This window comes from Allostella sp., from assembly GCF_041913585.1.
GTDB lineage: Bacteria > Pseudomonadota > Alphaproteobacteria > ATCC43930 > Allostellaceae > Allostella.
On the sequence record NZ_JAYSFE010000022.1, the window covers coordinates 1 to 48648 of the forward strand.

The following is a 48648-nucleotide window of genomic DNA, read 5'->3' on the forward strand; positions in this document are numbered from 1 at the left end:
CGATGCTGGCGGACGAGAACCGGATCAACGTCCGGCTCCTGCCGCCGCCGCGGGGCCAGGTCGTCGACCGCTTCGGCGAGCCGCTCGCCGTCAATGTCGAGAATTACCGGCTCGTCCTGGTGCCGGAACAGATCGGCGATCTCGAGCGCGCCCTCGACATCATCGACCGGATCGCGCCGCTCGGCGAGGCGGACCGCCGGCGGGTCCTGCGCGAGGCGCGCCGCAAGCGCGGGTTCGTGCCGATCCTGGTGCGCGGCAACCTGACCTGGGACGAGGTCGCGCGGGTCGAGGTCAACGCCGTCGACCTGCCGGGGGTCGCCATCGACCCCGGCCTCTCGCGCCGCTACCCGCATGGGGACGTGATGGGCCACGTGGTCGGCTACGTGGCCTCGGTGTCCGAGCACGAACTGACCGGCGACCCATTGCTGGAGCTGCCCGATTTCCGCATCGGCAAGGATGGCATCGAGCGCTTCCGCGAGCACGAACTCCGCGGCAAGGCGGGCGCCAGCGAGGTCGAGGTCAATGCCTATGGTCGCGTCATCCGCGAACTGGGCCGGCAGACGGGACATCCCGGCGACCAGGTGGTGGTGACGATCGACCTCGCGCTCCAGCGCTACGTGATGCAGCGCCTGGCGCAGGAGCAGAGCGCGGCCGCGGTCGCGATGGACGTCCACACCGGCGAGGTGGTGGCGCTGGTGTCGAGCCCCGGCTTCGATCCCAATCTCTTCGCCAGCGGCATCTCGTCGGCGCAATGGAATGCCCTGCGGCAGGACGCCCGCGGGCCGCTCTCGAACAAGGCCGTGGCCGGCCAGTACGCGCCCGGGTCGACCTTCAAGATGATGGTGGCGGTGGCCGCCCTGGAGACGAAGGCGATCACCCCCGACCAGCGCATCCACTGCCCCGGCCACTACGAGCTGGGCGAGCAACGCTTCCATTGCTGGAAACGGGCGGGCCACGGGGCGATGAACCTGCACGAGGCGCTGAAGCAGTCCTGCGACGTCTATTTCTACGAGCTCGCCCGCAGGGTCGGCATCGACCGGCTGGCGCCGATGTGCCGTCGCTTCGCGCTCGGCGAGCGGACGGGCATCGAGCTCCCGGGCGAACGGGCGGGCCTCATCCCGAACCGCGAATGGAAGCAGCATGTCCGCAAGGCGTCGTGGCTGCAGGGCGAAACGGTGCTGACCGGGATCGGCCAGGGCTACGTGCTGACGACGCCGCTGCAGCTCGCGGTGATGACCGCCCGCCTCGTCAATGGCGGCCGGGCGGTCGTGCCCCGGCTCACCCGGACTTCGGTGATGCACGAGAACCAGGCGACGCCGCGGCGCGACCTCTTTCCCGCGCTCGGGATCTCGCCGCAGACGCTGGCGGCGGTGCGCGACGGCATGTCGGCGGTGGTCAACGAGCAGGGCGGGACCGCCTATGCCGTCCGCCTGCGGGACGCCGACCTGGCCTTCGGCGGCAAGACCGGCACCGCCCAGGTCCGCCGCATTTCCGTCGCCGAGCGCGAGCGCGGCGTGCGCCGCAACGAGGACCTGGCCTGGCGCGAGCGCGACCACGCCCTCTTCGTCGGCTACGGCCCGGTCGACGCGCCGCGCTATGCGGTGGCGGTGGTGGTCGAGCATGGCGGCGGCGGCTCCAGCGTCGCCGCGCCGATCGCCCGCGACATCCTGGTCGAGACCCTGCGCCGCGACCCGTCGCGGGTGGTGCCGCCGTCGCGCGTGGTCGCCGAGCGCGGCGCGGGAGAGCGGTCGTGAGCATGCTGGAGCGCCAGCCGCGGGCGACGGCGCCGCTGCTGCTCGACCGGTTCTGGCAGATCAGCTGGCCGCTGGTCCTGCTGCTGGCGGCGATCGCCGGGGTCGGGTTCGCCATGCTCTACTCGGCCGCGGGCGGCAGCTTCCAGCCCTGGGCCGACAAGCAGATGCTGCGCTTCGCCTTCGGGCTGGTCGGCATGATCCTGGTCGCGCTGGTCGACCTGCGCGTCTGGCTGCGCCTCGCCTACGTCGTCTACGGGCTGGCGCTGGTCCTGCTCGTCGCCGTCGAAGTGCGCGGCGAGATCGGCATGGGCGCGCAGCGCTGGATCGACTTCGGCTTCATCCAGCTCCAGCCGTCCGAGATCATGAAGATCGCGCTCGTGCTGGCGCTCGCCCGCTATTTCCACGGGCTCGACATGGACGAGATCGGCCGGCCGCTGATGCTGGTGGTGCCGGCGGTCCTGGTGTTCGCGCCGGCGATCCTGGTCCTGAAGCAGCCCGACCTCGGCACCGCGATCATGCTGGTCGCCGGCGGCGGCGTCATGTTCTTCATGGCCGGCGTCCGGCTGTGGAAGTTCGCGCTGGTGCTGGCCGCCGTGGTGGCGAGCGTGCCGATCGCATGGGAGTTCCTGCGCGACTACCAGAAGCAGCGGATCATCACCTTCCTCAATCCCGAGGCCGATCCGCTGGGCGCCGGCTACCACATCATCCAGTCGAAGATCGCGCTCGGCTCGGGCGGTGTCTTCGGCAAGGGCTACCTGCTGGGCAGCCAGACGCACCTCAACTTCCTGCCCGAGAAGCAGACGGACTTCATCTTCACCATGCTGGCCGAGGAATGGGGCTTGGTCGGCGGCATCGCCGTCATCGGCCTCTATGCCCTGGTCGTGCTCTACGGCCTCCTGATCGCGCTGCGCAGTCGCAACCAGTTCGGCCGCCTGCTGGCGATCGGCGTCACCTCGACCCTCTTCCTCTACGCCTTCATCAATTGCGGGATGGTCATGGGCCTGCTGCCGGTGGTGGGCGTGCCGCTCGCCCTGGTGTCGTTCGGCGGCACCGCCATGCTGACGGTGCTGTTCGGGATGGGGCTGGTGATGGGGGTCTATGTCCATCGCGACATGGAACTCGACCGGCTGGGCGAGGTCGGCACCGATTGAGGCCGTCGCGCCTATCGACAAGCCGGGTCGCCTTTGCTATACGGCGCCCCCCGGCGGGTGCTTAGCTCAGTTGGTAGAGCAGCTGACTCTTAATCAGCGGGTCATAGGTTCGAGTCCTATAGCACCCACCATTCCTTCCAACGCCGGGGCGGGACCGGTTCCCGAGAGGGGCCGATCCGGCCGTCCGTTTCTCTCTCGCCAATAGCGGTGACGGGCGCGATAATCGCCCGATCAGTGAAGCTTCGCCCGAGAGCGAAAGGCGCTGGGTTGGCTGGGGCAGGGACGTCTTCCGGGAGGGCCGGGGCGGCACCGCGTGCGGCCGAGGAGGCGGGCGGCGATCCTCCTCCCGTTCCGAGCGAGCGTGCCCATCGGTCGGTGTCGACCATCGCGCTCCTGCGCGCGACGGCGATCGCCTCCCTCGTCGTTCCCCTGATCCTGTTCGCGCTCGTGGCCTGGCAGTCGTTCGGCCGCAACTGGCGGGACGCCGAGGCGCGGCTCTCCTACACCCTCGACCTCGTCCACGAGCACGCCGTCAAGGTCATGGAGACCCAGGAACTGGTGGCCGGCCAGGTCCAGGAGATGCTGCGCGGGCTGGACGACGACGCGGTGCGGGCCGACGCCACCCGCATCGAGGACCGGCTGGTCGGCCTCACCCGCGCCCTGCCGCAGATCCAGGGCATCTGGGTGCTCGACGCGCGCGGGCGGCCGCTGGTGACCAGCAGTCCCGGTCCGGTGTCGCACGATCTCGATCTCTCCGATCGGAAATACTACCAGGTCCATCGGGACGATCCCGATCGCGGCCCCTATGTCAGCGGCGCGCTGCACGGCCGGGCGATGGACGTCACCTTCTTCCAGGTCGCGGTGCGGCGCGGCGGCGCCGAGTTCCGTGGCGTCACCGCCGTCTCGATGGACCCGGAATATTTTCAGGATTTCTACCGCCGGGCGGCGCTGGAACCCCCGTTCTCGGCGGCCCTCCTTCGCGCCGACGGCGCGATGCTGGCGCGCTACCCGCCGCCACCCCGCCCCCTGCACGAGACGGCACCGCTGGCGCTGTTTGCCCGTCAGGTCGCGGCGGTGCCGGACGCCGGCGCCTATGTCGCCGTCACCGGGCTCGACGGCCGCGAGCGGCTCATCCTCTACCGTCGTCTGCCCGGCTACCCGGTCTATGCGGTGACCGCCACCACCACGCGCCATATCCGGGAGGAGTGGCTGGGCGATCTCGCCAACGACCTCGCCTTCGCGCTGCCGCCGACGCTCCTCCTCTTCCTGGTGACGCTGGTCGCACTGCGCCGGGCCCGGGGCGAGGCGGCGGCCCTGGCGGCCGCGGAACAGGCGAGCCGGGCGAAATCCGACTTCCTGGCGACGCTCGGGCACGAGATCCGGACGCCGATGAACGCGATTCTCGGCCTCGGCCGCCTCGTCCAGGACGATCCCGGCCTCTCCGCCGAGGGGCGGCGTCACGCCGCGGCGGTGCAGATGGCGGGCGAGAACCTGCTGGCGCTGCTCAACGATCTCCTGGACCTGTCGAAGGCCGAGGCCGGCTATCTGCGGCTGGAGCGCGTGCCTTTCGATCTCGGCCGGATCGCCCGCGAGTGCGTCGCCATGTTCGCGGCCACGGCGCGCGGCAAGGGAATCGCGATCGCGGCCGTCGTTCCCGACCGGCCGCTGTGGTTCCTCGGCGATCCGCTGCGGATCCGGCAGATCCTGCTCAACCTGGTCGGCAACGCCGTCAAGTTCACCCCGTCGGGCCGGGTCGAGCTCGACCTCACGGTCGAGGAGGCCGCGCCCGGCACCCCGTGGTCGATCCGCATGACGGTCTCCGACAGCGGCCAGGGCATCCCGGCCGATCAGCTCGACCGTCTGTTCCGTCCGTTCGAGCAGGGCGATCCGTCCATCACTCGCCGCTACGGCGGCACCGGCCTCGGTCTGGCGATCGCCCGCCGCCTCGCGCGCATGATGGGCGGCGACGTCACGGCCGAGAGCCGGCCCGGCGTCGGCAGCCGGTTCACGGTCGACCTCGCCCTCGATCCGGCGGCGGCCGAAGGATCGGACGCGCCGCCGCCGGCCGGGCCGCTGTCGGCCGGATCGCTCTCGATCCTGGTGGCGGAGGACGAGCCGCTCAGCGGCGAGTTCATGCGCGCGATGCTGTCCGCCCTCGGGCACCGGATCACGGTCGTCCCGGACGGCGCGGCGGCGGCCGACGCCTGCCGGACGGGCGACTACGATCTCGTGCTGATGGACGTGTGGATGCCCGGCGTCGACGGCGTCGAGGCGACCCGGCGGATCCGGCGCGCGGAGACCGCCGGACGGCGGGTCGCGATCGTCGGGCTGACGGCGGATACGACCGCGCAGCAGCGCGACGAGTGCCTCGCGGCCGGAATGGATGCGGTCGTGGCGAAGCCGGTCGATCTGGCGGCGCTCGAGCGGGCGGTGTCATCCGCCATGGGTGCCTCGTCGGCGGCATAGACCGGCCGATGGCGCGGTCCGGCCGACGGTGGCCCGGCTCTGGCCAAGACCATGCTTCGTATGGTTCTCTCTGCCGCGATATTCTGCCGGGGGTAGCAGGGAAGGGGAGGATCGGCGATGCGGATTCTGACGGTGGCGGCGGCCATGCTGGCGCTTTCGGGCGTGGCGCATGCGGCTTACCCGGAACGGCCGGTGAAGCTGATCGTGCCCTGGGCGGCCGGCGGCGACACCGACAACATCTTCCGGCCCTTCGCGCAGGCCTTCCAGAAGCATCTCGGCCAGACCGTCGTCATCGCCAATGTCGGCGGCGCGTCGGGCACCGTCGGCGCGCGCGAGGCGCGCGGCGCGCCGGCGGACGGCTACACGCTGTTCGCCGTCCACGACTACATCCACCTCACCTACTACACCGGGGTGGCCGACGTCACCCACACCGACTTCCGGCCGATCTGCTCGGTCGCGTCGACCCCGTCGGTCCTGACCGCCAGCCCGAAGACGAAGTGGCAGACGGTGGCGGAGCTGGTGGCCGACGCCAAGGCCCGCCCCGGCGCGATCAGCGTCGGCGCGACGCTGGGATCGACCAGCCATTTCTTCCCCGCCATCTTCGAGAAGGCGGCCGGCATCAAGCTGAAGTACGTGTCGTACGACGGCCTCGCGCAGCGCATGAACGCCATCCTCGGCGGGCATATCGACCTGACGGACGGCAACCTGACGCAGAAGGGCAAGGTCGAGGCGGGCCAGCTTCGCTTCCTCGCCATCGCCACCGAGAAGCGCAGCGACGAGATTCCGGCCGTGCCGACTCTGAAGGAGCTGGGCTTCGACGTCGTCTATGCGGTGACGCGCGGGCTGCTGGCGCCGAAGAACACCCCGGAGCCGGTGCTGGCCGCGCTCGACGCCGCCTGCGCCAAGGCGGTCGTCGAGGCGGAGTTCGTGAAGTCGATGAAGGTCCAGGGCACCGACGTGCTGCATCTCGACCGCAAGGCCTATGGCGAGTTCCTGACGCGGGTCGACGGCGAGAACCGGACGCTGGCACAGGAACTCGGCCTGCTGCGCCGCTGACCGGAAGGGCTTCGACGCCGATGCGTCCGACCCGGGACATGGTGGCCGGGGCGTTGGGGCTCGGGCTCGGCGCCCTGCTCTTCGCCCTGACCTGGGGCCTGCCGCAGTCGCCCTTCGTGCCGATCGGGCCGGACTTCTATCCGCGGATCGTCCTGGCGGCGACGATGCTGCTCGGCGCCGTCCTGGTCGTGGGCGATCTCTTCGGCCGGCGACGGCGGCGGCCGGCCGCTGCCGGCCCGCGGAACCATCGCCTCGTCCTGCTGACGTTTGTCGCCTTCGGGCTCTATGTCCTCGCCCTCCCGGGCCTGGGCTTTCGCATCGCCACCTTCGCCTTCGTCGTCGGACTGCAGATCCTGCTCGACCCGCCGCGCGGCGCCGGCCGCTGGATCACCGTCCTCGTGGTCGCGGCCGTCATGAGCGTGCCGGTGTTCCTGGTCTTCGAGCGCTGGCTGTCGATCCTGCTGCCGCGCGGCGCCTGGACGGGCGTGTGAGCGGATGTTCGATCTCCTCGCCCTCGGCATCCTCGACATCCTGCAGCCGAAGTACCTGACGCCGCTCTTCCTCGGCACGCTGGTCGGGGTCGTCGGCGGTGCGCTGCCGGGCATCACCATCACCATGACCGTCATCATGGTGCTGCCCTTCACCTTCGGACTGGAACCGCTCCAGGGGCTGGCCGCCATGGTCGGCGTCTATGTCGGCGGCGAATCGGGCGGCCTCATCACCGCGACGCTGATCGGCATCCCGGGCAAGCCGTCCTCGATCTCGACCACCTTCGACGGCTTTCCGATGAGCCGCAAGGGCGAGCCCGGGCGGGCGGTCTGGCTCGGGATCTGGGCGTCGTTCTTCGGCGGCCTGCTGGGCGGGGTCTTCCTCATCGGCGCGACCGGATGGCTGGCCGAGGTCGCCCTGCAGTTCGGCCCGTGGGAGTTCTTCGCCCTCTTCGTCTTCGCCCTCTCCATGGTCGCGGGGCTGACCGAGGAATCGCTCGCCAAGGGGCTGCTGGCGGGCGCCCTCGGGCTGATCGTCACCACCGTCGGCACCGACCCGATCATGAGCGTGCCGCGCTTCACCCTCGGCACCGACTTCCTGGCCGGCGGCTTCCCCTTCCTGCCGGTGCTGATCGGCGTCTTCGCCTTCGCCCAGATCATGACCGACATCGAGCGGGCGCGCTCGCTCGCGGTCGGCGACGCGACCGCCGGCCAGATCGTCAGCCTCGCCGTGTCGCAGATGAAGGTGGTGGGCGAGATCCTCTCCCGCCCGTTCCTGCTGCTGTGGTCGACCTTCGTCGGCATCCTGATCGGGGTCCTGCCGGCGATCGGCGGCAGCGCCGCCAGCGTCATGGCCTACGACCAGGCGAAGAAGCTTTCGCGCCACCCGGAGCGGTTCGGCACCGGCACGCCGGAAGGCATCATCGCCTCCGAGGCCTCGAACAACGCCAATGTCGGCGGCTCGCTGGTGACTATCATGGCCTTCGGCATTCCAGGCGACGCGGTGACGGCGGTGATGCTGGGGGCGATGACGATCCACGGCATCCAGTCCGGCCCGCTCTTCATGAGCCAGGAGACGAAGCTCGCCTACGGCCTCTTCGCCGCCTACCTCGTCGCCCACCCGATCATGCTGGCGATCATGGCGGTCGGCGCCCGCTGGTTCCTGCGCATCGTCACGGTGCCGAAGTCGGTGCTGATCCCGGTCGTGCTGGTGCTCTGCGTCGTCGGCGCCTACGCGCTCAACAACACCATGGCCAGCGTCTGGGTGCTGGCCATCTTCGGGGTCGTCGGCTACGGGCTGGTCAAGCTCGGCTTCCCGCTCGCGCCGCTCATTCTCGGCCTGATCCTGGGCGACCAGATCGAGGTCAACCTGGTGCGGGCGCTGATGACCGACGGCGACCTCTGGCTCTTCGTCACCCGGCCGATCTCGGCCCTGCTGCTGGCGCTGTCGGCGGCGTCGGTGGCGCTGGCGCTGTGGCAGCGCCGACGTTCCCGGCGCAGCCCGGCGGACGAGCCCGATACCGACTTCTGAAGAAGCGAGGGGAGGACAGGCGCATGAACCGTTTCGACCTGACGGGCCGCGTCGCGGTGGTCACCGGCGGCAATGGCGGCATCGGCCTCGGCATGGCGGGCGGGCTGGCGGAGGCAGGTGCGGCCGTCGTCGTCGCCGGCCGCAATGCCGAGAAGAACGCCGCGGCCGTCCAGTCGCTCGCGGCGAAGGGCGCCAAGGCGACGGCGATCGCGGTCGACGTCTGCGACGAGGCCTCGGTCAAGGCGCTGATGGCGGAGGCCGAGCGGGCGATGGGCCGCATCGACATCCTGGTCAACAATGCCGGCATCAACATCCGCAAGCGGCCCGAGCAGTACACGCTGGCGGAATGGTCGCAGGTGATCGAGACGAACCTGACCAGCGCCTTCCTCTGCAGCCATGCCGTCCACCCGGCGATGAAGCGCGCCGGCGGCGGCAAGATCATCAATATCGGCTCGATGATGTCGATCTTCGGCGCGCCCTTCACCTCGGCCTACGCGGCGAGCAAGGGCGGCATCGTCCAGTTCAGCCGCGCGCTCGCCACCGCCTGGGCGGTCGACAACATCCAGGTCAACGCCGTGCTGCCGGGCTGGATCGACACCGCGCTCACCCGCCGCGCCCGCGAGGACGTGCCCGGCCTCAACGAGCGCGTGCTCGCCCGCACCCCGGCCGGTCGCTGGGGGACCCCCGACGACCATGCCGGCATCGCCGTCTTCCTGGCGAGCGCGGCCTCCGACTTCGTCACCGGCACCGCGATCCCGGTCGACGGCGGCTACTCGGTGCAGGGCGTCTGATCGTCACCCCTGCCGACGGACGAACTCGGCCAGCGCCGCGAGCTGCTGGCCGATCAGCCCGCGGGTGGTGGCGTCGGTGAGGGCGCCGGTCGCGGCGTCGACGCGGGTCTGGACCGAACCGACGGCGATCTCGGGCTTGTTCAGCACCCGGCCGTCGAGGAAGACCATCGACTGGCGCAGATGGTACTGGCAGCGGATGCCGCCGAACGGCCCCTGGGAGGCGGTCTGGATCGCGATCGGCTTGCCGGCGAAGGGCTGGTTCGGCAGGCGCGACAGCCAGTCGACGGCGTTCTTGAGCGCGCCCGGGATCGAGTAGTTGTACTCGGGCGTGACGACGATCAGGGCGTCGGCGGCGCGGATCGCGTCGGCGGTGCGCGTCACGATGTCCGGGAACCCTTCGGCCTGGAGGTCGGCGTCGTAGTGCGGATAGTCGCGCACCGATTCGAGCTCGCGCACGGTGACGCCTTCGGGCGCCAGCCCGGGGAGCGCGCGCGCGACCATCGCGTTGAACGAAGCCTTGCGCAGGCTGCCCAGCAGCACGGCGAAGACGAGGGGTCCTTCCTTGGTCATCGATCGGTCTCCAGGGGGGTGTCGGCAGGGGAGGGGGGCAGGAACGGGAAAGGTCAGCGCGTCCGCGTCCGCGGCCGGCGCCCGGCCGTCTCCCGCGCCTCCAGATGCTTCGTCACGGCGGCCTCGATGACTGCCCAGTCGGTCACCCCGGCGGGGTTGGCGCGGGTCGGCGTGAACTGGCGCATCGCCGCAGGGCGGCCCTGGGCGACCTGGTAGAGGCGGCGCAGTTCGACCAGCGGGTCCGGATGGTCGTCGACGCGCAGGTCGAGCTGGGCATACTCCTCGCCGGCGAAGATCACGAGCGCCGCCGACTGGCGCCCGCGCTTGTCGCCGCCGGCGACCTGTCCGGCCTCCAGGGCGAGCAGCAGCCGCTCCGCCAGCGGCACCTTCCGCCTGGACTGGTAGACCCGCATCGTCTCGGCGATCACGTCCGGGCCGGCCAGCATGTTGCCGGCGATCGAGACGTCGGGCGCGGTCACCTGGCCGCACCAGGGAATGCACTGGGCCCCGGTCCAGGCGGCGGTCGTGCCGTCGCGGTCGACGACATGCACCTGGCGATGCTCGCGGCCCGGATCGGCATCGGTCAGGAGACGCACGACGTCGGGCGCCGGCACGGCTTCGCGCAGCAGCGCCAGGCCACGGCGGCCGTAGAGCGGGTTCGACAGCGCCTGGGTCGACAGGGCGCCGATCCCGCTTTCGACGAAGGGGCAGCGGGCGCCGACGGCGAAGGCCCGGGTGGTGACGGCGACGGCGAAGGCTCCGGCCTCGGGGTCGCGGGCGACGATGGACCAGGTCATGCGGCGAGCATAGCCCGGCCCCGTCCTCCCGCCCAGGCGGCGCGACGGATGGGAGCCGATTTGCCTGATGGCCCAATGGGTGGTATCCGATTGCGATGCGCGTGCCGATTCCCCCCGCGGCACGGGTGGCGGTCCTGCTGGCGGCGCTCGCGTTCGCCGGCCCGGTCCCCGCGATTGCGGAGACCCAGATCGCCGCCCTGCCGAGCATGAATCCGGAGCGAGCGGTGATCCCGCCGGCGAAGCCGACGCGGATGGATCCGTCCCGTCCCTGCGGCGGAGAGCGTCTCCTGCCGTTCCGCCAATCGGGCCGGGCCCACTATTACGGGACCCGCCATCAGGGCCAGCGGACCGCCAACGGCGAGACGTTCGACATGAACGGCAAGACCGCGGCGCACCTCTCCCTGCCCTTCGGGACCAAGGTCCGTGTCACCAACGTCGCGAATGGCCGGTCGGTGGTGGTCCGGGTCAACGACCGGCATGCCCGCCGCACCGCCAAGATCATCGACCTCAGCCGCGGCGCCGCCGACGATCTCGGCTTTCGCCGCCAGGGCGCGACGACGGTGCGGCTCCAGGCGGTCTGCCAGGGACGGTAGAGCGCGGCCGCCGGCGTCAGCCGCCGGCGGCGGCGATGTCGCCGACCACCCGCACGCGCACGCGCAGCGCATTGCCGGGCAGGTAGGCGAGCGGAATGTCCTCGACCTCGATCGTCTGCAGCGTGCCGGCCTCCGCCCCGGCGGCGACCGCGCGTTCGCGGGCGAGCTCGGTCGCGGCGGCCACCGCCTCCGCCCGGGCCATGCCCTGGAACACTTGGTCGATCTCGCCGGAGACCTGGGCGATGGCCGCCCCGACGGCGTTGGCGCAGTCGCCGTGGGGCACCCGGACCACCCGGCTGATGCCGGCCACCGTTTCCGGGATCAGGAAGGCGCCGCCGCCGACCGCGATCAGCGGCAGCGGCGCCGCGTCCGTCTTCATCCGGTCGACGTTTTCCTCGACCATGGCGTGGGCGCGGGCGAGCGCCCGCCGGACGAGGGCCGGCGCGAGCGCCGCGACCCGCGCCCGGTCGCCGAGCTCGAGCAGCCCCGCCGCCACCGCGACGTCGCTCGCCGTGAGGCGAGTGCCGCCGAAGATCAGGGCCTCCTGCGTCAACCGGTGGCCGACGCTGACCGGCCCCACCCGATCGCCCCCGTCCTCGACATGGCTGCCGCCGCCGAGCCCGATCGACAGGAGGTCCGGCATCCGGAAGAGCGTGCGCACGCCGCCGACCTCGACGACGCCGTTGGCCTCGCGCGGGAAGCCGTGGCGGAGCTGGCCGATGTCGGTGGTGGTGCCGCCGACGTCGATCACCATCGCGTCGGCGAGGCCGGAGAGGAAGGCCGCCCCCCGCATCGAGTTGGTGGCGCCGGACGCGAAGCTCAGCACCGGCTGGCGCATCGCGTGCGCCGCCAGCATCACCGTGCCGTCGTTCTGGGTGAGGTAGAGCGGGGCGGCGAGGCCGCTGGCGGCGATCGCGGCCTCGAAGGCGGCGACCGTGTCGCGCGCCAGTTCCGCCAGCGCCGCGTTCATCAGGGCCGCGTTCTCGCGCTCGAGCAGGCCGATGCGACCGAGTTCGTGCGAGCAGGTGATTGCAGCGTCGGGGATCGCCTCGCGGACGATCAGGGCGGCCTCGGTCTCGCAGGACGGGTCGATCGGCGCGAAGACGGCGGCGATCGCCACCGCCTTCAACCCGGCCGCGGCGAAGCGGCGGGCGGCGGCGCGGATGGCGTCGCGGTCGAGCGGCATGAAGGGCCGCCCGTCATAGTCGTGGCCGCCCTCGACCATGGCGACCTCGCCGCGCACGAGGTCGGCCAGCGCCGGCGGCCAGTCGCAGAAGGGCGGCAGGCTGGCGCCCGACGGCAGTCCGATGCGGAGCGCGCCGACCCGGTTCAGGTTGCGCCCCTGGACGACGGCGTTGATGAAGTGCGTCGTGCCGATCATGACGGCGTCGACCGGCCGTTCCGTCACCTCCGGAAAGCGCGACAGCGCGGCCAGCGCCGCCAGGATGCCGCCGGTGACGTCCGTCGTCGTCGCTGCCTTGACCGAGCGCACGACCGCGTTGCCCGCGATCAGGACGGCATCGGTGTTGGTGCCGCCCACGTCGATTCCGATCCGCCGCATCACGCCTGCTCCGTCGCCGGTGCGGCGAAGACCGACCGGAACTCGATGTCGTATCCGAAGGCCCGCGGGCCGACATGCTCCAGCCCCTTGGGCGTCATCAGCACCGGCGGCGCCGGCAGGGCGATCACCGCCACCCGCTGCCCGTAGCGCAGGGTCTCGGTGCCGATCGCCTCGCCGGTGACGGCGTTCAGCACGCAGATCAGGTCGGGCGTGGTGACGACCGGCGCACCGTCGCGCCAGGCGACCGCCCACTCGTTCTGGAAGGCGATCTCCATCCGCGACCCGCGGTCGCCGTCCAGCCCCTCGATCGTGGCGGTGCCGCGCAGGAAGCCCTCGGTGGTCCGTCGGGCGACGTCGCTGACCTTGCCGGCGAAGATGCGCAGGCCCCCCTCGTGCTCCAGGATGGCGGCGATCGGGTCGTCGTGACGGCGCTGCGCCTCGCGCACGGCGCGGCCGATGCCGATCGCCTTGGTCGTCGTGTGGTGGATGCCCCAGCGCTTGACCTCGGCGCCGGTGCGCGGCGCCTTGCAGGTGGAGGCGACCGAGCCGACCTCGACGCAGATCTTGCGGCTGACCCGCTCCATCCACTTCCAGGTCGTGACCCTGGCGACGATCGCCTCCTCGCCGCGGCAGTCGGCGAGCGACAGCGGCCAGGGCTGCAGGTCGCCGATGGCGAAGCTCGTCATCTGCGCCTCCGGGAAGGCGCGGCCCATGCAGTCGGCGTCGACCACCGGGATGCCGAGATGGGCGGCCGCCATCAGCGGCTGGATGGCGTTGCCGCCGCCGATCTCCAGCGACATGACCGCATGGAACCGGCGGCCCTGGTAGCGCTCCATGATCTCGACGGCGCGGGCGATGGTGCGGCTGTCGGTCAGCCGCTCCTGGCCGACCAGCGGCGCGCCCATGTTGGAGACGACGGCGACGTCGTCCTCGTCCGCCAGGTCGAACGGGTCCATCAGCCGGACTTCGCCGCGCTCGGCGTAGATGCGCCGCATGTTGAGGAGGCCGAGATAGGGGCTGCCGCCGCCGCCGGTGCCGAGGATCCAGGCGCCGATCGCCAGCGACTCGATGTCGTCCAGCGAAATGGGTCTCGTCGGATGGGTCACGCGAACATCTCCCGCAGGACGGCGGCGGTGGTGGAAATGGCGAGCAGCACGGGGCAGGCGAGGCGGCGGCGCACGGCGTCGCGCTGCGCCGGGGTGTAGCTGATGCAGTCCATCACGACGAGGTCGGGCCGGCGGCGGGCGAGGCGGTCGGCGGCGGCCTCCGCCTCGGCGGCGTCGGCGAGCGGCAGCAGCGGCTCGGCCACCACCTCCAGCCCCGGCCGCACCCACTTGCCGGCGAGCCCGCGCACCTGCGCCGGCAGCGGCACCAGCAGGCCGAGGCGGCCGGCCGGCAGCAGGCCGTTGGCGAGGCCGGACAGGACGGCGGAGGGGAAGACGACGACGCCCGCGGGCTTGAGGCCGGGGAAGGCGCCGGTGCAGCACATCAGCGTCGCGCGCACCCCCTCGTCGGCAAAGCGGTCGATCAGCATCTGCGCGCGTCCCGTGACGGCGCGCTTGGACAGCGTCGCGCCGGTGCCGTCGGGCAGGCGCGTGAACAGCGTGTCCGCCTCGTCGACGGGCGGCTCGGCCGCCATCTCGGCGCGCGACAGCCCATCCATGCAGCCGACCAGGCGCACCCGCGCCGCCGGACCGACCGCCGCCTGCAAGAGGGCCTCGACGTCCGGCCGTGGCGACTGGCCCACGACGATCGCCGCCAGCGTTCCCGCACCCATGCGTCCCGACCTCCCGTTGCGACACTGCGCGGCAGGTTAGCACGGGCCCATGCCGCCTGCCGCTTGCCGTCCCGTCGCGGTCCTCCCTATCCTCGGGCCATGACGGACCCCGCCGCCCCGCCCTGGCAGATCGTGCCGCTCGCCGAGCGGCCGGACCTGGTGATGCCGCTCGCCGAGGCGCTGTGGCAGTTCTGGCACCCGGTCTTCCCCGGCAAGACGGTGGACGTCCGCGCCGCCAGCCTGCGGGCGCGGACGAACCGCGATCGGGTGCCGGTCGCGGTCGTCGCGGTCGCGCCCGACGGGCTGGCGCTGGGGACCGCCAGCATCCTGCTCGACGACATGGAGACGCGCCCCGACCTCAACCCCTGGCTGGCGACCGTCTTCGTCATGCCCGGCCAGCGCGGCCGCGGGCTGGGTGGCGCCCTCTGCGCCGCCGCCGAGGCGGCGGCCTGGCGCCTCGGCGTGCCGCGCCTCCACCTCTTCACCTTCGACAAGCGGGGCTACTATGCCGGCCTCGGCTGGCAGGACCTCGAGACGGTCGACTATGCCGGCCGGCCCACCGCCATCATGGTCAAGGACCGGCCCGCCTGAGGCGCCGCCGGAGGACGCCCCGGGCGCTTGTTCCCCCCGGTCCCGGCCCCTATCCTCGCGCGAGCGACAGCCAGGAAATCGGGGAGGGACCGTGAACCAGGAGCCGGGTCCGACGGGGGGCGGCAGCGCCGGCGACGTCGATGCCGCAGACGGGCACGCAACGGTCGCGAGAGTGACGCGGGTCTATCCCGCCAATGCCGGCAACCCGCCGGTGCATGCGCTGGGGCCGATCGACATGGTGCTGCGGCAGGGCGAGTTCCTGTCGGTCGTCGGGCCGTCCGGCTGCGGCAAGTCCACCCTGCTCGACGTCCTGGCCGGCCTGTCGGCGCCGTCGGAGGGCCGGATCCTGTTCGAGGGCCGGGAGGTGCGGGGCGAGGTGCCGGACGGGATCGGTGTCGTCTTCCAGGAGGATGCGTCCTTCCCCTGGCTCACCGTCTGGGACAACGTCGCCTTCGGGCTGCGCCGCGCCGGCACCGACGCGGCCGAGACGGCGCGCCGGGTCGACGACGCGCTCGCCTTCATGGGCCTCACGGATTTCCGCCGCGCCTATCCGGCGCAGCTCTCGGGCGGCATGCGGCAGCGCGTCTGCATCGCCCGCACCCTCGTCATGCAGCCGCGCCTCATCCTGCTCGACGAGCCGTTCGGCGCGCTCGACCAGCAGACCCGGCTGCTGATGGGCGACGAGCTCCTCAACCTGTGGCGGCGCACCGGCGCCACCGTCATGCTGATCACCCATGCGCTCGACGAGGCGGCGATGCTGTCGGACCGGGTCGGCGTCATGTCGTCCCGCCCCGGGCGCTTCATCGACATGGTCGAGACCGGCTGGCCGCGCGAACGGGACAGCCGCATCGTCGCCGACGAGGCGTTCGGGCGCGTCACGGCGCGGCTGTGGTCGCAGCTTCGCGGCGAGTCGATGAAGGCGCTGGGGATCGCCGCACCGGCGATGGCGGGGGCTCGTTGAATCTCGATCCGCTCGCCGTCGCGGCGCTGGTGGCGGCGGCGGCCGCCGTCGTCCTGGTGCTGGTCCTGCTGCGCCGGCCGATCGCGGCCGAGGGTGGCGCGGCCGAGCGCATGGTGGAAAGCCAAGCGGCGCTCGCCGGCCGGCTCGCCCAGATGGCCGAGCAGTCGGCCGCCGCCCAGGCGGCCACCGCCGAGCGGCTGGCGGCGCAGGAGCGCCACATCGCCGAGGCGGTCGACCTTCGCCTCGCGCGCCTGACCCAGCTCGTCGGCGAGACGCTGGAGCGCAACGCCCAGTCGGCGGCGACGACGCTGGGCGACCTGCAGTCGCGGCTGGCCGTCATCGACGCCGCCCAGTCCAAGATCGCCGAACTCTCGACCCAGGTCGTGCAGCTCCAGGACATCCTGTCGAACAAGCAGGCCCGCGGCGCCTTCGGCGAAGTGCAGCTCGAGGCGCTGGTCTCGGGAATCCTGCCGCCATCCGCCTACGCCTTCCAGGCCCCGGTCGGCGACGGCCGCCGGGTCGACTGCCTGCTCCAGCTGCCCAATCCGCCGGGGGCCATCGCCATCGACGCGAAGTTTCCGCTGGAGAGCTGGCACGCCCTGCGGGCGGCTGCCGACGAACCGGCGCGCGTGGCCGCGCGCCGCGCCTTCGCGGCCGCGATCCTGGCCCACGTCCGGGCGATCGCCGAGCGCTACATCGTCCCGGGCGAGACGGCGGAAAGCGCACTCATGTTCCTGCCGGCCGAGGCCGTCTATGCCGAGCTGCACGCGAACTTCCCGGAGGTCGTCGAGAAGTCCTTCCTCGCCCGCGTCTGGATCGTCTCGCCGACGACGCTGATGGCGACGCTCAACACCGTCCGCGCGGTCCTGAAGGACGTGCGGATGCGCGAGCAGGCAGGCATCGTGCAGAAGGAGGTGCGCCTGCTCCTCGACGATGTCGGCCGTCTCGACGACCGGGTCGGCAAGCTCCAGCGGCATTTCGACCAGACGGCCGAGGACATCCGCCAGATCCGCATCTCGACCGACAAGGTGACGAAGCGCGGCGAACGGATCGGCGAGCTCGAAGTGGAGGACGCCGCGGCGCTGGCGCTCCGGCCGCCCGCGGCCTGATGCGCCGCGCGCCATGACCCCCTGGGCCCAGAGCCTGCTCGGCGTCTTCCTCCTGGCCGGGCTCGCCTGGGCGCTCGGCGAGAATCGCCGCCATGCCCGCATCCGGCCGGCGCTCGCGGGCATCGCGCTGCAGTTCGCGCTCGCGGTGCCGCTGCTGTGGGCGCCGGGGGCGCGGGCCGCCTTCGCCGCCATTGCCGACGGCGTGCTGGCCATCCAGGCCGCGACCCGCGCCGGCACGACCCTGGTCTTCGGCTTCCTCGGCGGCGGGCCATTGCCCTACCAGGAGACGGCGCCGGGGGCGACCTTCACGCTCGCCTTCCAGGCATTGCCGATCGTGCTGGTGTTCAGCGCCCTTTCGGCCCTGCTCTTCCACTGGGGCATCGTGCCCTGGGTGGTCCGCACCCTGTCGCGCGGCCTGGGACGGGCGCTGGGGATCGGCGGGGCGGTCTCGGTGTCGACGGCCGCCAACGTCTTCGTCGGCATGGTCGAGGCGCCGCTGCTCGTCCGCCCCTATCTCGCGCGGATGCGCCGGTCGGAACTCTTCATGGTCATGGTCGGCGGCATGGCGAGCATCGCCGGCACCGTCTTCGGCCTCTATGGCGCGATCCTGGCGCCGGTCCTGCCGGAGGCCTTCGGGCATCTCCTCGTCGCCTCGGTCGTCAGCGCGCCCGCCGCCATCACCGTGGCGCGGCTGATGGTGCCCGACGACGGCCCGCCCACCCCCGGCGACCTCGACGGCGTCGAACGCGCCTCGGGCGGGTTCGAGGCGCTGGTGCGCGGCACGGCCGACGGCGTCGGGCTGCTCCTGCAGATCGTGGCGCTGCTGATCGTCATGGTGGCGCTGGTCGCGCTCGCCAACCAGGCGGCCGGCCTGCTGCCGGCGCTGGACGGCCGCCCGCTGACGCTGGAGCGCGCCGCCGGCTGGGTCTTCGCGCCGGTCGCCTGGCTGATGGGGATTCCCTGGGCCGAAGCCCTGGTCGCGGGCGAACTCCTGGGGATCAAGACCGTCCTCAACGAGTTCCTGGCCTATCTCCGCCTGGCGGCGATCCCGGCCGAGGACCTGTCGGAGCGCTCGCGGCTGATCCTGCTCTATGCCCTCTGCGGCTTCGCCAACTTCGCCAGCCTCGGGATCATGGTCGCCGGCCTTGCGGCGATGGCGCCCGGCCGTCGCGCCGACATCGTCGGCCTGGGGCCGCGCTCGATCGTCGCCGGGACGCTCGCCACCTGCATGACCGGAGCCGTCGTCGGCACCTTGATCTGAGACGGCCGCCGACGGCGACGGTACCCCCGGAGCCGGTGACCGGCTCCGGGGGCGCCCGGCGTCAGATGATGACGAAGTCGCCGGAGTTGTTGCCGGCCGGACCCTCGTTGAACTGGGCCAGCTGGTTGACCGCCGTGATGTTGTTGAAGGTGGCGATCAGCACGGCGTTCGAGGTCGAGACCATCGAGGTGTCGAACCAGATCTCGCCGCGGTTGGTGCTCGAATTGAAGAAGATGTAGAAGCCCGGCTTGTCCGTGTCCGCCGCACCGACCGAGAGGAAGGTGTCGAACTCGGAGATGCCGGAGTAGCTGTCGCCGGTCGAGATCAGCAGGTTGTCGTTGGCGGTGGCGGCATCGCCGGCGGTGCCCTTGTAGCCGTCGATCGCCGAGACGCCCGAGAAGGCATTGCCGTCGAAGACCATCCGGTCGACGGTGCCGGTGAAGTCCTGGATGACGTCGGAATAGGCGCCGCCCGTGTTCCAGTTCAGGTCGTGGACGAACTGGTCGGCCCCGGCGCCGCCGGTCAGGACGTCCTCGCCGAGCCCGCCGTTCAGGGTGTCGTCGAGGGCACCGCCGATCAGGACGTCGCCGCCCGCTTCGCCGTTCAGCTCATAGGTGCCGTCGGTCTCGCGGCCGGCGTCGAGGATGTCGTAGCCGGCGCCGCCGAAGACGACCATCGACTCGCCCTCGGCGACGTTGCCGTCGGCGAACCGGACATTGTCCTCGCCCTCGCTGAAGAAGACCGTCTCGAAGTTCTGCAGCGACTGGTCGCGCAGCGTCAGGAAGGTGGGCGAGAAGAACGAGATGCGGTCGTCGCCGTCGCCGCCGTCGTTGGCATCGGCCAGCGTCAGCCCGCGGACATATTCGACCGTGTCGTCGCCTTCGCCGCCCTCGACGGTCACGTCCGTGTTCGGCAGCACGCCCTCGAAGGGGACGCCGGAGCTGTCGCCGACGAACACGGAATCGTCGCCGTCGCCGCCGATCAGCGTCTTGTCGCCGACCGAGCCGTCGAGAAGGCCGATGGTGTCGTCGTCACTGCCGCCGTCGAACGTGTCGGCACCCAGGTTCTGGCCGAAGATGCTGTCGTTTCCGGCTTCCCCGAAGACCTGGATGTCGCCGGCGTTGGCCTCCAGCGCCGCCTCGTCGTTGCCGTCGCCGAGATGGACGATATGGTCGCCGGTGGTCGAAACGATCGTCACCCGGTCCTGCAGCTTGTCCATGTAGATGAGCTTGTCGCCGGTGTCGCTGTCCCCGACCGCCACCGTGTCGTTGCCGTTGCCGGCGAAGACCGTGTCGTTGCCGATATCGGGGTCGATGACGTCGTTGCCGGCGCCGCCATAGAGGATGTCGTTGCCCGACCCGCCGTTGATCTGGTCGTTGCCGAGGTCGCCCGCGACGTTGTCGTTGCCGGCGGCGCCGTTCAGCGTGTCGCTCTCCTGGCCGCCATAGACCGAATCGTTGCCGGCCCCGGCGACGATGCTGTCGGCCCCGGTGTTGCCGTAGACGCGGTCGTTGCCGTCGCCGGTCGCGATCGTGTCGGCGCCGCCGAAGCCCCAGACCTGGACCGCCTGGGTGGTGCTGGAGAGGACGGTGACGTCGTTGCCGGCATCGTCGAGCAGGGTGTCGGTCATCCGGTCGCCGACCCACAGCTGGCCGCCGTTCGACAGCACGATGTTGGAGCTGACCGGCGAGGCGTCGGCGCCGCCGATCTGCCGCGCCAGCATGTTCGGAATGTAGGCGTACCGCACCTCGCCCGCCGGCAGCGGCGCTCCGGTCGCGTCGCGCGTCTTGACGATGGCGAGGTCGGTCCCGTTCTCGACGATGTCGAACTGGCTGGCCTGGAGACCCGGGTCGGAGATCTGCAGCACGTCCGACCGGAAGTCGAACGACTGCCCCATGATCTTGAGATCGAGATTCGTCGACCCGTTCCAACTGAAGATTGCCATGATCGCTTCCTTGTCTGCTCGCGGTTCTTGCGGGCGAGCCCGGACGCACCGGCGCGAGGGCGGCCGGCCGGCGGGGTGGACCAGGTCCCCGCCCCGGGGCTCACGGGGCGAACCGCGGGCGGGGGGATTGGTTCCCGCCCGGAGACCGGAAATCGACGCCGATCCGGAGCTTCGGAATCGGCCCCCGGACCGCGCCGCTTTCCGGTAGAATGAAATCGGCTGCAACCGGACGGGTCAGGGGCAATGAGCGGATTCTCGATCTTCGTCCTGGTCGTCCTGGTGCTGGCGATCCTGCTCGTCGTCATGGGCGTGAAGTCGGTGCCCCAGGGCCGCGAGTACACGGTCGAGCGGTTCGGCCGCTACACGCGAACCCTCAAGCCCGGCCTCAACCTGATCGTTCCCTTCGTCGACCGCGTCGGCGCCAAGCTGTCGATGATGGAGACGGTGCTGGACGTGCCGCAGCAGGACGTCATCACCCGCGACAACGCGCTCGTCACGGTCGACGGCGTCGTCTTCTTCCAGGTGCTCGACGCGGCGCGGGCCGCCTACGAGGTCTCGCACCTGGAGAACGCCATCCTCAACCTGACCATGACCAACGTGCGCACCGTCATGGGCTCGATGGACCTCGACGAGCTGCTCTCCCAGCGCGACAAGATCAACGCCCAGCTCCTGGTGGTGGTCGACGAGGCGACCACCAGCTGGGGCGTCAAGGTCACCCGCATCGAGATCAAGGACATCTCGCCGCCGCGCGACCTCGTCGACAGCATGGGCCGCCAGATGAAGGCCGAGCGCGACAAGCGCGCCGCCGTGCTGGAGGCGGAGGGCCTCCGGCAGGCGGCGATCCTCCGGGCCGAGGGCGAGAAGCAGGCCACCATCCTCGCCGCCGAGGGGCGCCGCGAGGCGGCCTTCCGCGATGCCGAGGCCCGCGAGCGCGAGGCCGAGGCGGAGGCGCGCGCGACCGCCGCCGTGTCGCAGGCGATCGCCGCCGGCAGCCTCCAGGCCGTCAACTATTTCGTCGCCCAGCGCTACATCCAGGCGCTGGAGAAACTGGCCTCGGCGCCGAACCAGAAGGTGCTGATGCTGCCGGTCGAGGCGGCGAACGTGATCGGGGCGATCGGCGGCGTCGCCGATCTGGCGCGCGAGGCCCTGGCGCCGTCGAAGCCTTCCGGACCGCCGCCGGCCTGATCGGCGAACGCGGGGCGCCCGGCATGGACGGCATCCTCTTCTGGCACTGGCTCAGCCTCGGCGCCGTCCTGGTCGCGGTCGAGATCCTGGCGCCCGGCGTCTACTTCCTCTGGCTCGGCATCGCCGCCCTCCTCGTCGGCGGGGTGTCCTGGTTCTGGCCGGACCTCCACTGGCAGTACCAGGTCCTCCTCTTCGCCGTCTTCTGCGTCACCGACGTGGCGCTGTCGCGACGCTGGATGCGGCCCCGGCCGGAGGGGACGGACCAGCCGCACCTGAACCGCCGCGGCGAGCAGTATGTCGGGCGGCTCCTGACCCTCGACCGTCCGATCGTCGACGGGGTCGGCCGCGTCCATGTCGAGGACACGATGTGGCGGGTGACCGGCCCCGACCTGCCCGCGGGCGCGCGCGTCCGGGTGGTCGGCGTCGACGGCGCCACGCTCCGGGTCGACGCCGCCTGACCGGGCGGCGGGCGGTCGGGATGGCGAAGGAACGGTTCTCGGCCGCCGAGGCGCGCCGCATCGCGCTCGCGGCCCAGGGCTTCGCCGAGGCGCGGCCCGCGGGCGCCGTCGACGCGCGCCATGTGCGCCGGGTGCTGGAGCGCGTCGGCGTGTTCCAGATCGATTCCGTGAACGTGCTGGTGCGCTCGCACTACCTGCCGCTGCATGCGCGGCTCGGCGGCTATGCCACCGCGCTGCTCGACCGGCTGGCCTACGACCGGCGGCGCACCCTCTTCGAATACTGGGGGCACGAAGCCTCGCTGATGCCGCTGGCGCTGCAGCCGCTGATGCGCTGGCGGATGGAGCGGGCCTGGCGCGGGCAGGGCCTCTATGGCGGGCTCGCCCGCTTCGGGCAGGAGCGGGCCGACTATGTCCGGCGGGTGCTGGCGGAGGTCGCCGACCGCGGGCCGCTGACCGCCGGCGAGCTCTCGGACGGCAGCCGCGGCGAGGGCGGCTGGTGGGGCTGGAGCGACGGCAAGCAGGCGCTGGAGTTCCTGTTCTGGGCGGGCCGCGTCACGACCGCCAGCCGGCGCCATTTCGAGCGCGTCTACGACCTGCCGGAGCGGGTGCTGCCGCGGGACGTGCTGGCGGCGGAGACGCCGCCCGAGGCCGAGGCCCAGCGCCGCCTGCTCCGCCTCTCGGCGCGGGCGCTCGGCATCGCGACCGAGCGCGACCTCCGGGACTATTTCCGCCTGCCGGTCGTCGACACCCGGGAGCGCCTCGCCGAACTGGTGGAGGCGGGCGAGCTGCGGCCGGTCGCCGTCGAGGGCTGGGAACGCCCGGCCTTCCTCGACCCGTCGGCCCGCCTGCCGCGGCGCATTGCGGCGGCGGCGCTGCTGTCGCCGTTCGACTCCCTGATCTGGGAACGCGACCGGACCTTGCGCCTGTTCGGTTTCCACTACCGGCTCGCGTTCTACACTCCGGCCGAGCGGCGCACGCACGGCTACTACGTGCTGCCGTTCCTCATGGGCGACCGGCTGGTCGGCCGCGTCGACCTCAAGGCCGACCGTGCCGGGCGCCGGCTTCTCGTGCTGGCCGCCCATGCCGAGCCGGGCGCCGATCCGGCCGCGATCGCGCCGGCCCTCCATGGCGAGCTCGCGGGTCTGGCGCGCTGGCTCGGCCTCGACGATGTCGCGGTCGCACCGCAGGGCGATCTCGCGCCGGCGCTGCTGCGGATCGGATGAACGCGATGGGCAATGCGCTGGTGCCGGAGCTCTATTGCAGCGACATCGGCCGCAGCCTCGCCTTCTATACCGGAGTGCTGGGCTTCGCCATGCGCTACGCCCGGCCGGAGGAGGGGTTCGCCTATCTCGAGCGCGAGGGGGCGGAGCTGATGCTGGACGCCCTCCATCCGCCCGACCCGACGAACCGGACCTGGCTGGCGGGCCCGCTCGAGCCGCCCTTCGGGCGCGGCATCAACCTGCAGATCCGGGTGTCGGACGCCGACGCGCTGCACGCCGCGGCCGTCGCCGGCGGCGCGCGCATCTTCCTGGCGATGGAGGAGCGCTGGTACCGCGCCGGCACCCGCGAGGTCGGCAACCGGCAGTTCATCCTGCTCGATCCGGACGGCTACCTGCTGCGCTTCTTCCAGGATCTCGGCGACCGTCCCTCGGTCCGCCCGGGCGGCTGACTCAGCTCGTCGGCGGCCGGATCATGGCCGCCCCCAGGATCGGGCCGGTGCCCTTCTTCTGGACGAGGACGGCCGCCCCCCGGTTCGCGGCGAGGGCGTCGCTGGTGTAGGTGAGCTGCAGCGGCTGGCCGAGCCACTTGCCGATCGGCATCACGCTGTGCACGACGTGGGCATTGACCATCGAGCGGCCGGAATTCTCGCCGCGCTCGACCTTGGTGACCTGGGTGCGGTCGAAGACCACCAGCCAGACGACCGCCGGCTCGGCATCCTCGCGGCCCGGTACCGTCACCGTGATCGTGGTCCCCTTCTGCACCAGCCCGACCGGCAGGCGCGGACGCTCCGCCGCCGCCTCGATCAGGCGCTCGACCGCCTCGCGCTCGTTGCCGATCGCTTGGCTCCGGCCGTCGACCACCATCTGCGGCGTATAGACGTAGCGCAGCCCCATGGCGTGCTTGTAGGCGCGCTGGCGCGCCGAGTTGTCGGCCCGGCTGAACGGGTCGGTCCAGCCCATGTAGTTCCAGTAGTCGACATGGAACGACAGGGCGATGACGTCGCCGCGGCCGGCGAGCTCGGCCAGGAACTTGTCCGCCGCCGGGCAGGACGAGCAGCCCTGCGAGGTGAAGAGCTCGACGACGACGGGCCCCCGGTCGGCCGCCCCGGCGGCGAGCGGCACGCTGCCGGCCGCCAGGGCGGCGGCCGCTGCGATCGAGCGGAGGAGATGGCGGCGGGTGACCATGCGGGGCACCTTACGCCGGTCTTGACCGGCTATCGACTCAACCCCGCATCACGTCCGCGTGACGCCTTCGTGCGTCACGCGGGCATCGGCGGCCGGTCGCCCGGACGGGGGGTCCGGGGCGGCCGGCCGAACGATCGAGGGACGGCGATCAGGCGGCGTCCTTCAGCATCCCGCGCAGCACGTACTGCAGGATGCCGCCATGGCGGTAGTATTCGAGCTCGTCCAGGGTGTCGATCCGGCACAGGAGCTGGACGGTCTCGGTGCGGCCGTCGGCGCGATGGATGTGGCAGGTGACGTCCATCCGCGGCTTGATGCCGGCGGCGACGCCGACGATGTCGAACGTTTCGCTGCCGTCGAGCCCGAGCGTCTTGCGGGTGACGCCCTCCTTGAACTGCAGCGGCAGCACGCCCATCCCGACCAGGTTCGAGCGGTGGATGCGCTCGAAGCTCTCGACGATCACGGCCCGCACGCCGAGCAGCCGCGTGCCCTTCGCCGCCCAGTCGCGCGACGAGCCGGTGCCGTACTCCTTGCCGGCGACGATGACGAGCGGCACGCCCTCCGCCTGGTAGCGCATGGCCGCGTCGTAGATCGGCATGACCTCGCCCGACGGCAGGTGCCGGGTGACGCCACCCTCGGTCCCGGGCGCCATCTCGTTTCGGATGCGGATGTTGGCGAAGGTGCCCCGCATCATGACCTCGTGGTTCCCGCGGCGGGCGCCGTAGGAATTGAAGTCGTTGGGGCGCACCTGGTAGCCGAGCAGGTACTCGCCGGCCGGGCTCGCCTTGCGGATGTTGCCGGCGGGCGAGATGTGGTCGGTCGTGATGCTGTCGGCCAGCACCGCCAGCGGCCGGGCGCCGACGATGTCGGTAACCGGCGCCGGGGTCTTCGGCATGTCGACGAAGTAGGGCGGCGACTTGACGTAGGTCGAGCCGTCGTCCCAGCGATAGGTCTGGCCCTCGGCGGTCGCGATCGTGCGCCACTCGGCCGGGCCCTCGAAGACGTTGCCGTAGCGGCCGGTGAACATCTTCGGCGTCAGCGCCTTCTCGATGGTCGCCGCGACCTCGGCCGAAGTCGGCCAGATGTCGCGCAGATAGACCGGCTGGCCGTCGCTGCCGGTGCCGAGCGGCTCCGTCGCGAGGTCGACCTTCATCGAGCCGGCGAGCGCGTAGGCGACGACGAGGGGCGGCGAGGCGAGGTAGTTCGCCTTCACCTGCGGATGGACGCGGCCCTCGAAGTTGCGGTTGCCGGAGAGGACGGCGGCGACCGTCAGGTCGCCCTCGTCGACGGCGGCCGCCACCGGCTCCGGCAGCGGGCCGGAATTGCCGATGCAGGTGGTGCAGCCGTAGCCGACGAGCTGGAAGCCCATGGCGTCGAGATCGACCTGGAGACCGGCCGCCGCGAGATAGTCGGTGACGACCTGGCTGCCGGGGGCGAGCGAGGTCTTGACCCACGGCTTGGTCTTGAGGCCGCGCGCGCGGGCGTTGCGCGCCACCAGCCCGGCCGCCACCAGCACCGACGGGTTCGAGGTGTTGGTGCAGCTGGTGATGGCCGCGATCACCACGTCGCCCTGCTTGACCGCGAAGTTCTGGCCGGGCGCCGCGACTTCCTTGTTCAGGACGCCCGGCTCCTCGCTGCCGACGAACTTCGGCAGCTCGGCCGCGAAGGCGGCCGCCGCCTGGGACAGCGGCACCCGGTCCTGCGGCCGGCGCGGGCCGGCCAGCGACGGCTCGACCGTCGAGAGGTCGAGGCCGAGCGTGCTGGTGAACTCGGGATCGGGCGTGTCGGCGTCGCGCCACATGCCCTGCGCCTTGGCGTAGGCCTCGACCAGCGCGACGCGGTCGGCGTCGCGGCCGGTGAAGGAGAGGTAGCGGAGCGTCTCGCGGTCGATCGGGAAGAAGCCGCAGGTGGCGCCGTACTCGGGCGCCATGTTGGCGATGGTCGCCCGGTCGGCGAGCGGCAGGTGGTCGAGGCCGGGCCCGTAGAACTCGACGAACTTGTTGACCACCCCGTGCTTGCGCAGCATCTGCGTCACGGTGAGCACGAGGTCGGTCGCGGTCATGCCCTCGCGCAGGCGCCCGGTCAGCTTGAATCCGACCACCTCGGGGATCAGCATCGACACCGGCTGGCCCAGCATCGCCGCCTCGGCTTCGATGCCGCCGACGCCCCAGCCCAGCACGGCCAGGCCGTTGACCATCGTCGTGTGGCTGTCGGTGCCGACCAGCGTGTCGGGATAGGCGACCGTGCGGCCGTCCTCGCTGTTGGTCCACACCGTCTGCGACAGGTATTCCAGGTTCACCTGGTGGCAGATGCCGGTGCCCGGCGGCACCACCCGGAAGTTGCGGAACGCCGTCTGGCCCCAGCGCAGGAAGGCATAGCGCTCGCGGTTGCGGTCGAACTCCAGCCCGACATTGTCGCCGAACGCCTTGGCCGAACCGAATTCGTCGACCATCACCGAATGGTCGATGACGAGGTCGACCGGCGACAGCGGATTGATCTTCTGCGGGTCGCCGCCCAGCTTCTCCATCGCCTCGCGCATGGCGGCGAGGTCGACGACGGCGGGGACGCCGGTGAAATCCTGCATCAGGACGCGCGCCGGCCGGTAGGCGATCTCGCGGTCCGAGCGGCGCTGGGCGAGCCAGGCGCCCATCGCCTTGACGTCGTCGACGGTGACCGTGCGCCCGTCCTCGTAGCGCAGCAGGTTCTCCAGCAGGACCTTGAGCGAGTAGGGCAGGCGCGTGATGTCGCCGATGGTGGCGGCCGCGGCCGGCAGGCTGAAGTAGTCGTAGCTCTTGCCTCGGACTTCGAGAGTCCGGCGCGTCTTCAGGCTGTCGGTACCGGGCACGGGTGGTCTCCTCGCGGGGGGCGGATGGCAGGGGCCGCCGCACGGGAGGGGCGGCTCGGCGGTGCCTATAGATATCCATCCGTCCCGGGAAGTCCAGCCCGGCGGGTCCGGCCGGCGGGACGCCGGCCGGGCTAAGGCAGGCGTCGGATCAGTGGCCGTTCCAGTCGCGCTTCTCGCGCGCGATGCGCCGGTGCTGGCGATCCTGCGCGGCCTCGATCCGGGCCCGCTCGTGCGGTGTCAGGTAGCCGTCCCGGAGCGCCCGGTGCTCCATCCGGTCGATCCGGCGCTGCGCGCGGTCGAGCTTCCAGGCCTCCTCGGCCGACAGCGCGCCCGAGCGATAGCCCTGCTCGATGCGGCGCTCCTGGTTGTACTGGCGCCGGTCGATCTGGGGCGTGCTCTGGGCGAAGGCCGGAGCGGCGAGGGCGGCCAGCACGGCCGCGGCGACGAGAGTCCGCATGGCGGGTCTCCTTTCGAGGTCGGTATTCGTCACTGACCTCGACAACCGCCGCGATCCGCCGCCGGTTCCGGCCTATGCCGAATAGACGAGCACCCCGTCCGCCCGCCGCTCGCGCCCGATGCGGCCGCGCTGGTGCAGGTAGGCGAGGTGGGCGATGGCCTCGCCGATGGCAAAGCCGAGCTGGTGCAGGTCGAGCTGGCGGCGGAACAGCACCGGCAGGATCTCCGCCGCCGGGCGCGGCCGGTCGAGCGCCCGGATGACGTCGGCCAGCCGCTCGTCGTGGTGGTCCTTGAGCGCCCGGATGCGGGAATGCAGCCCGTGGAAGGGCAGCCGGTGCGAAGGCAGGACCAGCGTCTCGGCCGGCAGGTCGAAGAACTGCTCGAGACAGCCGAGATACTCGCCGAGCGGGTCGGCCTCGGGCTGCGACGGCCAGACGCTGACGTTGGGGGTGATCTTCGGCAGCACGATGTCGCCCGAGATCAGCACCCCCGCCTCGCGGGAGAAGAGGCAGGCATGTTCGGGTGCGTGGCCACGGCCGACGACGACCTCCCACTCGCGCCCGCCGATGGCGATGCGCTCGCCCGCCTGGATGCGCCGGAAGACCGACGGCACCGGGGCGACGCGCGTGCGGTAGGGCTCGCCGCGGTCGGCGAACTGGGCGAGCCAGTCCTCGCCGAGGCCGTGGGTGCGGTAGAACTCGGTCCGCCGGCCGTGGATGTGGTTGCGCTCGTCGACGGACAGCGCCTGGGCCATCAGCCACTCGGTCTGGGTCATCCACAGCTCGGCGCCGAGCTCGGCGCAGAGCCAGCCCGCCAGCCCGACATGGTCGGGGTGGAAATGGGTGACGATCACCCGGCGGACGCCGCGCGGGCCCTTCAGCGCCTTGGCGGCGAAGTGGCGGGCCCAGAGCTCGCGCGTCTCGTCCCGGGCGATGCCGCAGTCGACGATGGTCCAGCCGTCGCCGTCCTCGAGCAGCCACAGGTTGATGTGGTCGAGGGCGAACGGCAGCGGCATCCGGAGCCAGTGGATGCCGGGCGCCACCTCGATCGTGGTGCCGCCCTCGGGGGCCGCGTCGTGGGGGAAGACGAGGGGGGCGGAATCGGGCGCCATCGGGGTCAGCCTCGCGGCAGATTGCGGATGAAACGGGTCATGACGGCGAGCACCTCGTCGCGCCGGTCGCGGTGCGGGCTGTGGCCGCAGTCGGGCAGCATCAGCGTCTCGGCCGGGCCGGCGACGCGCTCGGCGATGGCGTCGAGCTGCTTCCGGGTGCCGTACTGGTCGCCCTCGCCCTGGATGACGATGACGGGGCAGCGGACGAGCGGCAGCCGGTCGAGGCAGTTCCAGCCCCGGAACTCGGGCGTCTGCCAGGTGTCGTGCCAGCCGTGGAAGACGCCGTCCGTCTGGTCGCCGTGATGGCGCAGCAGCCGGTCGCGCAGGCCGCCGCGATAGATCGGCAGCGCCTCGCGGATGCCGGCCAGCGTCTCCTCCTCGACGAAGACGTGCGGCGCCTCGGCGACGACGCCCAGGACCCCCTGCCCGGCGGCGCTGCCGGCATGCATGAGCGCGATGGTGGCGCCGTCGCTGTGGCCGACCAGGATCGGCCGCGCGATGCCGAGGGCGGCGAGGATTCCGGGCAGCTCGACATCGGCCTCGCGGTCGAGATAGTCGGCGGGCAGCGGCAGTCGGCGCGGGTCCGAGCGGCCGAAGCCGCGCCGGCTGTAGGCCATGGCGGGCAGGCCGGTCGCCGCCGCCAGCGCCGCCGGGAAGTCGCGCCAGAGGCCGGCCGATCCCAGCGCCTCGTGGAGGAAGACGAGGACCGGCCCCTCGGGGGAAGGGGTGCCGTGCCAGACATATTCGAGGCGATGGTCATCGACCCGGACCGCCTCGAACGGCGGGTCGATCTTCTGGGCGGAATCCATGGATCGCCGGCAGACTACCCGGAAGGTTGGCGGGGGTCCACCCGGGGGGGGCGCCCGCGCCCGATCCGGGGCGCGAAATCCCCCGGCTTGCATCGGAAGGCCCGGACACGCATGATCCGCGGCCTTTCCGGACAGGCATCACGATGAGCAACGTCAACACCTTTCGGGCCGGGCCCGACGAGCGTGGGCACTTCGGCCCCTATGGCGGCCGCTACGTCGCCGAAACGCTGATGCCGCTGATCCTCGAGGTCGAGCAGGCCTATGCCGCCGCCAAGGCGGACCCGGCCTTCCGCGCCGAGATGGACCATTATCTCGCGCACTATGTCGGCCGGCCGAGCCCGCTCTACTTCGCCCAGCGCCTGACCGAGCATCTCGGCGGCGCCAAGGTCTACTTCAAGCGCGACGAGCTGAACCATACCGGCGCGCACAAGATCAACAACTGCCTGGGCCAGGTCATGCTGGCCCGCCGCATGGGCAAGAAGCGGATCATCGCCGAGACCGGGGCCGGCCAGCACGGCGTCGCCACGGCGACCATCGCCGCCCTCTTCGGCATGCCGTGCTCGGTCTACATGGGCGCGACCGACATCGAGCGGCAGAAGCCCAATGTCTTCCGCATGCGCCTGCTGGGCGCCGAGGTGGTCCCGGTGACGTCCGGCGCCGGCACCCTCAAGGACGCGATGAACGACGCGCTCCGGGCCTGGGTGGCGCAGGTCGAGGACACCTTCTACTGCATCGGCACGGTCGCCGGCCCGCATCCCTATCCGGCCATGGTCCGCGACTTCCAGTCGGTGATCGGCGAGGAGGTGCGCCAGCAGATCATGGCCGCCGAGGGCCGGCTGCCCGACACGCTGGTCGCCTGCATCGGCGGCGGTTCGAACGCGATGGGTCTCTTCTATCCCTTCCTCGACGAGCCGTCGGTGGCGATGACCGCGGTCGAGGCGGCCGGGCACGGCATCGAGACCGGGCAGCATGCGGCCTCGCTGACCGGCGGCCGCCTCGGCGTGCTGCACGGCAACGCCACCTACCTCCTGCAGGATGCCGACGGGCAGATCCAGGAGGCGCACTCGATCTCGGCCGGGCTCGACTATCCCGGCATCGGCCCGGAGCATTCCTGGCTGCACGACATGAAGCGGGTGACCTACGTCTCGGCGACCGACCGGGAGGCGCTCGACGCCTTCCAGCTCTGCGCCCGCCTGGAGGGCATCCTGCCGGCGCTCGAGCCCTCGCACGCCCTGGCCCAGGTGCGCAAGATGGCGCCGACGCTGCCGAAGGACCACCTGCTGGTCATGAACATGTGCGGCCGCGGCGACAAGGACGTCTTCACCGTCGCCGCCGCGCTCGGCATGGACATCTGACGAGGAACCGACCGCGATGAACCAGGGTCGCATCGCCCGCCGCTTCGCCGCGCTCGCCCGCGAGGGCCGCGCCGGTCTCGTCACCTTCGTCACCGCCGGCGATCCCGATCTCGCGACGGCTGCCGCCATCCTGGCGCGCCTGCCGGCCGCGGGGGCCGACGTCATCGAACTCGGCATGCCGTTCTCGGACCCGATGGCGGACGGCCCGGCGGTGCAGGCGGCGGGCCTGCGCGCCCTCAGGGCAGGCCAGACCATGGTCAAGACGCTGGCCCTGGTCCGCGACTTCCGGGTCCGCGACGAGGACACGCCGATCGTCCTCATGGGCTACTACAACCCGATCCTGCAGTACGGGCCGGAGCGCTTCTGCCGCGACGCCAGGGCGGCCGGGGTCGACGGCCTCATCATCGTCGACCTGCCCCCCGAGGAGGCGGAGCCGCTGGCGGTGCCGGCCGCCGCCGAGGGCATCGACCTCATCCGTCTCGTCGCGCCGACGACGCCCGAGGCGCGGGTGCCCAAGGTGCTCGAGGGCGCCAGCGGCTTCGTCTATGCCGTCTCGATCACCGGCGTCACCGGCACCGCTTCGGCGGCCGAGGCGCAGGTGGCGGCGCTGGTCGCCCGCATCCGCCGCCACACCGCGCTCCCGGTCGCGGTCGGCTTCGGCATCAACACGCCCGCCCAGGCGACGGTCACGGCCCGAATCGCCGACGGGGTCGTCGTCGGCTCGGCCATCGTCCGCCGGGTCGAGCAGGCGATCGCCGCCGACGGCACGGTGGCGCCCGACGTCGTCGACCGCGTGGCAGGCTTCGTGGCGGAGCTCGCCGCCGGGGTCCGGCAGGCCGAGCGGGCGGTCGTGTCGTGAACTGGCTCACCAACTTCGTCCGCCCGAAGATCCGGGCGCTGGTCCGCAAGGCGGACGTGCCCGACAATCTCTGGCACAAGTGCCCGGCCTGCGGGCAGATGATCTTCCATCGCGAGCTCGAGGCGAACCTCCACGTCTGCCACCATTGCGGACATCATCTCCGGATCGGCGCCCGCCGCCGCTTCGCGATGCTGTTCGACGACGCCACCTACCACGAGATCGAGCTGCCGAAGACGCCGGCCGATCCCCTGAAGTTCCGCGACGTGAAGCGCTATTCGGACCGGCTGCGCGAGGCGCAGGGCCGCCACCAGGCGGACGACGCGGTCAAGGTGGCGCATGGCCGGCTCGGCGGCGCCAACGCCGTCGTCGCCTGCTTCGAGTTCGACTTCATGGGCGGCTCGATGGGCGTCGCCGTCGGCGAGGGACTGGTCGCGGCCGCGCGGCTCGCGGTCCTCCAGCAGGCGCCGCTCATCGTTGTCCCGGCCTCGGGCGGGGCGCGCATGCAGGAGGGCATCCTCTCCCTGATGCAGATGGCGCGCACCACCATCGCCATCGAGGAGGTGAAGTCGGCGGGCCTGCCCTATCTCGTCGTCCTCGCCGACCCGACGACGGGCGGCGTCACCGCCTCCTTCGCCATGCTGGGCGACATCACCGTGGCCGAGCCCGGCGCCGTCATCGGTTTCGCCGGCGCGCGCGTCATCGAGGAGACGATCCGCGAGAAGCTGCCGGAAGGCTTCCAGCGCGCGGAGTACCTGCTCGAACACGGCATGGTCGACATGGTGGTGCCGCGGCGCGAGCTGCGGCAGACGCTGATCCGCGTCCTCGACCTGCTGCACCGGCGGCAGCCGCCGGCCGAGGTGCTGCCGCCGCAGCCGGTCCTGGTCGGCCACGACGCCGCTCCGACCGCACTGCCGGCCGCCGAGGAGCGCCCCTCGGCGCCCTGAACCCGGGGCGTCTCGACCCCGCCGACCGTCCTGCCGCCGGAGGCGCCGCTTGAGCGTCGAAGCCGTCCTCGCCCGCCTGCTGGCCCTGCATCCGCGGGTCATCGACCTGTCGCTCGGCCGCATCCGCCGCCTGCTCGACGTCCTGGGGCGGCCGCACGAGACCCTGCCGCCGGTCTTCCACGTCACCGGCACCAACGGCAAGGGCTCGACCTGTGCCTATCTCCGGGCGGTCCTGGAGGCGTCGGGGCGGCGGGTCCATGTCTTCACCTCGCCGCACCTCGTCCGCTTCAACGAGCGCATCCGGCTCGCCGGGGAACTGATCTCCGACGACGCCCTGGTCGCGCTGCTGGAGGAGGTGGAGGCGGCCAACGCGGGCGAGCCCATCACCTTCTTCGAGATCGTCGGCGCCGCCGCCTTCCTGGCCTTCACCCGGGTGCCGGCGGATGCGCTGGTGCTCGAGGTCGGCATGGGCGGGCGGCTCGACGCGACCAACGTCGTGGCGAAGACCGCGGCCAGCATCGTCACGCCGGTATCGCTCGACCACATGGCCTTCCTCGGGGACACGGTGGCGGCGATCGCGCGCGAGAAGGCGGGCATCCTGAAGCCCGGCTGCCCCGGGATCATCGGACCGCAGACCGCCGAGGCGGCGGCGGTGATCGAGCGCCATGCCGCCGCGGTGGGCGCGCCGCTGCGGCGCTTCGGCCGGGAATGGTCGGTCGCGCCGACCGCCGCCGGGCTGCGCTACGAGGGGCGGCACTGGCGGCTCGACCTGCCGGCGCCGGGCCTGCTCGGCCGGCACCAGTACGACAATGCCGGCGGCGCGCTGGCGGCGCTGGAGGCGTTCGATCCCGGCCTCGCGCCGGCGGCGCTGGCGGCCGGGATCGCCCATGTCGAGTGGCCCGCACGGCTGCAGCGGCTCCGCCGCGGCCCGCTCGCGGCCGCCCTGCCGCCCGGCTCGGAGCTGTGGCTCGACGGCGGCCACAACGTCGCCTGTGCCGAGGCGGTGGCGGCGGAACTCGCCCGCTGGCCGGCGATGCCGACGCATCTCGTCTTCGCCATGCTCGACAACCGCGACCCCCGGGCCTTCCTGCGGGTGCTGGCGCCGTTCGCGGCGAGCCTGGAGGCGGTGGCGATCCCGGGCGAGCACAAGAGCTGGAGCGCCGCCGACGCCGCGGCGGCGGGCGCGGCGGTCGGCATTCCGTCCGCGCCGGCCGCCGACGCCGCCGCCGCGCTGGCCGCGATCGCCGCCCGGTCCGGGGGGCGCCCGGTCCGGGTGCTGATCTGCGGCTCGCTCTATCTGGCCGGGGTGGTGCTGGCGGCCAACGGGTGACTGCCGGCGGCGGGGATCAGATGACGGATTCGACCCACTCGTAGAGCTTCTGCTTCGGCAGGGCACCGATCTTCTGCGCCGCCACCTGGCCGTCCTTGAAGACGATCAGGGTCGGGATGCCGCGCACGCCGTACTTGCGCGGGGTCGCCGGGTTCTCGTCGATGTTGATCTTCGCCACCGTGACGCGGCCCTGCATCTCGGTCGAGAGGTCTTCGAGGAAGGGGCCGATCGCCTTGCAGGGGCCGCACCATTCCGCCCAGAAATCGACCAGGACCGGGCCGGTCGCCTTGAGGACGCTGCTCTCGAACGTGTCGTCGCTGACCTTGGTGGTGGCCATCTTGGGGATACTCCGCGGCGCGGGAAGCGCCGCTCGTGTTGTGGCAGGTCCGCGAAATTAGGGGACGCGGTCGAAGAGGGTCAAGGAGGCGGCGCGGCACCGGCGCGGCCCGGCAGCAGGGCGTCGGACAGCCACATCAGCCGCGGCCCGTCGGTCCACAGGATGGCGCAGCGCACCGGCCGGTCGGGATAGATGGCGGCGACCGCGGCGCGGTAGGCCGCCATCTGGCGCAGGTAGAGCGGCGGCGTGTCCGCCTCGAGGGCGGGCGGGGGACGGTTGGTCTTGTAGTCGAGGATCACCACCTCCCGGTCGGTCACGATCAGCCGGTCGATCGTGCCGGAGATGGCGTCGTCCCCGATCCGCCCGACGACCGGCACCTCGGCCCGGCCCGGGGCGGCGAACAGGGGCGCCGCCTCGCCATGCTCCAGCACGGCCAGCGCCTCGGCCGCCCAGGCGGCCTGGGTCGCCGCGTCGAGCCGGTGGGCGCGCAGGGCGAGGAAGCGCCGGGCGGCCGCCTCCCGCTCCGGCGCGGCGAGGTCGGGCAGCGTCTGCAGCAGCCGGTGCAGCAGGAGGCCGCGCCGGAAGCGGATCCCGTCGTCGGGCCCGACCGGGGAACGCGGTGCCGGCTCCTCCTCGCTCGGCCGCGACGGCGCGAGCGGCCGGCTCGGCCGCGGCTCCGGCGGCGCGGGACGGGTCAGCCACGGCGGGTCCGCGGCGGCATCGACCTCGGTGCCGGCCGCCGGCGTCGTCTCGACCCGGTCGCCGGCCACGTCGAAGCGCAGGATGCGCCCGTCCTCCTCGCCGTCCTCCTTCTCGCCGTCGGCCAGCGCCGGGTCCGTCACCTCCTCGCCGAGGTCGGCGGCCGCGAGCCCGGCCGCCACCAGCGCGTGCCAGTTGCCGGCCGTGGGCTCGTTCCTGCCGCGCCAGCCGCAGACATAGAGCCGGTCGCGGGCCCGCGTCATGGCGACGTAGAGGAGGCGGCGATATTCCTGGAGCTGGCGCTGCTGGTCGGCGAGGCGCAGCTGCCGGCAGACGCCGTCCTCGCCCGCCCGCCGGGGCGGCCAGAGCAGGATGTCGTCCGCGCCGTCCGCGCCCCACAGCAGCGCCGCGCCGGTGCGTGGAACCTGGGCGGTGTCGGGCAGGAAGACGATCGGCGCCTCCAGCCCCTTGGCGCCGTGGACCGTCATCACGCGGGCGGCGTCGGTGCCGGCCTCGACCTCGCGCCGGAGCTCGGACGACTGGATGTCGAGCCAGTGCAGGAAGCCCTGGAGGCTGGGCGCGTGGACGCGCTCGTGGGCCAGCGTCTGCGACAGGAACTCGTCGATCGGGTCGGCGGCGTCGGGGCCCAGCCGGTCGAGCAGGCGGCGGCGGCCGCCGAGCGGCCCCAGCGTCTCGGCGAAGAAGGCGAAGGGCGTCACGAAGTCGGCACGCGCCAGCCGGCCGGAGAGGAATTCCCACGTCTGGGGGAACTCCGCCCGCCGCCGCGCCAGGGTCGACCACAGCGAGCGCCGGCCGCGGCCGGCGGCGAGCCGGAACAGCGCCTCCTCGTCGAGGCCGACCAGCGGGCTCTTGAGGAGCGCCGCCAGGTTGAGGTCGTCCTCGGGCAGCAGCACGAAGCGGCCGAGGGCGGAGAGATCCATGACCGCGATCTGCTGCGGCAGCACCATGCGGTCGACGCCGGCCACCGGCACGCCGGCGTCCTTGAAGGCGCGCACCATCTGCTGGGCGAACCCGGCGCGCCGGCGCAGCAGGACCATGACGTCGCCGGGCCGGATCGGCCGCCCCTCGGACTCGAGCCGGGCACCGCCGTCGAGCCAGCCGCGCACCAGCCGGGCGATGCGTCGGGCGAGGCGGGCCTGCGGCGAGACCGCGAAGCGCTGCTCGAGGGGCGGCGACCAGGGAGCCTCGCCGTCGGCCTCGGCGGGGGCCAGCAGCGGCCACAGCTCGACGCGGCCGGCCTGGCCGCGGCGCCGGACGAGATGCTCGATCACCGCCGGGTCGCCACGGGCGGGGTCGGCGAGACCGTCCCGCGCCTCGGCCTGGGCGAAGACGGCGTCGACCGCCGTCAGCACCGCCTCGGTCGAGCGGAAGGACAGCTTGAGCTCGAGCGAGCGCCAGCCGGCGTCGACCGCGTCCGCCTGCGCCTGGAAGCGGGCACGCATCCGCCGGAAGGCGTCCGGATCGGCGCCCTGGAAGCTGTAGATCGACTGCTTGACGTCGCCGACCGCGAACACGGTCCGCGGCTCCGGCCGGGCGCTGTGGCCGACGAAGAACTCCTCGGCCAGCGCCGCCACCACCTGCCACTGCTCGGGGCTGGTGTCCTGGGCCTCGTCGACCAGGACATGGTCGATGCCGCCATCGAGCTTGTAGAGCACCCAGGGCGCGATCCCGGGCCGGGCGAAGAGCTCGCCCGTGCGCAGGATCAGGTCCTCGTAGTCGAGCAGCGCGCGGGCGGCCTTGGCCTGCTGGTAGCGGGCGAGGATGGCGTCGCCGAGCCGCAGCAGCGCCGCCGTCGCGGCGCGCACGCCGGCCGATCGCGCCCGGTCGAGCAGCGCCACCAGCCGCTCGGCCTCGTCCTGCAGCGCCCTCTCGGAACCCGGGTAGGCGGTCAGCGTCGCCTTGTTGACGAGGCGCCTGCGCACCTCGCCCTCGTTGGTGAGAAAGACGCCGCAATAGTCGGACAACCCGCCCGGGCGGTCGGCCGCGTCGAGCCAGGCCAGGATGCGCGCGGCGCGCTGGGCCTCGGGGCCGCTGCCGCCGGCGAGCGCCCGCGCCGCCATGCGCAGGCTCGCCTCGTCGCAGGCGCCCGCGGCGCAGCCCGCGGCCAGCACGCCGGCCTCGGTCGCGTCCTCCGGCACGCCGAGCGTGCCGGCGAGGCGCGCCAGCAGGGGGGCGAGGCCGCCGGCCCGGTCGCGCATCCGCACCAGCCGGCCGCGGCGGCCGAGCAGGCCGCGCAGCAGGTCGAGAAAGGCATCCTCGCGGACGTGGCGGGCGATCTCGGCGACGGCATCGGCCAGCGCCGGCTCGCGGCCGGCGGCGGCCAGCGTCTCGCGCAGCGCGGCCGCCAGCAGCTCGGCGGCCGTGGCCTCGTCGGCGACGTCGAAGTGCGGCGGTACCCCGGCCTCGATCGGGAAGCGGGCGAGCAGCGACTGGCAGAAGGCATGGATGGTCTGGATGCGCATGCCCCCGGGCGTGTCGAGCACGCGCGCGAAGAGGCGCCGGGCGCGGTCGCAGCGCTCCTGGCCGGGGTCCTCGCCCTCCAGCGCGCGCAGGCGCTGCCGCAGGTCGGTCTCGTCGGTGGTCGCCCAGCGCCCGAGCACGCCGTGCAGACGGATCGCCATCTCCGCCGCCGCCGCCTTGGTGAAGGTCAGGCAGAGCAGGCGCTCCGGCGCCACGCCGGTCAGCAGCAGGCGCAGGATGCGGTTGGTCAGCACCGTGGTCTTGCCGGTGCCGGCCGAGGCACCGACCCAGGCGGACACGGCGGGATCGGCGGCCTCGCGCTGGACGCGGGCGGCGTCGGCGAGCAGTTCGCCGAGCAGCGGGTCGTCGGCGCTCACTCCTCGTTCTCCGCGGCGCCGTCGGCCCACTCGCCGACCCGGGCGAGATGGGTATAGTCGCTGAAGCGCGGCACCCAGTCCGGCCGCGGCTGCGCGAGATAGGGGGTGGCCGGGTCGTCGAAGCGGGCGACGAGGGCGGCCAGGCCGTCGCGCGCATCCGCCGCCAGCGCCTCCACCCGCTCGCGCGTGGCGGCGATCGGGACGATCTCGCCGGCCGGGGCCGCCCCGGACAGCCGCCAATAGGCGAGTTCGGCGACCGGCTGCTGCGGCACGCCGGCGAAGGCGCCGGCCGCGACCATCGCCGCCTCGAGCGGGAGCTGCGGCGCCCGGCCCCGCTCGACCGCGGCCTTGTTCGGTGCGCTGCCCGTCTTGTAGTCGATGATCGCGGCGGCGCCGCCGTGCAGCCGGTCGATCCGGTCGGCCCGCCCCGACAGGCGGAACGGGCCGGCGGGACCGGGAATGGTCCAGCTTCCGCCGCATTCGGTCCAGGACTGGGCGATCGCGGCGCGGCGGGCCGCCTCCTCGGCGAGGAACCAGTCGGCGATGCGCGCGAAGCGCGGCCACCAGAAGGCGCGCACGATCGGGCGCTCCAGCAGTTCCGCCAGCGCCTCCCGCCCGAAGGCCAGCAGGCGGTCGCGGGCATCGGCGGGCAGCGGCAGGGGCGGCGGGCAGGCGGCGACGAAGCGGTCGAGGGCGTGGTGGATCATGGTGCCGCGCTCGGCGGCACCGGGGTCCATGTCGATGGGATCGAGCGCCCGCAGCCCGAGCAGATGGCGGGCATAGATGGCATACGGGTCGGCGAGCCAGGTCTCGATCTCGGTGACCCGCAGGCTGCGCGGGCGCAGCGCGACCGGCGGGCAGGGCCGCGGCGGCGGCTGCGGCCGGGCCGGCCGGGCAACCGGCACGCCGTCCGCGCCGGCGTCGCGGTCGTCGAGGCGCTGCTGCCAGACGCGGGGGGCGGCCGCCCGCGGTATCGTCCGGCCGAGCGCCGCCAGCATCGTGTCGAGCCGGAGCAGCCAGCGGCTGGCCACGGTCGGCGTGCCCTCGACCTTGACGGCGCGGGTCAGGAACACTTCGGAGGCCGCCGCCGCCTGCACGAAGTCGTGGGCGGCGAGCCCGATCCGACGCTCGGGCGCCGGCAGGCCGAGGCGGGCGCGCATCGGCCGGCTGAGCCAGGGGTCCGAGCGGGCGACGCCGGGCCAGGTGCTCTCGTTGAGGCCGCCCAGGACCAGCCGGTCGGCCTGCTGCAGCCGGGCCTCCAGGGGTCCCCAGATGTGCAGGCGCGGATGGCTGCCATAGGCCGGGCGAACCGCCACCCCACCGGCCAGGGCCTCGAACAGGCCGGGATAGGCGGCGCCGGCAATCGGCGGAAAGTCGGCCGCGGCCGCCAGCAGGTCGGCGACGAAGCGGGCCGCCGCCTCGCCGGCCTCGCCGCGCCACAGGCGGGCGGCGCCGGCTTCGCGATCGCTCGCCGCCAGTGCCTCGGCGGCGGCGACATGGGCGCGAACCAGCGTCGCGAGATCGACGGCCGGGGCGGCCAGCGCCTCGGCCAGCGGCCGCATCTGCCGTTCGAGCGCGCCGGCGAAGGCGCCGAGGACCGCGAGCGGACCGGCGCGGCGATCGCCGGGGGGCAGGGCCGCTCCGGCGGCCGCCAGCGTGGCGGCGATCCCGGCGAGGCCGGGGGCCGGCCGGGGGCCGCGCAGCACGGCGGTCTCCAGCCGGCGGACGCGCCGGCGGAAGCGGCCGTCGGCCATGCCGCCCGCCGCCAGCGGATGTTTCAGCAGGGCGAGCAGCGGCACCGGCGCCGCCGCCTCGGCCAGGGCCGCCGCCAGGAGGCGCAGGAAAGTGCCGGGCGGCGTCTGGTCGAGGGGCGTGCCGGCCGAATCGTCGACGGCGACGCCCCAGCGCGCGAGCTCGGCCGCCACCCGGCGGGCGAGCGCGCGGTCGGTGGTGACGAGGGCGGCGGTGCGCCCCGGCGTCTCCAGCACCTCGCGCAGCAGCAGCGCGACGGCGCCCGCCTCCTCATGCGGGCCGGGGCAGTCGATGCGGGCGATGCCTTCGAGCGCGCGGTCGATCCCGGCCGGGCCGAGGCCGGCGGCCTGCCGCCATTCGGGCCGGGTCCAGACCTCGGTCGCGACCGCCGGCCGCAGCGCCTCGCCGAAGAGCCGGGCGCGGGGGGCCGTGCCGGCACCCGCGGGCCAGGGCCAGTCCGGCACCGTGTGCGGCGCCACCCCGAGGGCGTCGAGCAGCCGCGCCATGCCGTGCTGCGGGTGGGTCGGGTCGGCGGCGATCGCCGGCCACAGCAGCGGGTCGCCGCGATTGTCGAGGCCGGGCAGGACGACGGCACCGTTCGGCAGCCGCGCCACCACCGCCAGGAGCTGTGCCGTCGCCGGGATCGAGCCGGTCGAGCCGGCGGCATAGACGGGCGCCGCAGGTGGCGTTCGGCGCCACTGTTCCGCCTGGCGGCGCAGCAACTGGTCGCGGCGCCGGGCCGGGTCGGCCAGGTCGCGCTCGGCCAGCAGGGCCGGCCAGGCGTCGGTCAGGATGCCGAGGAAGGAGAGGGTGCGCTCCCAGTGGTGGGCGAAGTCGCCGCCGAGTTCGGCGAGCCGGGCGGGGTCGATGCCCTCGGTCTGGAGCTGGTCGAGCAGCCGTGCCAGTTCACCGGCCAGCGCCGCCGCCTGGCCGGGCGAGGGGGCACCGGCCGGGCCGACCTCCTCGGGCGGACGGGCGGCGCCCCAGGCCAGCACCATGCGGGCGAGCAGCATCTGCCGGGCAAGGCCGCCGATCGCGAGCGGGCTCTCCAGGCCGGTCTCGGGCCCGGCCTCGTCGGCCGGCGCCAGGACCAGTTCGTCGGCGTCGACGTCGCCGAGCGGCGTCATCCGCGGCAGCAGCAGCGGCCGGCCGCCGGCATGGCGCAGGAAGGCCTCGCGCAGCGCCCGTCCGGCGCGCCGGGTCGGCAGCAGCACCGTCATCTCCGCCAGCCGCAGTGGATCGCCGGCGGCCTCGGCCAGCATCCCCTCCGCCAGCGCGTCGACGAAGGGCACGCCCGCCGGGATCGAGAAGATGCGCGGGCCGCCGGTCATCGACGGGCGGGCCGGCTAGAGCCAGAAGCGGGCGGTCGCCAGGGCCTCCTCGGCCGCGGCCAGCGCCTCGGGCGTGCCGACATGGTACCACTCGCCGTCGTGCAGGATGCCGCCCAGGCGGCCGGCCTCGGCCGCCTCCGTGTAGAGCCGGTTGAGCGAAAAGGCGCCGTCGGGGGCGCCCGCGAAGAGCCGCGGGTGCAGGATCTGGATGCCGGCGAACAGGTAGGGCGGGATCTCGCCGGGCTTGGGGCGCCGCACCATGCCGTCCTGGCTCAGCATGAAGTCGCCGCGGCCGTCATAGCCGATCGCCGTCACGGTCCGCTGCAGCAGCAGGAGCGCATCCATCCGCGTCTCGTCCCAGGCCGCGGCCAGCCGCTCCAGCGCCGAGCGCTTGCCGTTGCGCCACAGCACGTCGCCGTTGACGACGAAGAAGGGGGCGTCGCCGAGCCGCGGCAGGGCCCGGGCGACGCCGCCGCCCGTCTCGAGCAGGGCCTCCTCGCGCGATTCGAGGATGCGCGGCCGCGTCCGCCGGGCGAGGTGGCCGGACAGCTGGTCGGCCTTGTGGTGCAGGTTGACCACGACCTCCTCGACCCCGGCCTCCGCCATGCGGTCGAGGATGCGGTCGATCAGGGTCTCGCCGCCGACGGTGACCAGCGGCTTCGGCAGGCTGTCGGTCAGCGGTCGCAGCCGGGTGCCGAGCCCGGCCGCCAGCACCATGCCCGTGCGGATCGGCGTCATGCCACCCCCCGGACCGGCGGGCGGGTCCGCCAGGCGACGGGCACGTGCCGGTCCAGCCATTCGGCGATCGGGGCGAGGGCCGGATGGCCGAGGTCACGGGCGACGAGCGCCCACACGCGATCCATGAAGGCGAGATAGTGGGCCTTGCCGTCGCGCCGGTGGAGGCGGGTGAAGACCCCGGCGATGCGCAGGTTGCGCTGGGCGCCGAGCACGGCATAGGCGTGCCGGAAGCCGTCGCGGTCGGCGATGCCGGCGCGATCGAGGTAGCGTTCGTACATCCGGGCTCCGAGTTCGTCGGGGACGTCGCGGCGGACGTCCTCCAAAAGCGAGACGAGGTCATAGGCCGCCGGGCCGGCGACCGCATCCTGGAAATCGAGCAGGCCGCAGCGCCGGACACCGTCGCGCTGCGGCAGCCATATCAGGTTGCTGGCGAAATAGTCGCGCAGCACGAGCGTCGGCGGGCCGAACGGCGCCCGGGTCAGCACGCCGGTCCAGCGTGCCACGTAGTCGGCGCGCAGCTCGGGCGGAGTCGGGCGCCCGGTCCAGGCCGGCAGGAACCAGTCGGTGACCAGGGCCGATTCCTCGGCCAGACGCGGCACGCCGAAGGTCGGGAGCGTCGCGAGATCGGCCGCGGTGACGCGCTGGCGAAGGTGGACCAAGACGTCGACGGCGGCCGCGAAGAGCGCTTCCGGATCGGTGCCGCGGTCGAGCAGGGCGGCGAAAGTGTCGTCGCCCAGATCCTCCTCCAGAACCAGCCCGCTGCGCGGGGCGTGGGCGAGGATCCGCGGTGCCGTCAGGCCCAGCTCCCCGAGCAGGCCGGCGATGCGCACGAAGGGCCGCACGTCCTCCATCGGCGGCGGCGCGTCCATCAGGATGGCGCTGCTGCCGTCCGCACGGGAGAGGCGCAGGTAGCGCCGGAAGGATGCGTCGCCCGCCAGCGGACGCCGCGCCGCGTCGGCCCAGCCGGCGCGGGCGAGGAAGGCCTCCACGGCAGCGGTGCGCGCGTCCGGTCCGGGCGCGGCGGTCACGGCAGGGCTCCTGTCATGCGGTCGATCCAGTTTCCGTGGGGCACGAGGTCGGCGAACCGCGCCCCGTCCGTGAGCGTGAAGGCGATGTCCAGCCGGTCGCGCGGCAGCAGGCGGGCGATGCGTTCCGGCCATTCCAGGACGACGATGGCATGGCCCAGGGCATCCTCCAGGCCGAGCTCCAGCGCCTCGTCCGGGTGCGTCAGGCGGTAGAGGTCGGCATGCCAGATCTCCCCGTCGCCGTCGCCGTAGATCTGGACCAGGGTGAAGGTCGGGCTCGGCACCTCCTCGTCGGGCCGGCCGAGGCGGGCGCGGACGAAGGCGCGGGCCCATTCCGTCTTCCCGGCGCCGAGATCGCCCGACAGCGCGATCGTGTCGCCGGGCCGGGCCAGCCCGGCCAGCCGGCGCGCCAGCGCGTGCGTCGCCGCGAGGTCGGGGAGCGGAACGCGGTAAACGGGGGCGGGCGGGCGCATCGGTCGGCCAAGTGCTCACGGGCGAGGGTTGCGGAGCACGGACGCCGCCATCATGTTACGCGCGATTCGTCGTCCGAGGCGTCATCGCCGCCGTAAATCCCAGCCGGGGAGTCGCCATGTCAAGCGCCGCACACGAGACCGACGTCGTCATCGTCGGCGCCGGACCCGTCGGCCTCTTCGCCATCTTCGAATGCGGCATGCTGCGGATGCGCTGCCATGTCGTCGACGCCCTCGACATGGCCGGCGGCCAGTGCGCGGCGCTCTATCCCGAGAAGCCGATCTACGACATCCCCGGCCACCCGAAGATCGATGCCGCCGACCTCGTCGACCGGCTGGTCGAGCAGGCGGCGCCCTTCCACCCGACCTGGCACTTCGGGCAGCAGGTGACGGCGCTGACGCCCGAAGGCGAGCGCTTCCGGGTCGAGACCTCGACCGGCACCCGCATCCTGGCGCGCGCCGTCATCGTGGCGGCCGGCGTCGGCGCCTTCGGCCCCAACCGGCCGCCGCTCGACGGCATCGCGGCCTACGAGGGGCGGAGCGTCTTCTACATGGTGAAGCGGCGCGAGGACTTGCGCGGCAAGCGGGTCGTCATCGCCGGCGGCGGCGATTCCGCGGTCGACTGGGCGCTGGCGCTGGCCGGCATCGCCGAACGGATCATGGTCGTCCACCGCCGGCCGAAGTTCCGCGCGGCGCCGGAGAGCGCCGCCCGCCTCGACGCGCTCGCGCGCGAGGGGGCGATCGAACTGGTGGTGCCCTACCAGCTGGCGGGGCTCGCCGGCGCCGACGGCCAGCTGGCGGGCGTCGACGTCGCGACGCTCGACGGCAAGGTGCGCCGGCTCGAGGCCGACGTGCTGCTGCCCTTCTTCGGGCTGGCGATGAATCTCGGGCCGATCGCCGAATGGGGGCTCGACCTCGAGCACAGCCATATCGCGGTCAGCCCCGCGACCTGCGCCAGCAGCATCCCGGGCATCCACGCCATCGGCGACATCGCGACCTATCCGGGGAAGCTGAAGCTGATCCTGTCGGGCTTCGCCGAGGCGGCGGCGGCGGCGCACGCGATCCGCGAGCGCGTCTTCCCGGGCGAGGTCCACCATTTCGAGTATTCGACGACCCAGGGCGTGCCGGGCCTCGCCGCCTGAGCGTCGGCCCGACGGGCGTCAGGCGGCGCGGGGCGTCAGGCAGCGCGGGCCGCCGCCAGGAAGGCCGCGATCTTGCCGACGTTCTTGACGCCGGGCGCATCCTCGACGCCGGAGGAGACGTCGACCGCCTCGGCGCCGGTCAGCCGCACCGCCTCGGCCACGTTCTCCGGGGTCAGGCCGCCGGCCAGCATCCATGGCACCGGCCAGCGGCGGCCGGCCATCAGCCGCCAGTCGAAGGGCAGGCCGTTGCCGCCGGGCAGCGCGTCCGGCCGTCGCGGCGGCCTGGAATCGAACATCAGCCGATCGACCGCCGGCGCGTAGCGGTCGGCGGCCTCGACGTCGCCCGGCTCGGCGACGGGGAGCACCTTCATCACCGGCACGCCGAAGCGCGCCCGGATGGCGGCGACGCGCTCCGGCGTCTCGTGGCCGTGGAGCTGCAGCAGGTCGAGCGGGACGGCGGCGAGAACGCGGGCGATCGTCGCGTCGTCCGCATCGACGAAGAGGCCGACCTTGGTGACGCCCTTCGGCACCGCGGCCGCGAGTTGCCCGGCGACCTCCGGCATCACCGCCCGCGGCGAACGCGGATAGAAGACGAAGCCGACGAAGGCGGCACCGCCGGCGACCGCCGCCGCCACCGCCTCGGGGCGGGTCAGCCCGCAGATCTTGACCGGAACGGGCATTCGCGGGCTCACAGCCGCTGGACGAGCAGTTCGGCCGCCGCCAGATCCTCGAGCGCCGTCCCGACCGACTTGAAGTAGGTGATCTCGTCCTGGGATTCGCGGCCGGGGACGGTGCCGCGGGCGAGGTCGAAGAGGTCGCCGACGACGTCGGCCGCCGAGACGATCCCGGCCGCGATCGGCTGCACCAGGTCGCCCGCCTCGTGCAGCGCGCCTTCGCGGGTGTCGACGAAGATGCGGGCCCGCCGCACGGCCTCGTCGTCCGCCTCGCGCATGGTCGGCGTGAAGCCGCCGACGAGGTCGAGATGGCAGCCGGGCGGGAGCCACTCCCCGCGCACCAGGGGCTCGTTGGCGAGGGTGGCGCAGCTCACGATGTCGGCCGTGCGGACGGCCCCCGCGAGATCGGCGGTCGGCCGGGCGTCGAACCCTTCGGCCGCGAGCCGGCCGGCCAGCGCCTCGGCGGCCTCGCGGCGGCGGCCCCAGACGGCGACCTCGCGGATCGGGCGCACGGCGGCATGGGCGCGCACGAGATGCGGCGCCAGCGCACCGGTGCCGACGATGACGAGGCGCCGGGCGTCCGTGCGGGCGAGGCGCGAGGCGGCGAGCGCCGAGGCGGCGGCGGTGCGCCGGACCGTCAGGGTGCTGCCGTCGATCACCGCGCGCGGCGCCCCGGTCGCGCCGTCGAGCAGCAGGTAGGTGCCGATGACGGCCGGCAGGCCGCGGCGGCCATTGTCGGGATAGACGGTGACGATCTTGATGCCGACGGCGCCGCCGCGGCTCCAGGCCGGCATCAGCAGCAGCATGGCGTCGCGCCCGGCCGGCTGCGGGATCGGGTGGTGGTGTCGCAGCGGCACCTCGCGGCCGGCGCGGAACGCCTCGTCCAGCGCCGCGACCAGCGAGGGGTAGTCGAGGGCGCGCTCGACGGCGGCGGCATCGACCATCCGGGGCGGGGCGGCGGTCATGCGCGTTCCCGTTGCGTCCCGGCGACGAGCGCGCGCGCCGGGCGCGGGCCCGGCGTCTGGCCCAGGCCGTCGCCTTCGGCGATGCGGCGGCGCAGGATCTGCACCTCGGTCTCCAGGGCGTCGATGCGGCGGCCACGGCGGCGCATCTCGCGCCGCCGCATGCCGGCCGACAGCCACGCGGCGGCGGCGCCGATGCCCATGCCGAGCGCGAGCGCGACCAGAATCACCAGGAAGGCCGGCACCGTCGCGACGAACGGCAGGGGCCAGAGTTCGAGCGCGACCGGCGCGCGGTTGGTCACCGCGAAGGCGGCGATCGCCGCCAGCAGCGGCAGCGCGAGGAGCCAGAAGAGAAAGCGCACGGGGGGGAGGGATCCGTTGTGCCGGCGATCAGGATTCCGCGGCGTTGAGCCGCTCGCGGAGCTGCTTGCCGGTCTTGAAGAAGGGGGTGCGCTTGCGTTCGACCTTGACGGCCTCGCCGGTCCGCGGGTTGCGGCCGACGCGCGGGTCGCGCTCCTTGACCGAGAAGGCGCCGAAACCGCGCAGTTCCACGCGATCGCCACGCGCCAGCGCCTCGATCACCTCCTCGAAGATGGTGGTGACGATCCGCTCGACGTCGCGCTGGTAGAGGTGGGGATTGAGTTCCGCGAGCCGCAGGATCAACTCGGACTTGGTCATCGCAGCACCTCCCGGGCTCCGGTCATCCGTGCAGACCGGCCGACCGACGGTCCGTCAGTCGTTCCCATACTGGCCAGGGTGCCAAACCGAAACCGGAGCGTCAACCTTAAGTCTCTCAGAGAAAAGGACTTTTCCGAAAGTCGCGACTGCCGCGTCGACCCACGAGCCGGATTCGCCCGGCCGGATGTCGACCGACCGCAGCTTGCGGGCCACCGATTTGCTGCGTTCCAGCCATGCCCGGGCGGAGGCTTCGCCGCCACTCTCGTCGACGAGGCCCAGCGCCTTCGCCTGGCGGCCGGTGAAGACCCGGCCGTCGGCGAGCTCGACGACGCGCGGCCGCTCGATGCGGCGACGCTCCGCCACCATGTCGACGAACTGGTCGTAGAGGTCGCGCACCACCGTCTCGGCGGCCTCGCGCGCGGCGGGGGTCAGCGGCTCGAGCGGGTTCGGGGTGCCCTTCAGCGGCGCGCTCTTGATGGTCTCGGGCTTGATGCCGAGCCGCTCCAGGAGGGCGGTGACGTCGGCCGACTGCATGAGGACGCCGATCGAGCCGGTGACGCTGGTGTCGCGCACGAAGATGCGCTCGGTCCCGAGCGCCGCCATGTAGGCGGCCGAGGTGCCGAGCGAGTCGATGACGGCGACGGTCGGCTTCTTCTCGGCCAGCGACCGCAGCGCGCGATAGAGCCCTTCGCCGCCGCCGACCGCCCCGCCGGGACTGTCGATGCGGACCACGACCGCCGCCACGTCGTCGTCCTCGGCGAGCTTGCGGATCGCCTTGTCGCGGTCGGAATCGTCGGAAATGAAGCCGGTCACCCAGAGGCGGGCGACGTGGGGGCGGCCAAGGAAGCCGCCCTCGGGATCGACCGCCAGCAATCCGGCGGCGAGCAGTGCCAGGACGGCCACCACCCGCCATGCCGCCAGCCGCCGCTTGAGGCGGCGGCGGTCGATCAGGCGGTCGGGGTCGCTTCCGGGCATCCGGTCGATGGAGGAAGACCGTCGACAGGAACGTGCGGGCTGCCGTCGCGGGGACGGCAGCCCGCAGTCCTGCTAGTCCTCGGTCTTCTCGCGGTCCTGGCGGGCGCGGTTCATGGCCGCCCCCAGGATGTCGCCGAGGCTGGCGCCGGAGTCGGACGAGCCGAACTCCGCCATCGCGCGCTTCTCCTCGTCGAGCTCGCGGGCCTTGATCGACAGCGTCACCTTGCGGGTGGCGCGATCGATGTTGGTCACCTTGGCATCGACCTTCTCGCCGACGGCGAAGCGGTCGGGCCGCTGCTCGCTGCGGTCGCGCGACAGCTCGGACTTGCGGATGAAGCCCGGCACGCCGTCCGCCATGGTGACGTCGAGGCCGCCTTCCTGGATCCCGGTCACGGTGCAGGTCACGACGTGGCCCTTGCTCAGCCGGCTCAGCGCCGACTCGAAGGGATCGCTCTCGAGCTGCTTGATGCCGAGGCTGATGCGCTCCTTGTCGATGTCGACGTCGAGCACCTTGACCTTGACCTGGTCGCCCTTGCGGAAGTCCTGGATCGCGGTCTCGCCCGGGCGGCTCCAGTCGAGGTCGGAGAGATGCACCATGCCGTCGATGTCGCCGGGCAGGCCCACGAAGAGGCCGAACTCGGTGATGTTGCGCACTTCGCCCTCGAGCTCGGTGCCGGCCGGGTACTTCTCGACGAACGACTCCCAGGGGTTCTCCAGGCACTGCTTCAGGCCGAGGCTGATCCGCCGCTTCTGCGGATCGACGTCGAGGACCATGACCTCGACTTCCTGGCTGGTGGAGACGATCTTGCCCGGGTGGACGTTCTTCTTGGTCCAGCTCATCTCGGAGACGT

At 72.9% G+C, this 48648-nt stretch carries 44 protein-coding genes and 1 tRNA gene; 22 read left to right on the forward strand and 23 right to left on the reverse strand.

All coding sequences use genetic code 11. The features are described from left to right. The 8 genes from mrdA to ACE3Q3_RS06370 form a co-directional block, all read left to right on the forward strand. The coding region (gene mrdA, locus ACE3Q3_RS06335) for a penicillin-binding protein 2 (RefSeq protein WP_374443629.1) at nt 1-1754 on the forward strand (1754 nt) is incomplete at its 5' end. Nucleotides 1755-1756: 2 nt separating this feature from the next. Beyond that, nucleotides 1757-2905: a rod shape-determining protein RodA gene (gene rodA / locus ACE3Q3_RS06340; RefSeq protein ID WP_374443717.1), complete on the forward strand. Its 1149-nt coding sequence runs from the start codon at nt 1757-1759 to the stop codon at nt 2903-2905. Between the two features lie 55 nt (nt 2906-2960). Continuing rightward, nucleotides 2961-3036, forward strand: a tRNA-Lys gene (locus tag ACE3Q3_RS06345). Between the two features lie 244 nt (nt 3037-3280). Continuing rightward, nucleotides 3281-5371 carry an ATP-binding protein gene (locus tag ACE3Q3_RS06350; protein WP_374443631.1) on the forward strand — a complete coding sequence of 697 codons (2091 nt, stop codon included), beginning with the start codon at nt 3281-3283 and terminating at the stop codon, nt 5369-5371. A gap of 117 nt (nt 5372-5488) precedes the next feature. Further along, the gene (locus tag ACE3Q3_RS06355) at nt 5489-6427 is read left to right on the forward strand and encodes a Bug family tripartite tricarboxylate transporter substrate binding protein (protein WP_374443634.1); all 939 of its coding nucleotides are present in this window, start codon (nt 5489-5491) and stop codon (nt 6425-6427) included. Nucleotides 6428-6447: 20 nt separating this feature from the next. Beyond that, entirely contained in the window at nt 6448-6918 is a 471-nt protein-coding gene (locus tag ACE3Q3_RS06360; protein ID WP_374443636.1) for a tripartite tricarboxylate transporter TctB family protein, read from the forward strand. Nucleotides 6919-6922: 4 nt separating this feature from the next. Next, entirely contained in the window at nt 6923-8446 is a 1524-nt protein-coding gene (locus tag ACE3Q3_RS06365; RefSeq protein ID WP_374443638.1) for a tripartite tricarboxylate transporter permease, read from the forward strand. A gap of 23 nt (nt 8447-8469) precedes the next feature. Continuing rightward, nucleotides 8470-9237 carry an SDR family NAD(P)-dependent oxidoreductase gene (locus ACE3Q3_RS06370; RefSeq protein WP_374443641.1) on the forward strand — a complete coding sequence of 256 codons (768 nt, stop codon included), beginning with the start codon at nt 8470-8472 and terminating at the stop codon, nt 9235-9237. A gap of 3 nt (nt 9238-9240) precedes the next feature. On the opposite strand, the gene ACE3Q3_RS06375 is transcribed toward ACE3Q3_RS06370, so the two are convergent. Then, the gene (locus ACE3Q3_RS06375; RefSeq protein ID WP_374443643.1) at nt 9241-9807 is read right to left on the reverse strand and encodes an NADPH-dependent FMN reductase; all 567 of its coding nucleotides are present in this window, start codon (nt 9805-9807) and stop codon (nt 9241-9243) included. 53 nt (nt 9808-9860) lie between these two features. Next, nucleotides 9861-10604, reverse strand: coding sequence for a DUF1028 domain-containing protein (locus ACE3Q3_RS06380; RefSeq protein ID WP_374443645.1), 744 nt, complete (start codon nt 10602-10604; stop codon nt 9861-9863). 101 nt (nt 10605-10705) lie between these two features. On the opposite strand from ACE3Q3_RS06380, the gene ACE3Q3_RS06385 reads away from it, so the two are divergent. Beyond that, a complete protein-coding gene (locus ACE3Q3_RS06385) occupies nt 10706-11197 on the forward strand; it encodes a septal ring lytic transglycosylase RlpA family protein (protein WP_374443647.1) in 492 nt (163 codons plus the stop codon). A gap of 16 nt (nt 11198-11213) precedes the next feature. Here ACE3Q3_RS06385 and ACE3Q3_RS06390 read toward each other — a convergent pair whose 3' ends face one another. The 3 genes from ACE3Q3_RS06390 to ACE3Q3_RS06400 are packed head-to-tail and all read right to left on the reverse strand — an operon-like array spanning nt 11214 to nt 14535. Beyond that, the gene (locus ACE3Q3_RS06390) at nt 11214-12758 is read right to left on the reverse strand and encodes a hydantoinase/oxoprolinase N-terminal domain-containing protein (protein WP_374443649.1); all 1545 of its coding nucleotides are present in this window, start codon (nt 12756-12758) and stop codon (nt 11214-11216) included. After that, nucleotides 12758-13864, reverse strand: a complete 1107-nt coding sequence (locus ACE3Q3_RS06395) for a DUF917 domain-containing protein (RefSeq protein WP_374443651.1) — start codon at nt 13862-13864, stop codon at nt 12758-12760. The genes ACE3Q3_RS06390 and ACE3Q3_RS06395 overlap by 1 nt, the downstream gene beginning before the upstream one ends. After that, entirely contained in the window at nt 13861-14535 is a 675-nt protein-coding gene (locus ACE3Q3_RS06400) for an AroM family protein (protein WP_374443653.1), read from the reverse strand. Before ACE3Q3_RS06400 ends, ACE3Q3_RS06395 begins: the two co-directional genes overlap by 4 nt. A gap of 99 nt (nt 14536-14634) precedes the next feature. Here ACE3Q3_RS06400 and ACE3Q3_RS06405 point away from each other — a divergent pair, with 99 nt between their 5' ends. From ACE3Q3_RS06405 to ACE3Q3_RS06420, 4 genes are all read left to right on the forward strand, one after another. Then, nucleotides 14635-15126, forward strand: coding sequence for a GNAT family N-acetyltransferase (locus ACE3Q3_RS06405; protein WP_374443655.1), 492 nt, complete (start codon nt 14635-14637; stop codon nt 15124-15126). A 172-nt stretch (nt 15127-15298) separates the two neighbouring features. Then, complete coding sequence (locus ACE3Q3_RS06410) at nt 15299-16087, forward strand: ABC transporter ATP-binding protein (protein ID WP_374443657.1); 789 nt, start codon at nt 15299-15301, stop codon at nt 16085-16087. After that, complete coding sequence (locus ACE3Q3_RS06415; protein WP_374443659.1) at nt 16084-17196, forward strand: DNA recombination protein RmuC; 1113 nt, start codon at nt 16084-16086, stop codon at nt 17194-17196. Before ACE3Q3_RS06410 ends, ACE3Q3_RS06415 begins: the two co-directional genes overlap by 4 nt. Before the next feature lie 13 nt (nt 17197-17209). Continuing rightward, on the forward strand, nt 17210-18457 hold the full coding sequence (locus tag ACE3Q3_RS06420) for a NupC/NupG family nucleoside CNT transporter (RefSeq protein ID WP_374443661.1): 1248 nt from the start codon (nt 17210-17212) through the stop codon (nt 18455-18457). Nucleotides 18458-18518: 61 nt separating this feature from the next. On the opposite strand, the gene ACE3Q3_RS06425 is transcribed toward ACE3Q3_RS06420, so the two are convergent. Continuing rightward, complete coding sequence (locus tag ACE3Q3_RS06425) at nt 18519-20402, reverse strand: calcium-binding protein (RefSeq protein ID WP_374443663.1); 1884 nt, start codon at nt 20400-20402, stop codon at nt 18519-18521. Nucleotides 20403-20645: 243 nt separating this feature from the next. Between ACE3Q3_RS06425 and ACE3Q3_RS06430 the strand changes: the two genes are divergently transcribed. From ACE3Q3_RS06430 to ACE3Q3_RS06445, 4 genes are read left to right on the forward strand one after another with little or no spacing between them, the layout of a single operon-like run. Beyond that, nucleotides 20646-21587 carry an SPFH domain-containing protein gene (locus ACE3Q3_RS06430; RefSeq protein WP_374443665.1) on the forward strand — a complete coding sequence of 314 codons (942 nt, stop codon included), beginning with the start codon at nt 20646-20648 and terminating at the stop codon, nt 21585-21587. 23 nt (nt 21588-21610) lie between these two features. Continuing rightward, nucleotides 21611-22045, forward strand: coding sequence for an NfeD family protein (locus ACE3Q3_RS06435; protein ID WP_374443667.1), 435 nt, complete (start codon nt 21611-21613; stop codon nt 22043-22045). Between the two features lie 20 nt (nt 22046-22065). Further along, the gene (locus ACE3Q3_RS06440; protein ID WP_374443669.1) at nt 22066-23268 is read left to right on the forward strand and encodes a winged helix-turn-helix domain-containing protein; all 1203 of its coding nucleotides are present in this window, start codon (nt 22066-22068) and stop codon (nt 23266-23268) included. Between the two features lie 5 nt (nt 23269-23273). Beyond that, entirely contained in the window at nt 23274-23714 is a 441-nt protein-coding gene (locus tag ACE3Q3_RS06445; protein ID WP_374443671.1) for a bleomycin resistance protein, read from the forward strand. A gap of 1 nt (nt 23715) precedes the next feature. Here ACE3Q3_RS06445 and ACE3Q3_RS06450 read toward each other — a convergent pair whose 3' ends face one another. The 5 genes from ACE3Q3_RS06450 to ACE3Q3_RS06470 form a co-directional block, all read right to left on the reverse strand. Next, entirely contained in the window at nt 23716-24450 is a 735-nt protein-coding gene (locus tag ACE3Q3_RS06450; RefSeq protein WP_374443719.1) for a DUF1223 domain-containing protein, read from the reverse strand. A 148-nt stretch (nt 24451-24598) separates the two neighbouring features. After that, complete coding sequence (gene acnA / locus ACE3Q3_RS06455; RefSeq protein WP_374443673.1) at nt 24599-27292, reverse strand: aconitate hydratase AcnA; 2694 nt, start codon at nt 27290-27292, stop codon at nt 24599-24601. A 148-nt stretch (nt 27293-27440) separates the two neighbouring features. Then, on the reverse strand, nt 27441-27749 hold the full coding sequence (locus ACE3Q3_RS06460) for a hypothetical protein (protein ID WP_374443675.1): 309 nt from the start codon (nt 27747-27749) through the stop codon (nt 27441-27443). A 72-nt stretch (nt 27750-27821) separates the two neighbouring features. Continuing rightward, nucleotides 27822-28859 (reverse strand): MBL fold metallo-hydrolase, encoded by a 1038-nt coding sequence (locus ACE3Q3_RS06465; RefSeq protein ID WP_374443677.1) that lies wholly within the window; start codon nt 28857-28859, stop codon nt 27822-27824. Nucleotides 28860-28864: 5 nt separating this feature from the next. Beyond that, nucleotides 28865-29668: an alpha/beta fold hydrolase gene (locus tag ACE3Q3_RS06470; protein ID WP_374443679.1), complete on the reverse strand. Its 804-nt coding sequence runs from the start codon at nt 29666-29668 to the stop codon at nt 28865-28867. Nucleotides 29669-29811: 143 nt separating this feature from the next. On the opposite strand from ACE3Q3_RS06470, the gene trpB reads away from it, so the two are divergent. The 4 genes from trpB to ACE3Q3_RS06490 are packed head-to-tail and all read left to right on the forward strand — an operon-like array spanning nt 29812 to nt 34156. Then, the gene (gene trpB, locus ACE3Q3_RS06475; protein WP_374443681.1) at nt 29812-31023 is read left to right on the forward strand and encodes a tryptophan synthase subunit beta; all 1212 of its coding nucleotides are present in this window, start codon (nt 29812-29814) and stop codon (nt 31021-31023) included. Nucleotides 31024-31039: 16 nt separating this feature from the next. After that, nucleotides 31040-31882, forward strand: coding sequence for a tryptophan synthase subunit alpha (gene trpA, locus ACE3Q3_RS06480; RefSeq protein ID WP_374443683.1), 843 nt, complete (start codon nt 31040-31042; stop codon nt 31880-31882). Then, a complete protein-coding gene (accD, locus tag ACE3Q3_RS06485; RefSeq protein WP_374443685.1) occupies nt 31879-32826 on the forward strand; it encodes an acetyl-CoA carboxylase, carboxyltransferase subunit beta in 948 nt (315 codons plus the stop codon). Before trpA ends, accD begins: the two co-directional genes overlap by 4 nt. Before the next feature lie 49 nt (nt 32827-32875). Continuing rightward, nucleotides 32876-34156 (forward strand): folylpolyglutamate synthase/dihydrofolate synthase family protein, encoded by a 1281-nt coding sequence (locus ACE3Q3_RS06490; protein ID WP_374443687.1) that lies wholly within the window; start codon nt 32876-32878, stop codon nt 34154-34156. 16 nt (nt 34157-34172) lie between these two features. Here ACE3Q3_RS06490 and trxA read toward each other — a convergent pair whose 3' ends face one another. The 6 genes from trxA to tsaE all read right to left on the reverse strand — a co-directional run bounded on the left by trxA (nt 34173) and on the right by tsaE (nt 43369). Further along, on the reverse strand, nt 34173-34493 hold the full coding sequence (gene trxA, locus ACE3Q3_RS06495; protein WP_374443689.1) for a thioredoxin TrxA: 321 nt from the start codon (nt 34491-34493) through the stop codon (nt 34173-34175). Nucleotides 34494-34573: 80 nt separating this feature from the next. Next, a complete protein-coding gene (gene addA / locus ACE3Q3_RS06500) occupies nt 34574-38050 on the reverse strand; it encodes a double-strand break repair helicase AddA (protein WP_374443691.1) in 3477 nt (1158 codons plus the stop codon). After that, entirely contained in the window at nt 38047-41133 is a 3087-nt protein-coding gene (addB, locus tag ACE3Q3_RS06505) for a double-strand break repair protein AddB (RefSeq protein WP_374443693.1), read from the reverse strand. The genes addA and addB overlap by 4 nt, the downstream gene beginning before the upstream one ends. A gap of 15 nt (nt 41134-41148) precedes the next feature. After that, on the reverse strand, nt 41149-41871 hold the full coding sequence (locus ACE3Q3_RS06510) for a nucleotidyltransferase family protein (RefSeq protein ID WP_374443695.1): 723 nt from the start codon (nt 41869-41871) through the stop codon (nt 41149-41151). Next, nucleotides 41868-42899 carry an aminoglycoside phosphotransferase family protein gene (locus ACE3Q3_RS06515; RefSeq protein ID WP_374443697.1) on the reverse strand — a complete coding sequence of 344 codons (1032 nt, stop codon included), beginning with the start codon at nt 42897-42899 and terminating at the stop codon, nt 41868-41870. The genes ACE3Q3_RS06510 and ACE3Q3_RS06515 overlap by 4 nt, the downstream gene beginning before the upstream one ends. Further along, nucleotides 42896-43369, reverse strand: coding sequence for a tRNA (adenosine(37)-N6)-threonylcarbamoyltransferase complex ATPase subunit type 1 TsaE (gene tsaE / locus ACE3Q3_RS06520; protein ID WP_374443700.1), 474 nt, complete (start codon nt 43367-43369; stop codon nt 42896-42898). The genes ACE3Q3_RS06515 and tsaE overlap by 4 nt, the downstream gene beginning before the upstream one ends. A 116-nt stretch (nt 43370-43485) precedes the next feature. Between tsaE and ACE3Q3_RS06525 the strand changes: the two genes are divergently transcribed. Continuing rightward, complete coding sequence (locus ACE3Q3_RS06525) at nt 43486-44508, forward strand: NAD(P)/FAD-dependent oxidoreductase (protein WP_374443703.1); 1023 nt, start codon at nt 43486-43488, stop codon at nt 44506-44508. Nucleotides 44509-44543: 35 nt separating this feature from the next. Here ACE3Q3_RS06525 and ACE3Q3_RS06530 read toward each other — a convergent pair whose 3' ends face one another. The 6 genes from ACE3Q3_RS06530 to ACE3Q3_RS06555 form a co-directional block, all read right to left on the reverse strand. Next, a complete protein-coding gene (locus ACE3Q3_RS06530) occupies nt 44544-45188 on the reverse strand; it encodes a phosphoribosylanthranilate isomerase (RefSeq protein WP_374443704.1) in 645 nt (214 codons plus the stop codon). An 8-nt stretch (nt 45189-45196) separates the two neighbouring features. Further along, complete coding sequence (locus ACE3Q3_RS06535; RefSeq protein WP_374443706.1) at nt 45197-46147, reverse strand: ornithine cyclodeaminase family protein; 951 nt, start codon at nt 46145-46147, stop codon at nt 45197-45199. Then, on the reverse strand, nt 46144-46506 hold the full coding sequence (locus tag ACE3Q3_RS06540; protein WP_374443708.1) for a lipopolysaccharide assembly protein LapA domain-containing protein: 363 nt from the start codon (nt 46504-46506) through the stop codon (nt 46144-46146). The genes ACE3Q3_RS06535 and ACE3Q3_RS06540 overlap by 4 nt, the downstream gene beginning before the upstream one ends. A gap of 28 nt (nt 46507-46534) precedes the next feature. Continuing rightward, nucleotides 46535-46822 (reverse strand): integration host factor subunit beta, encoded by a 288-nt coding sequence (ihfB, locus tag ACE3Q3_RS06545; protein ID WP_374443711.1) that lies wholly within the window; start codon nt 46820-46822, stop codon nt 46535-46537. 54 nt (nt 46823-46876) lie between these two features. Then, entirely contained in the window at nt 46877-47797 is a 921-nt protein-coding gene (gene sppA / locus ACE3Q3_RS06550) for a signal peptide peptidase SppA (RefSeq protein WP_374443713.1), read from the reverse strand. A 72-nt stretch (nt 47798-47869) separates the two neighbouring features. Continuing rightward, nucleotides 47870-48648, reverse strand: a 779-nt coding sequence (locus tag ACE3Q3_RS06555; protein WP_374443715.1) for a S1 RNA-binding domain-containing protein, incomplete at its 5' end; no start/stop codon positions are given.

Coding starts and splice junctions, on each gene's coding strand:
- rodA (WP_374443717.1), top strand. CDS start 1,757: ATGCTGGAGCGCCAGCCGCGGGCGACGGCGCCGCTGCTGCTCGACCGG.
- ACE3Q3_RS06355 (WP_374443634.1), top strand. CDS start 5,489: ATGCGGATTCTGACGGTGGCGGCGGCCATGCTGGCGCTTTCGGGCGTG.
- ACE3Q3_RS06360 (WP_374443636.1), top strand. CDS start 6,448: ATGCGTCCGACCCGGGACATGGTGGCCGGGGCGTTGGGGCTCGGGCTC.
- ACE3Q3_RS06365 (WP_374443638.1), top strand. CDS start 6,923: ATGTTCGATCTCCTCGCCCTCGGCATCCTCGACATCCTGCAGCCGAAG.
- ACE3Q3_RS06370 (WP_374443641.1), top strand. CDS start 8,470: ATGAACCGTTTCGACCTGACGGGCCGCGTCGCGGTGGTCACCGGCGGC.
- ACE3Q3_RS06375 (WP_374443643.1), bottom strand. CDS start 9,807: ATGACCAAGGAAGGACCCCTCGTCTTCGCCGTGCTGCTGGGCAGCCTG.
- ACE3Q3_RS06380 (WP_374443645.1), bottom strand. CDS start 10,604: ATGACCTGGTCCATCGTCGCCCGCGACCCCGAGGCCGGAGCCTTCGCC.
- ACE3Q3_RS06390 (WP_374443649.1), bottom strand. CDS start 12,758: ATGCGGCGGATCGGAATCGACGTGGGCGGCACCAACACCGATGCCGTC.
- ACE3Q3_RS06400 (WP_374443653.1), bottom strand. CDS start 14,535: ATGGGTGCGGGAACGCTGGCGGCGATCGTCGTGGGCCAGTCGCCACGG.
- ACE3Q3_RS06405 (WP_374443655.1), top strand. CDS start 14,635: ATGACGGACCCCGCCGCCCCGCCCTGGCAGATCGTGCCGCTCGCCGAG.
- ACE3Q3_RS06420 (WP_374443661.1), top strand. CDS start 17,210: ATGACCCCCTGGGCCCAGAGCCTGCTCGGCGTCTTCCTCCTGGCCGGG.
- ACE3Q3_RS06425 (WP_374443663.1), bottom strand. CDS start 20,402: ATGGCAATCTTCAGTTGGAACGGGTCGACGAATCTCGATCTCAAGATC.
- ACE3Q3_RS06430 (WP_374443665.1), top strand. CDS start 20,646: ATGAGCGGATTCTCGATCTTCGTCCTGGTCGTCCTGGTGCTGGCGATC.
- ACE3Q3_RS06435 (WP_374443667.1), top strand. CDS start 21,611: ATGGACGGCATCCTCTTCTGGCACTGGCTCAGCCTCGGCGCCGTCCTG.
- ACE3Q3_RS06440 (WP_374443669.1), top strand. CDS start 22,066: ATGGCGAAGGAACGGTTCTCGGCCGCCGAGGCGCGCCGCATCGCGCTC.
- ACE3Q3_RS06445 (WP_374443671.1), top strand. CDS start 23,274: ATGGGCAATGCGCTGGTGCCGGAGCTCTATTGCAGCGACATCGGCCGC.
- ACE3Q3_RS06450 (WP_374443719.1), bottom strand. CDS start 24,450: ATGGTCACCCGCCGCCATCTCCTCCGCTCGATCGCAGCGGCCGCCGCC.
- ACE3Q3_RS06460 (WP_374443675.1), bottom strand. CDS start 27,749: ATGCGGACTCTCGTCGCCGCGGCCGTGCTGGCCGCCCTCGCCGCTCCG.
- ACE3Q3_RS06465 (WP_374443677.1), bottom strand. CDS start 28,859: ATGGCGCCCGATTCCGCCCCCCTCGTCTTCCCCCACGACGCGGCCCCC.
- ACE3Q3_RS06470 (WP_374443679.1), bottom strand. CDS start 29,668: ATGGATTCCGCCCAGAAGATCGACCCGCCGTTCGAGGCGGTCCGGGTC.
- trpB (WP_374443681.1), top strand. CDS start 29,812: ATGAGCAACGTCAACACCTTTCGGGCCGGGCCCGACGAGCGTGGGCAC.
- trpA (WP_374443683.1), top strand. CDS start 31,040: ATGAACCAGGGTCGCATCGCCCGCCGCTTCGCCGCGCTCGCCCGCGAG.
- trxA (WP_374443689.1), bottom strand. CDS start 34,493: ATGGCCACCACCAAGGTCAGCGACGACACGTTCGAGAGCAGCGTCCTC.
- addB (WP_374443693.1), bottom strand. CDS start 41,133: ATGACCGGCGGCCCGCGCATCTTCTCGATCCCGGCGGGCGTGCCCTTC.
- ACE3Q3_RS06510 (WP_374443695.1), bottom strand. CDS start 41,871: ATGACGCCGATCCGCACGGGCATGGTGCTGGCGGCCGGGCTCGGCACC.
- tsaE (WP_374443700.1), bottom strand. CDS start 43,369: ATGCGCCCGCCCGCCCCCGTTTACCGCGTTCCGCTCCCCGACCTCGCG.
- ACE3Q3_RS06525 (WP_374443703.1), top strand. CDS start 43,486: ATGTCAAGCGCCGCACACGAGACCGACGTCGTCATCGTCGGCGCCGGA.
- ACE3Q3_RS06530 (WP_374443704.1), bottom strand. CDS start 45,188: ATGCCCGTTCCGGTCAAGATCTGCGGGCTGACCCGCCCCGAGGCGGTG.
- ACE3Q3_RS06535 (WP_374443706.1), bottom strand. CDS start 46,147: ATGACCGCCGCCCCGCCCCGGATGGTCGATGCCGCCGCCGTCGAGCGC.
- ihfB (WP_374443711.1), bottom strand. CDS start 46,822: ATGACCAAGTCCGAGTTGATCCTGCGGCTCGCGGAACTCAATCCCCAC.
- sppA (WP_374443713.1), bottom strand. CDS start 47,797: ATGCCCGGAAGCGACCCCGACCGCCTGATCGACCGCCGCCGCCTCAAG.